The organism is Streptomyces sp. NPDC057900 (assembly GCF_042887885.1).
GTDB lineage: Bacteria > Actinomycetota > Actinomycetes > Streptomycetales > Streptomycetaceae > Streptomyces.
On sequence record NZ_JBHVOI010000014.1, the window covers coordinates 1 to 57,671 of the forward strand.

At 71.4% G+C, this 57,671-nt stretch carries 46 protein-coding genes (1 of these 46 running past the window's edge); 15 read left to right on the plus strand and 31 right to left on the minus strand.

Annotation, left to right across the window (positions count from 1 at the left end; genetic code table 11):
- Window positions 1-356: 356 nt before the first annotated feature.
- The 3 genes from ACFVQ0_RS32340 to thyX all read right to left on the minus strand — a co-directional run bounded on the left by ACFVQ0_RS32340 (window position 357) and on the right by thyX (window position 3,964).
- The gene (locus ACFVQ0_RS32340; protein WP_390092762.1) at window positions 357-2,042 is read right to left on the minus strand and encodes a ribonuclease J; all 1,686 of its coding nucleotides are present in this window, start codon (window positions 2,040-2,042) and stop codon (window positions 357-359) included.
- Between the two features lie 132 nt (window positions 2,043-2,174).
- Complete coding sequence (gene dapA / locus ACFVQ0_RS32345) at window positions 2,175-3,074, minus strand: 4-hydroxy-tetrahydrodipicolinate synthase (protein ID WP_390092763.1); 900 nt, start codon at window positions 3,072-3,074, stop codon at window positions 2,175-2,177.
- Window positions 3,075-3,226: 152 nt separating this feature from the next.
- Window positions 3,227-3,964, minus strand: a complete 738-nt coding sequence (gene thyX / locus ACFVQ0_RS32350; protein ID WP_390092764.1) for an FAD-dependent thymidylate synthase — start codon at window positions 3,962-3,964, stop codon at window positions 3,227-3,229.
- Window positions 3,965-4,150: 186 nt separating this feature from the next.
- Between thyX and ACFVQ0_RS32355 the strand changes: the two genes are divergently transcribed.
- Both ACFVQ0_RS32355 and ACFVQ0_RS32360 read left to right on the plus strand, forming a co-directional pair.
- A complete protein-coding gene (locus ACFVQ0_RS32355) occupies window positions 4,151-4,390 on the plus strand; it encodes a hypothetical protein (RefSeq protein WP_390092765.1) in 240 nt (79 codons plus the stop codon).
- A 94-nt stretch (window positions 4,391-4,484) separates the two neighbouring features.
- On the plus strand, window positions 4,485-5,036 hold the full coding sequence (locus tag ACFVQ0_RS32360; protein WP_311302893.1) for a hypothetical protein: 552 nt from the start codon (window positions 4,485-4,487) through the stop codon (window positions 5,034-5,036).
- Between the two features lie 93 nt (window positions 5,037-5,129).
- Here ACFVQ0_RS32360 and ACFVQ0_RS32365 read toward each other — a convergent pair whose 3' ends face one another.
- The 5 genes from ACFVQ0_RS32365 to rpsO all read right to left on the minus strand — a co-directional run bounded on the left by ACFVQ0_RS32365 (window position 5,130) and on the right by rpsO (window position 10,579).
- The gene (locus ACFVQ0_RS32365; RefSeq protein WP_390092766.1) at window positions 5,130-5,642 is read right to left on the minus strand and encodes a hypothetical protein; all 513 of its coding nucleotides are present in this window, start codon (window positions 5,640-5,642) and stop codon (window positions 5,130-5,132) included.
- A 14-nt stretch (window positions 5,643-5,656) separates the two neighbouring features.
- Complete coding sequence (dapB, locus tag ACFVQ0_RS32370) at window positions 5,657-6,409, minus strand: 4-hydroxy-tetrahydrodipicolinate reductase (protein ID WP_390092767.1); 753 nt, start codon at window positions 6,407-6,409, stop codon at window positions 5,657-5,659.
- 19 nt (window positions 6,410-6,428) lie between these two features.
- A complete protein-coding gene (locus ACFVQ0_RS32375; protein WP_390092768.1) occupies window positions 6,429-7,808 on the minus strand; it encodes a M16 family metallopeptidase in 1,380 nt (459 codons plus the stop codon).
- Window positions 7,805-10,018, minus strand: a complete 2,214-nt coding sequence (locus tag ACFVQ0_RS32380) for a polyribonucleotide nucleotidyltransferase (protein ID WP_073739180.1) — start codon at window positions 10,016-10,018, stop codon at window positions 7,805-7,807. Before ACFVQ0_RS32380 ends, ACFVQ0_RS32375 begins: the two co-directional genes overlap by 4 nt.
- A 270-nt stretch (window positions 10,019-10,288) precedes the next feature.
- Entirely contained in the window at window positions 10,289-10,579 is a 291-nt protein-coding gene (gene rpsO / locus ACFVQ0_RS32385; RefSeq protein WP_018551846.1) for a 30S ribosomal protein S15, read from the minus strand.
- Between the two features lie 281 nt (window positions 10,580-10,860).
- On the opposite strand from rpsO, the gene ACFVQ0_RS32390 reads away from it, so the two are divergent.
- From ACFVQ0_RS32390 to ACFVQ0_RS32420, 7 genes are all read left to right on the plus strand, one after another.
- The gene (locus tag ACFVQ0_RS32390; RefSeq protein WP_073739179.1) at window positions 10,861-11,094 is read left to right on the plus strand and encodes a DUF397 domain-containing protein; all 234 of its coding nucleotides are present in this window, start codon (window positions 10,861-10,863) and stop codon (window positions 11,092-11,094) included.
- Window positions 11,095-11,539: 445 nt separating this feature from the next.
- Window positions 11,540-14,266: an SCO5717 family growth-regulating ATPase gene (locus ACFVQ0_RS32395; protein WP_390092769.1), complete on the plus strand. Its 2,727-nt coding sequence runs from the start codon at window positions 11,540-11,542 to the stop codon at window positions 14,264-14,266.
- 197 nt (window positions 14,267-14,463) lie between these two features.
- A complete protein-coding gene (locus ACFVQ0_RS32400) occupies window positions 14,464-16,341 on the plus strand; it encodes an ABC transporter substrate-binding protein (protein ID WP_390092770.1) in 1,878 nt (625 codons plus the stop codon).
- A 121-nt stretch (window positions 16,342-16,462) separates the two neighbouring features.
- Window positions 16,463-17,545: an ABC transporter permease gene (locus tag ACFVQ0_RS32405; protein WP_390092771.1), complete on the plus strand. Its 1,083-nt coding sequence runs from the start codon at window positions 16,463-16,465 to the stop codon at window positions 17,543-17,545.
- Complete coding sequence (locus ACFVQ0_RS32410; RefSeq protein WP_390092772.1) at window positions 17,542-18,510, plus strand: ABC transporter permease; 969 nt, start codon at window positions 17,542-17,544, stop codon at window positions 18,508-18,510. Before ACFVQ0_RS32405 ends, ACFVQ0_RS32410 begins: the two co-directional genes overlap by 4 nt.
- On the plus strand, window positions 18,507-19,535 hold the full coding sequence (locus tag ACFVQ0_RS32415; protein WP_390092773.1) for an ABC transporter ATP-binding protein: 1,029 nt from the start codon (window positions 18,507-18,509) through the stop codon (window positions 19,533-19,535). The genes ACFVQ0_RS32410 and ACFVQ0_RS32415 overlap by 4 nt, the downstream gene beginning before the upstream one ends.
- Entirely contained in the window at window positions 19,532-20,527 is a 996-nt protein-coding gene (locus ACFVQ0_RS32420; protein WP_390092774.1) for an ABC transporter ATP-binding protein, read from the plus strand. The genes ACFVQ0_RS32415 and ACFVQ0_RS32420 overlap by 4 nt, the downstream gene beginning before the upstream one ends.
- Window positions 20,528-20,581: 54 nt before the next feature.
- Here the strand turns inward: ACFVQ0_RS32420 and ACFVQ0_RS32425 are convergent, their stop codons facing one another.
- The 10 genes from ACFVQ0_RS32425 to rimP all read right to left on the minus strand — a co-directional run bounded on the left by ACFVQ0_RS32425 (window position 20,582) and on the right by rimP (window position 33,843).
- Window positions 20,582-21,691 (minus strand): XdhC family protein, encoded by a 1,110-nt coding sequence (locus ACFVQ0_RS32425; protein WP_390092775.1) that lies wholly within the window; start codon window positions 21,689-21,691, stop codon window positions 20,582-20,584.
- Window positions 21,692-21,850: 159 nt separating this feature from the next.
- The gene (locus ACFVQ0_RS32430; protein WP_390092776.1) at window positions 21,851-22,804 is read right to left on the minus strand and encodes a bifunctional riboflavin kinase/FAD synthetase; all 954 of its coding nucleotides are present in this window, start codon (window positions 22,802-22,804) and stop codon (window positions 21,851-21,853) included.
- Between the two features lie 43 nt (window positions 22,805-22,847).
- Window positions 22,848-26,621: a trypsin-like peptidase domain-containing protein gene (locus ACFVQ0_RS32435; protein WP_390092777.1), complete on the minus strand. Its 3,774-nt coding sequence runs from the start codon at window positions 26,619-26,621 to the stop codon at window positions 22,848-22,850.
- A gap of 172 nt (window positions 26,622-26,793) precedes the next feature.
- The gene (gene truB / locus ACFVQ0_RS32440) at window positions 26,794-27,690 is read right to left on the minus strand and encodes a tRNA pseudouridine(55) synthase TruB (protein WP_390092778.1); all 897 of its coding nucleotides are present in this window, start codon (window positions 27,688-27,690) and stop codon (window positions 26,794-26,796) included.
- Entirely contained in the window at window positions 27,687-28,136 is a 450-nt protein-coding gene (rbfA, locus tag ACFVQ0_RS32445) for a 30S ribosome-binding factor RbfA (protein ID WP_390092779.1), read from the minus strand. Before rbfA ends, truB begins: the two co-directional genes overlap by 4 nt.
- Window positions 28,137-28,158: 22 nt before the next feature.
- Window positions 28,159-28,455, minus strand: a complete 297-nt coding sequence (locus ACFVQ0_RS32450) for a DUF503 domain-containing protein (protein ID WP_390092780.1) — start codon at window positions 28,453-28,455, stop codon at window positions 28,159-28,161.
- A gap of 137 nt (window positions 28,456-28,592) precedes the next feature.
- On the minus strand, window positions 28,593-31,709 hold the full coding sequence (gene infB, locus ACFVQ0_RS32455; protein ID WP_390092781.1) for a translation initiation factor IF-2: 3,117 nt from the start codon (window positions 31,707-31,709) through the stop codon (window positions 28,593-28,595).
- Window positions 31,710-31,864: 155 nt separating this feature from the next.
- Window positions 31,865-32,143 (minus strand): YlxR family protein, encoded by a 279-nt coding sequence (locus ACFVQ0_RS32460; RefSeq protein WP_390092782.1) that lies wholly within the window; start codon window positions 32,141-32,143, stop codon window positions 31,865-31,867.
- A gap of 159 nt (window positions 32,144-32,302) precedes the next feature.
- Complete coding sequence (nusA, locus tag ACFVQ0_RS32465) at window positions 32,303-33,343, minus strand: transcription termination factor NusA (RefSeq protein ID WP_073739165.1); 1,041 nt, start codon at window positions 33,341-33,343, stop codon at window positions 32,303-32,305.
- Between the two features lie 2 nt (window positions 33,344-33,345).
- Window positions 33,346-33,843, minus strand: a complete 498-nt coding sequence (gene rimP / locus ACFVQ0_RS32470) for a ribosome maturation factor RimP (protein ID WP_390092783.1) — start codon at window positions 33,841-33,843, stop codon at window positions 33,346-33,348.
- Between the two features lie 176 nt (window positions 33,844-34,019).
- On the opposite strand from rimP, the gene ACFVQ0_RS32475 reads away from it, so the two are divergent.
- The 4 genes from ACFVQ0_RS32475 (at window position 34,020) to ACFVQ0_RS32490 (ending at window position 36,953) form a co-directional block, all read left to right on the plus strand.
- On the plus strand, window positions 34,020-34,556 hold the full coding sequence (locus ACFVQ0_RS32475; RefSeq protein ID WP_390092784.1) for a hypothetical protein: 537 nt from the start codon (window positions 34,020-34,022) through the stop codon (window positions 34,554-34,556).
- Window positions 34,553-35,074: a ferritin-like domain-containing protein gene (locus ACFVQ0_RS32480; protein ID WP_390092785.1), complete on the plus strand. Its 522-nt coding sequence runs from the start codon at window positions 34,553-34,555 to the stop codon at window positions 35,072-35,074. The genes ACFVQ0_RS32475 and ACFVQ0_RS32480 overlap by 4 nt, the downstream gene beginning before the upstream one ends.
- Before the next feature lie 29 nt (window positions 35,075-35,103).
- Window positions 35,104-36,036, plus strand: coding sequence for an aminoglycoside phosphotransferase family protein (locus ACFVQ0_RS32485; RefSeq protein ID WP_390092786.1), 933 nt, complete (start codon window positions 35,104-35,106; stop codon window positions 36,034-36,036).
- An 83-nt stretch (window positions 36,037-36,119) separates the two neighbouring features.
- Window positions 36,120-36,953 carry an NAD(P)H-binding protein gene (locus ACFVQ0_RS32490; RefSeq protein WP_390092787.1) on the plus strand — a complete coding sequence of 278 codons (834 nt, stop codon included), beginning with the start codon at window positions 36,120-36,122 and terminating at the stop codon, window positions 36,951-36,953.
- 88 nt (window positions 36,954-37,041) lie between these two features.
- On the opposite strand, the gene ACFVQ0_RS32495 is transcribed toward ACFVQ0_RS32490, so the two are convergent.
- The 12 genes from ACFVQ0_RS32495 to ACFVQ0_RS32550 form a co-directional block, all read right to left on the minus strand.
- The gene (locus tag ACFVQ0_RS32495; protein WP_390092788.1) at window positions 37,042-38,742 is read right to left on the minus strand and encodes a proline--tRNA ligase; all 1,701 of its coding nucleotides are present in this window, start codon (window positions 38,740-38,742) and stop codon (window positions 37,042-37,044) included.
- A 72-nt stretch (window positions 38,743-38,814) separates the two neighbouring features.
- Entirely contained in the window at window positions 38,815-39,381 is a 567-nt protein-coding gene (locus ACFVQ0_RS32500; protein WP_390092789.1) for a GNAT family N-acetyltransferase, read from the minus strand.
- 74 nt (window positions 39,382-39,455) lie between these two features.
- Window positions 39,456-40,301 carry a GNAT family N-acetyltransferase gene (locus ACFVQ0_RS32505; protein WP_390092790.1) on the minus strand — a complete coding sequence of 282 codons (846 nt, stop codon included), beginning with the start codon at window positions 40,299-40,301 and terminating at the stop codon, window positions 39,456-39,458.
- A gap of 174 nt (window positions 40,302-40,475) precedes the next feature.
- The gene (ispG, locus tag ACFVQ0_RS32510) at window positions 40,476-41,630 is read right to left on the minus strand and encodes a flavodoxin-dependent (E)-4-hydroxy-3-methylbut-2-enyl-diphosphate synthase (protein ID WP_327339290.1); all 1,155 of its coding nucleotides are present in this window, start codon (window positions 41,628-41,630) and stop codon (window positions 40,476-40,478) included.
- 185 nt (window positions 41,631-41,815) lie between these two features.
- Window positions 41,816-43,126, minus strand: coding sequence for a M50 family metallopeptidase (locus ACFVQ0_RS32515; protein ID WP_390092791.1), 1,311 nt, complete (start codon window positions 43,124-43,126; stop codon window positions 41,816-41,818).
- Window positions 43,123-44,385: a 1-deoxy-D-xylulose-5-phosphate reductoisomerase gene (dxr, locus tag ACFVQ0_RS32520; protein ID WP_390092792.1), complete on the minus strand. Its 1,263-nt coding sequence runs from the start codon at window positions 44,383-44,385 to the stop codon at window positions 43,123-43,125. Before dxr ends, ACFVQ0_RS32515 begins: the two co-directional genes overlap by 4 nt.
- Before the next feature lie 116 nt (window positions 44,386-44,501).
- Window positions 44,502-44,996 carry a nucleotidyltransferase domain-containing protein gene (locus ACFVQ0_RS32525; RefSeq protein WP_390092793.1) on the minus strand — a complete coding sequence of 165 codons (495 nt, stop codon included), beginning with the start codon at window positions 44,994-44,996 and terminating at the stop codon, window positions 44,502-44,504.
- 32 nt (window positions 44,997-45,028) lie between these two features.
- Window positions 45,029-46,282, minus strand: a complete 1,254-nt coding sequence (gene aroA, locus ACFVQ0_RS32530) for a 3-phosphoshikimate 1-carboxyvinyltransferase (protein WP_390092794.1) — start codon at window positions 46,280-46,282, stop codon at window positions 45,029-45,031.
- Between the two features lie 85 nt (window positions 46,283-46,367).
- Window positions 46,368-48,329, minus strand: a complete 1,962-nt coding sequence (locus ACFVQ0_RS32535; protein ID WP_390092795.1) for an acyl-CoA dehydrogenase family protein — start codon at window positions 48,327-48,329, stop codon at window positions 46,368-46,370.
- Window positions 48,330-48,553: 224 nt separating this feature from the next.
- Window positions 48,554-49,999, minus strand: a complete 1,446-nt coding sequence (locus ACFVQ0_RS32540; protein WP_390092796.1) for an aldehyde dehydrogenase family protein — start codon at window positions 49,997-49,999, stop codon at window positions 48,554-48,556.
- Window positions 50,000-50,133: 134 nt separating this feature from the next.
- Window positions 50,134-51,696, minus strand: coding sequence for a PucR family transcriptional regulator (locus ACFVQ0_RS32545; protein WP_390092797.1), 1,563 nt, complete (start codon window positions 51,694-51,696; stop codon window positions 50,134-50,136).
- Window positions 51,697-51,830: 134 nt separating this feature from the next.
- A complete protein-coding gene (locus ACFVQ0_RS32550; RefSeq protein ID WP_390092798.1) occupies window positions 51,831-54,320 on the minus strand; it encodes an ATP/GTP-binding protein in 2,490 nt (829 codons plus the stop codon).
- A gap of 258 nt (window positions 54,321-54,578) precedes the next feature.
- Here ACFVQ0_RS32550 and gabT point away from each other — a divergent pair, with 258 nt between their 5' ends.
- Window positions 54,579-55,919, plus strand: coding sequence for a 4-aminobutyrate--2-oxoglutarate transaminase (gabT, locus tag ACFVQ0_RS32555; protein ID WP_390092799.1), 1,341 nt, complete (start codon window positions 54,579-54,581; stop codon window positions 55,917-55,919).
- Between the two features lie 147 nt (window positions 55,920-56,066).
- The gene (locus ACFVQ0_RS32560; RefSeq protein ID WP_390092800.1) at window positions 56,067-56,882 is read left to right on the plus strand and encodes a phosphatase PAP2 family protein; all 816 of its coding nucleotides are present in this window, start codon (window positions 56,067-56,069) and stop codon (window positions 56,880-56,882) included.
- Here ACFVQ0_RS32560 and ACFVQ0_RS32565 read toward each other — a convergent pair.
- A protein-coding gene (locus ACFVQ0_RS32565) for a chitinase (protein WP_390092801.1) crosses the window boundary here: on the minus strand, window positions 56,833-57,671 show its end. 991 nt of this gene lie beyond the right edge of the window; 839 of the gene's 1,830 nt are visible here — the last part of the coding sequence; the start codon falls outside the window, past its right edge; its stop codon occupies window positions 56,833-56,835. The two genes, ACFVQ0_RS32560 and ACFVQ0_RS32565, sit on opposite strands and share 50 nt — an antisense overlap.

The following is a 57,671-nucleotide window of genomic DNA, read 5'->3' on the forward strand; positions in this document are numbered from 1 at the left end:
TATCAGACTCTTTCGTGTCCGATTCCCGGTCGAAGCGGGCCTCGCATTTTCGCTTTCCAGTTCTTCGCTTTCGCGTTTCCCTTTCCGGCGAGTCCAACCTTACCAGACTCTATTTCGTTCCGTTCCCGGTTCGAATTTGAATTCCGGTGGCCGTTGAAGTGGCCTTGCCTTTCGGCGGTTCCGACTTTATCAGAACTTCTGAGTCGGAATTTCCATCCTCCGTGGGAACCATGCGGCGCACGAGTGCGCGCGGTGCTTCCCGGTGAGGCGGAGCCGTAAACGTACTGGAGCGGGGCTCCCCGATGCAAATCGGGGGCCCCGCTCCGGAGTTAGCGCCTGTTCGTGCCGCGTCCGGGTCAGACCTCGACGACGACCGGAAGAATCATCGGGCGCCGGCGGTAGGTGTCGGAGACCCACTTGCCCACTGTGCGGCGGACCAGCTGCTGGAGCTGGTGCGGCTCCATCACGCCGTCCTGGGCGGACTTGTTCAGCGCGTCCTGGACCTTCGGTACGACCGCGCTGAACGCCGAATCGTCGATGCCGGAGCCCCGGGCCTGGATGTGGGGACCGCCCACGATCTTGCCGGAGTTGCTGTCGACCACGATGAAGACGGAGATGATCCCCTCGTCGCCGAGGATCCGGCGGTCCTTGAGGGAGGTCTCCGTGACGTCGCCGACCGAAAGGCCGTCGACGTACACGTAGCCCGCCTGGACCTTTCCGACGATCTTGGCCTTGCCGTCGATCAGGTCGACGACCACGCCGTCCTCGGCGATGACGATGTGGTCCTTCGGTACGCCGGTGAGGGCACCCAGCTCGGCGTTGGCCCTGAGGTGGCGCCATTCGCCGTGGACCGGCATCAGGTTCTTCGGCTTGCAGATGTTGTAGAAGTACAGCAGCTCGCCGGCCGAGGCGTGGCCCGAGACGTGGACCTTGGCGTTGCCCTTGTGGACGACGTTGGCACCCCAGCGGGTGAGGCCGTTGATCACGCGGTAGACCGCGTTCTCGTTGCCCGGGATCAGCGACGACGCCAGGATGACGGTGTCGCCCTGGACGATCCGGATCTGGTGGTCGCGGTTGGCCATCCGGGACAGGGCCGCCATCGGCTCACCCTGCGAACCCGTGCAGACCAGCACGACCTCGTCGTCCGGCAGGTCGTCGAGAGTCTTCACGTCGACGACGAGACCCGCGGGGACCTTCAGGTAGCCGAGGTCACGGGCGATGCCCATGTTGCGGACCATCGAACGTCCGACGAAGGCGACCCGGCGGCCGTATTCGTGGGCCGTGTCGAGGATCTGCTGGATGCGGTGCACGTGGCTGGCGAAGCTCGCCACGATGATGCGCTTCTGGGCGTTGGCGAAGACCGTGCGCAGGACGTTCTGGATGTCCCGCTCGGGCGGTACGAAGCCGGGCACCTCCGCGTTCGTCGAGTCGGAGAGCAGCAGGTCGATGCCCTCCTCGCTCAGCCGCGCGAACGCGTGCAGGTCGGTGAGGCGGCCGTCCAGCGGAAGCTGGTCCATCTTGAAGTCACCGGTGGCGACAGCCATGCCCGCGGGGGTGCGGATGGCGACCGCGAGGGCGTCCGGGATGGAGTGGTTGACCGCGATGAACTCGCAGTCGAAGACGCCGATGCGTTCGCGCTGGCCCTCCGTGACCTCAAGGGTGTACGGACGGATGCGGTGCTCCTGGAGCTTCGCCTCGATGAGCGCGAGGGTCAGCTTGGAGCCGATCAGCGGGATGTCCGGCTTCAGGCGCAGCAGGTACGGGACACCACCGATGTGGTCCTCGTGGCCGTGCGTGAGGACGATGCCCTCGATGTCGTCGAGGCGGTCCCGGATCGTCGTGAAGTCCGGAAGGATCAGGTCGATTCCGGGCTGCTCCTCCTCGGGGAAGAGGACGCCGCAGTCGACGATGAGCAGGCGGCCGCCGTACTCGAAGACCGTCATGTTGCGGCCGATTTCGCCGAGGCCGCCGAGCGGGGTGACCCGCAGGCCGCCCTTCGGGAGCTTCGGCGGGGTGCCGAGTTCAGGATGCGGATGACTCAAAAGACTCTCCTTACCACACGCGCCACGTACCGCTTGGGCACGTGGCGCGCATGTCAATCGTGCACTTGCTGTTGTCTTGGGGTGTTGCCCTCTTGCGAGGTTTCTTCGCGTATTCAGTTGTGAAGTCTGTGGTTACAGCTGTACCCCACCGGCGGCGAGATCGATCTTGAGCTGTGCCGTTTCGTGCGCGGAGAGTTCGACCAGGGGGAGGCGCAGCGGGCCGGCGGGGAGACCCTGGAGGGTCAGCGCGGCCTTGGTGGTGATCACGCCCTGGGTGCGGAACATGCCGGTGAAGACGGGGAGGAGCTTCTGGTGGATCTCCGTGGCCTTCTGGACGTCGCCGCCGAGGAAGGCCTCCACCAGGGCCCGCAGGTCGGGGGTGACGACATGGCCGACGACGGAGACGAGGCCGACCGCGCCGACCGAGAGGAGCGGGAGGTTCAGCATGTCGTCGCCCGAGTACCAGGCGAGGCCCGACTGGGCGATGGCCCAGCTGGCCCGGCCGAGGTCGCCCTTGGCGTCCTTGTTGGCCACGATGCGCGGGTGCTCCGCGAGCCGGACGAGCGTCTCTGTGTCGATCGGCACACCGCTGCGGCCGGGAATGTCGTACAGCATCACCGGCAGGCCGGTGGTGTCAGCGATCGCCGTGAAGTGCCGCAGCAGGCCCTCCTGCGGCGGCTTGTTGTAGTACGGCGTCACGGCGAGGAGGCCGTGCGCGCCGGTTCGCTCGGCCGTGCGGGCGAGCTCGACGCTGTGGCGGGTGTCGTTGGTGCCGATGCCGGCGACGATGTGCGCCCGGTCTCCCACTGCTTCAAGCACAGCCCTTACGAGCTGGTCTTTCTCCGCGTCGCTGGTGGTCGGGGACTCGCCGGTGGTGCCGTTGATGATCAGGCCGTCGTTGCCTGCGTCCACCAGATGGGTGGCGAGCCGCTGGGCGCCGTCGAGGTCGAGTGCGCCGTCCGCCGTGAAGGGCGTGACCATAGCGGTGAGGACCCGCCCGAAGGGGGTCTGCGGAGTGGAGATCGGAGCCATGGGTAACACGCTACTCGTTGCTCGGCGCCCGGTGTCCCCTCGGGGGGACAAGCGATAGGAGCCCGGCACTGCCTGCTCGGGGGTTCAAGCAGTGCCGGGTCCGTTTGATCAGCCTAGATGAACTTCACGAAACGCCGCAATACGGACACCGCCTATGGGGCGACGCGTCCATTTTTGTTGAAGGCTGCATGGGTGAGCGGCATGAGCTCCGCCCAGTGCGCCTCCATCCGCTCTCCGACCATCTCGATCTCGCGCTGCGGGAAGGACGGGACCTTCGCCAGCTCGTGCTGGGTGCGCAGGCCGAGGAAGTGCATCAGCGAGCGGGCGTTGCACGTGGCGTACATCGAGGAGAACAGTCCGACCGGGAGAACCGCACGGGCCACCTCGCGGGCCACACCCGCCGCGAGCATCTCCTGGTACGCCTCGTAAGCCTGGCGGTAGGAGTCCTCCATGACGCGGCCCGTCAGCTCCTGCTGGACCTCGGTGCCCTCGACGAACTCGTACTTGCCGGGACGGCCCTGCTGGACGAGCTTGCGGGACTCCCCCGGGACGTAGAAGACCGGCTCCAGCTCCCTGTAGCGGCCCGATTCCTCGTTGTACGACCAGCCGACGCGGTGCCGCATGAACTCGCGGAAGACGAAGATCGGGGCGCTGATGAAGAAGGTCATCGAGTTGTGCTCGAACGGGCTTCCGTGCCGGTCCCGCATCAGGTAGTTGATGAGCCCCTTGGAGCGCTCAGGATCCTTGGTGATCTCCTCCAGGGACTGCTCACCGGCCGTGGAGACACGGGCGGCGAAGAGCACATCGGAGTCGCCTGCGGCATGTTTCACCAGCTCAACGGTGACATCGCTGCGGAAGCTGGGCTTTGCGGGCTCGGGGGTCTCGGTCACCGGCGGGGTCCTTCCAATGGCGTCGCTCGGGCGGCGCCCACTCTACGGGCCGCCTCTGACAACGCGGTCGGCACCGCCCTTTCGAGGATTCTTTCGACCAATTCGGCGATTCGGGGCACCGATCGGGCCCGCCATGCGTCTGACTCATTAGCACCACCCGATACAGAGTTCAAGGAGAGTTACCTCATGTTCCGCCGGCGTGAAGCCGTCCCGTTCTCGTTCGTGGCCGAGGCCGACCGATTCCGCAGCAACGTCACACCGCCGCCCCGGGAGCGCACCACCCTCTCCGAGCTGGCGGCCCGCAGCCTCGTCGGGTTCGCGGTGATCGCCGGCCTCGCCGGATCGCTGCTGGTCGGCCTTCCGGCCCTGGCACCCGATCAGTCGTCCTCGCACAGCCAGCAGACCGAGGCGGCACCGGGGCACTGACTCGTACGGGCCCCCTGGGGTGGTACGCCCCGCCACCCCCTCGGTAGCCTCACCGGGCACAGCAATCGAGCGTGCTTGTGAGTGAGGATCAGTCGTGCCCCTGCCCTTCCTGACGGCCGACCGCGCGTTTGACGCGAGCGCTGAGGATGTAGCGCTGCCGTTCGACGACCACGACAGCTGGCGGCGCCCCTACCGCCCCGGACCGTGGCGGGTCGCGGCCGCGGCCACCCTTTTGCTGCTCGCCTCGTTCATCCTGTTCGCAGGGATGATCATCGCGTTCGCCGGAGCCGGGCCCGGGGCGGGTGCCTGTCTGGCGCTCGCACTCGCCGTGATCATCTGCGCCCTGCGGATGCTGCGGATCGGCGCCTGGGTGAGCCGGCACGGCGTGCGCCGCGTCGGCTTCTTCCGTACGACGACCGTGCCGTGGAACCGCGCCACCGCGGTCCGTACGGTGCAGCAGCCGGTGAAGTGGCTCGGGTTCCCCCGGACGGTTCAGGGTCAGGCCCTGATCGTCGTGCGCCGGGGTGGCGACGCGGTGCCGCCGCTGCTCACGGACTCCAACGCGGACTTCCTCACGCGGGGCGAGGCGTTCGACCGGGCCGCCGACACGATCGAGGCCTGGGGGGACGAGTACCGGCAGCAGTAGGGCCGTAGCTTTGCCGCCCGGCGACCTGGGTGTTCCTCAGTCGCCGGGCGGTTTTTTATGTCCTCAATCGCCGGACGGGCTCAAAGATTGTCCTCAAACGCCGGACGGGCTTGAGGTGCCGGACTGGCTCGGGGTGTCTGCCGGGCCCGAGTGGGCCGGGGGCGGTGTGCCGGTGTTGTGCAGTGCGATGGCCCGTTGCATGGCCTTGCGGGCCCGGGGAGTGTCCCGGGCGTCCTGGTAGGCGACCGCCAGGCGGAACCAGCAGCGCCAGTCGTCCGGGGTGTCCTCCGTCTCCGCCTGGCGGCGTACGAAGGCCGCGTCGGCGGAGTCGCGGTCGATGCGGCCGCTCGGGGTGCGGGCCAGGTCGTCGACCGGCAGCCCGCCCTCGGCGTCGAGCTCGGCGGCCAGGGCGTTGGCCCGCCGGACGAACTGGGTGTTCTTCCAGAGGAACCAGATGCCGATCAGCGGCAGGATCAGCACCGCGACCCCGAAGGTCACCGTGAGCAGCGTGCCGTGCCGGATGAGCAGGACGCCACGGCTGCCGGCCAGGACGAAATAGAAGACCAGGACGGCGGCGGTGACGGTGTACGTGATCTTTGCGCGCATGGCGGTGGGCTCAGTCAGTTCAGGTCGAGGAAGTTTTCCAGGCCGAATGTGAGGCCCGGAGTGGTCACCACACGGCGGGTGCCGAGCAGGATGCCCGGCATGAAGCTGCTGTGGTGCAGCGAGTCGTGCCGGATGGTGAGGGTCTCGCCCTCGCTGCCGAGCAGCACCTCCTGGTGGGCCAGGAGGCCGCGGAGCCGGACCGAGTGGACCGGAATCCCGTCGACGTCCGCTCCGCGCGCCCCGTCCAGCGCCGTGCTGGTGGCGTCCGGCTGGGGCGCGCTGCCCGCGTCGCGGCGGGCGGCGGCGATGAGCTGGGCGGTGCGGGCGGCTGTGCCGGAGGGGGCGTCGGCCTTGTTCGGGTGGTGCAGCTCGATCACCTCGACCGACTCGAAGTAGCGCGCGGCCTGCTGCGCGAACTTCATCGTGAGGACCGCGCCGATGGAGAAGTTGGGCGCGATGAGCACACCGGTCTCCGGCGAGCCGGAGAGCCAGGTGTTCAGCTGCGCGAGCCGTTCGTCGGTCCAGCCGGTCGTGCCGACCACCGCGTGGATGCCGTGCCGGACGCAGAAGTCGAGGTTCTCCATCACCGACGCGGGCGTGGTGAGCTCGACGACCGCCTGGGCACCGGTGTCCGTGAGGGTCTCCAGCTTGTCGCCGCGGCCGAGTGCGGCCACCAGCTCCATGTCCTCGGCGGCCTCGACAGCTCGTACCGCCTCGGAGCCGATACGACCCCTGGCACCGAGAACGGCTACGCGCAGCTTGCTCATGCTTACTTCTTTCGGGTGACTAGGCCACTGATTCGTGGAGGCGGTCGGCCTGCTTGTCCTTGAGCGGGCCGATGACCGACAGCGAGGGGCGGTGTCCGAGGACCTCGCCCGCCACCGCCCGGACGTCGTCCGGGGTGACCTGTGCGATGCGGGCCAGCATGTCGTCGACCGACATCTGCTCGCCCCAGCACAGTTCGCTCTTGCCGATGCGGTTCATCAGCGCGCCGGTGTCCTCCAGGCCGAGGACCGTGGATCCGGAGAGCTGGCCGATGGCCCGGCCGATCTCGTCGTCGTCGAGTCCGTCCGACGCGACGCGGTCGAGCTCCTCGCGGCAGATCTTGAGGACATCGTGCACCTGGCTGGGCCGGCAGCCCGCGTACACCCCGAAGAGGCCGCAGTCCGCGAAGCCCGAGGTGTACGAGTACACGCTGTAGGCGAGGCCGCGCTTCTCCCGTACCTCCTGGAAGAGGCGGGAGCTCATTCCGCCGCCGAGGGCGGTGTTGAGTACGCCGAGTGCCCAGCGGCGCTCGTCGGTGCGGGCCAGTCCCGGCATGCCGAGGACGACGTGGGCCTGCTCGGTCTTGCGGTTGACCAGGTCGACCCGGCCCGCGGTGCGCAGCGTGCGGGAGCCCGCACGGGGCGCCACCGGCGTCGCGTCGGTGCGGGAGAGCGCGCCGGCCCGCTCGAAGGCCTTGCGGACCTGGCGTACGACCGTGGCGTGGTCGACGTTGCCCGCGGCGGCGACGACGAGGTGCGTGGGGTCGTAGTGCTTCTTGTAGAAGCGGGCGATCTGGCCGCGGCTCAGCGCGTTGACCGTGTCGACCGTGCCGAGGACCGGGCGCCCCAGGGGGGTGTCGCCGAGCATGGTGTGCGCGAACAGGTCGTGCACGCAGTCGCCCGGGTCGTCCTCCGTCATGGCGATCTCCTCAAGGATGACGCCGCGCTCGGCGTCGACGTCCTCGGAGGCGATCAGGGAGCCGGTCAGCATGTCACAGACGACATCGATGGCCAGCGGCAGGTCCGTGTCGAGGACCCGCGCGTAGTAGCAGGTGTACTCCTTCGCCGTGAAGGCGTTCATCTCGCCGCCGACCGCGTCGATCGCGGAGGAGATGTCCAGGGCGCTGCGGGTGCCGGTGCCCTTGAAGAGGAGGTGTTCGAGGTAGTGCGTCGCGCCGTTCAGGGTCGGGGTCTCGTCGCGTGATCCGACGTTGGCCCAGATCCCGAAGGTGGCGGAGCGTACGGAGGGCAGGGTCTCGGTGACGATGCGCAGGCCGCCGGGGAGGACCGTGCGGCGTACCGTGCCGATGCCGTTGCTGCCCTTGAGAAGCGTTTGGGTACGGGCGACGGCCCGCGCCTCCGAGGAGGTGCGGGCCGTCGTCACGGAACTACGGGACGTCACTTGGCGGCGTCGTCCTTCTTCTCGTCCTCTTCACCCTCGACGACCGGGATCAGCGAGAGCTTGCCGCGGGAGTCGATCTCGGCGATCTCGACCTGGACCTTGGCGCCGACGGCGAGCACGTCCTCGACGTTCTCCACGCGCTTGCCACCGGCGAGCTTGCGGATCTGCGAGATGTGCAGCAGGCCGTCCTTGCCGGGCATCAGGGAGACGAACGCACCGAAGGTGGTGGTCTTGACGACCGTACCCAGGTAGCGCTCGCCGACCTCCGGCATGGTCGGGTTGGCGATCGCGTTGATCGTGGCGCGCGCGGCCTCGGCCTGCGAGCCCTGCTGGGCACCGATGTAGATGGTGCCGTCGTCCTCGATCGTGATGTCGGCGCCGGTGTCCTCCTGGATCTGGTTGATCATCTTGCCCTTGGGGCCGATGACCTCACCGATCTTGTCCACCGGGATCTTGACGGTGATGATCCGCGGGGCGTTCGGGGACATCTCGTCCGGGACGTCGATGGCCTCGTTCATCACGTCGAGGATGTGGAGGCGGGCGTCACGGGCCTGCTTCAGCGCGGCGGCCAGGACCGAGGCGGGGATGCCGTCGAGCTTGGTGTCGAGCTGCAGCGCGGTCACGAACTGCTTCGTACCGGCGACCTTGAAGTCCATGTCACCGAACGCGTCCTCGGCACCGAGGATGTCGGTGAGGGCGACGTAGTGGGTCTTGCCGTCGATCTCCTGCGAGATCAGGCCCATGGCGATACCGGCGACGGCGGCCTTGAGGGGCACACCGGCGTTCAGCAGCGACATGGTGGAGGCGCAGACCGAGCCCATGGACGTCGAGCCGTTGGAGCCCAGCGCCTCGGAGACCTGGCGGATCGCGTAGGGGAACTCCTCGCGCGACGGCAGCACCGGCACGATGGCGCGCTCGGCGAGCGCGCCGTGGCCGATCTCGCGGCGCTTGGGCGAGCCCACGCGGCCGGTCTCACCGACGGAGTACGGCGGGAAGTTGTAGTTGTGCATGTAGCGCTTGCGGGTCACCGGGGAGAGGGTGTCCAGCTGCTGCTCCATGCGGAGCATGTTGAGGGTGGTGACGCCCAGGATCTGGGTCTCGCCACGCTCGAACAGCGCCGAGCCGTGCACGCGCGGGATGGCCTCGACCTCGGCTGCGAGCGTACGGATGTCCGTGACACCGCGGCCGTCGATGCGGACCTTGTCCTTGATGACGCGCTCGCGGACCAGCTTCTTGGTCAGCGCGCGGTAGGCACCGGAGATCTCCTTCTCGCGGCCCTCGAAGGCCGGGAGGAGCTTCTCGCCCGCGATCTCCTTGATGCGGTCGAGCTCCGCCTCGCGGTCCTGCTTGCCGGCGATGGTGAGTGCCTTGGCGAGCTCGGTGCTGACGGCCTTGGTGAGCGCCTCCAGGACGTCGTCCTGGTAGTCGAGGAAGACCGGGAACTCGCCGGTGGGCTTGGCGGCCTTGGCGGCGAGGTCCGACTGGGCCTTGCAGAGCGACTTGATGAAGGGCTTCGCGGCTTCCAGACCGGCGGCGACGACCTCTTCGGTCGGGGCCTCCGCGCCGTCCTTGACGAGCTGGATGGTCTTCTCGGTGGCCTCGGCCTCGACCATCATGATCGCGACGTCGCCGTCCTCCAGGACGCGACCGGCGACGACCATGTCGAAGACGGCGTCCTCAAGCTCGGTGTGCGTCGGGAAGGCGACCCACTGGCCCTTGATCAGGGCGACGCGGGTGGCGCCGATGGGGCCGGAGAAGGGCAGGCCCGCCAGGATCGTCGAGGCGGAGGCGGCGTTGATCGCGACCACGTCGTACAGGTGGTCGGGGTTGAGCGCCATGATCGTCTCGACGATCTGGATCTCGTTGCGCAGGCCCTTCTTGAAGGAGGGGCGCAGCGGGCGGTCGATCAGGCGGCAGGTGAGGATCGCGTCCTCGGAGGGGCGGCCCTCCCGGCGGAAGAAGGAGCCGGGGATCTTGCCGGCGGCGTACTGCCGCTCCTCGACGTCCACCGTGAGGGGGAAGAAGTCGAGCTGGTCCTTGGGCCGCTTGGAAGCGGTGGTGGCCGACAGCACCATGGTGTCGTCGTCCAGGTACGCGACGGCGGAGCCGGCGGCCTGCTTGGCCAGGCGGCCCGTCTCGAAGCGGATGGTGCGGGTGCCGAAGGTTCCGTTGTCGATAACGGCCTCGGCGTAGTGGGTCTCGTTCTCCACTAGTGTTTTCTCCATACTCGTCGTCTTTCGTCCTGTCGCCCGTGTGGCGCAGGACGGTGCGGAGAGGCGCACCGTGTGTGCGGGGCCGGTCTTCGATCGAAGCTCCCGGGCGTTGTCCCGGGGGCCACTACCGAGGACCGGCGGCGGCCGTGGGGCGCCTCTCCTCGTCTGGTGTTGTACGTCCAGGTTACTGAGCTTGACCCCAGTCCCGCACGTACGGCAAAGGGAGCGGCCCCATGGATACGGGCACCGCTCCCTTTCACAGCGTCTTTACTTGGCGCCGCCGGCCGCACCACGGCGGATGCCGAGGCGGTCGACGAGCGCACGGAAGCGCTGGATGTCCTTCTTGGCCAGGTACTGCAGAAGGCGGCGACGCTGGCCGACCAGGATCAGCAGACCACGACGGGAGTGGTGGTCGTGCTTGTGCGTCTTGAGGTGCTCCGTGAGGTCCGAGATGCGGCGGGAGAGCATGGCCACCTGAACCTCGGGGGAACCGGTGTCGCCCTCCTTCTGCGCGAACTCGGTCATGATCTGCTTCTTCGTAGCGGCGTCGAGCGGCACGCGGTACTCCTCTAGGTGTTCGATGCGCCCACGAGTGCCCCTGGTCTTGATCTCAGGGGAGCTTGCGTGACTCGGGAGCGAAGGTCCGATGAGCGCAGTTCCCAGAACGAACCGGGAACGCGTACACAAACGGCCACACCCAGACTACCAGCCACCCGGAGCGCACCCGACGGGAGCACAGATCCGGGCCGCGCGCCGCGGAATTCCCGACCGGGTCCCCCGCCCGTTCCGGACCTGTACGGTGCCGTGCAGAGCCACCGTACGGAGAGGAACCCTTGACGATGGGCACGCAGGCGGAGAAGGACGAGCTGTACGCACTCGACATCTCGGGAGTGGAATGGCTGAGCGCCCCCGGCACCGAGGATGCCGAGGAGCGCGTCGAGATCGCGCATCTGCCCGGCGGGGCGGTGGCGATGAGGTCTTCGCTGGATCCCGAGACCGTACTGCGCTATACGGAGGCCGAGTGGCGCGCCTTCGTACTGGGCGCCCGGGACGGCGAGTTCGACCTCAAGTAGCGAGGCCTCAAACAGCGAGACGGAAAGCGGCGGGGCGGAGCGAGCGACGGTACGGCGGTACGCGGACTCGGCCGCTGTCGCGGCGGGCGCAGGTCGCGGCAGGCACGGCAGGCACAGTGGGCACGTTCAGGTGGACGTGCCCACTGTCGTGTGCGAGATGTTCAGGTTTCCCTGCGTAGATGTGCCCGTTTGATCGCATCTCGCTTCACTCTCCGCCGTACTCAGTTCACTTGGGGGCAGTACGTGACGTAGGGGACAGTGCCCGCGGTGCCGTACGGCCTGCCGTACCGGGCCCGCTGGCGATTAGGGTGGGTCCGGACGCGGCAGAGGAACCTGCGGGCAGGCTATGCGCGTTACAGGGGGAGAGCCGGGCGGTTCGCACTGTGGGAACGGTCGCCCCCACCCACCACGGCACAGAGGGTGCTCGACCACACCAGGAGGCAAAGTGAACGGCGATCGGGACGAGATGCGCGGGAGCTGGGACAGGCCCGTCGACGAGTCGACCGACGCGGAGCCCGCCGAGACGACGGGTGAGTTCACCATCGACTACACCCCGCCCGCCTGGTACACGCAGAATACGCCGGGCGACTCCTCGGGCGGCGCAGGAACACACCTGGCTCCGCCCCCGCCGCCCAGCGGCGCACCGGTGTCCGCACCGGGGCTTCAGCCCGGCGGCGGTTTCGAACCCGGCTGGACTCCGGCCCCGCCCGCCCCGGCCCAGCCCGCTCCCCCGGCGCAGCCAGTGCCCCCCGCGCAGCCCGCTCCCCCGGTACGGCCGGCGGACGCGGTGGACGTCGGCGGTGCGGCCGATACGTCCGGGAACGGCGATGTGGAGAGCGGCTCGACCGTGCGGTTCTCGTCCGCCGCGCTGAGGCGGGAGATCGCGGAGCGCGAGACGCCGGCCGGTTCGACGGGGACCGACACGGACGCGGACGCGGCTGACACCAGTACGGATACGGCCGCCGGAGAGCGGGGTACGGACCCGGACCCGGACGCCGGACAGAGCGGGGCCACCGGGGAGAGCGGCGAGCCCGAGACGGCGGCGGCGTCCGACCCCGCGGCAACCGAGCCCGACGAGCCCTCGGCCGACGCGACGAACGGAGCGGGGTCCGACAGCACGCCGCAGGCCGGTGCCCCGTCCACCGGCGCCCCGTCCACCGGCGCTCCGCAGAACGCCGACGCCCCGCCTTCCCCAGACGCCCCGTCCTCCCCCGGCGCACCGCAGAACGCCCCCGCCCCCTGGGCACCGGCACCGCCGCAGGGAGGGCTGCCGCCGCTGCCGCCCTCCTTCCAGCCGGCCGCGCCGCAGCCCGGCGCACCGCAGCCCGCCCCGCAGTGGCCGGGGCAGCCCCCGGCGAACGAGGCACCGGGCGGCTACGGGTTCCCGCAGAACCCGGCGGCCCAGGCCGCCCAGGCGCCCCAGAACCCGCAGCAGCCCGCCTTTCCTCAGCAGCCGCAGCCCGGAGCGCCCGCGCCGCAGGCGGGCTACGGCTTCCCCCAGCAGCCTCCCGCGCCGTACCAGCCACAGCAGCCGCAGCCCGGAGCCCCGCTCCCGATGCCGCACGCGCAGCAGCCCTCCCCTTATGCACCGCAGGCCCCCCAGCCGCCGCAGGCGGCGCAGTGGCCCGCTCAGCAGCAGGGCGGCTACGGCTTCCCCCAGGGCAACCCGAACCCGAACAACCCGAGCAACCCGAACCTGCCCGCACAGATCGCCCCGCCCCAGCCCCAGCCGGGTCACCCCGGTCAGCCGGGTCAGCCCGGTCAGCCGCTTCCGCCGCAGGGGGCGCCCGTCGACCCGCGCACCGGAGCCGCCTGGCCCACTCCCGTCACTCACGACCAGCGGGAGCGTTCGGTGCAGGGCGCGCCGCTGGGGTACACGGCCGCGGTGGAGCTCTCGTCCGACCGGCTGGTCCGGGGCAAGCAGAAGACGAAGAGCAGCCGCGGGCCGTCCGCGGCCTCCCGTTTCAAGCTCGGCGGCAAGAAGGAAGAGATCGAGCGGCAGCGCAAGCTCGAACTGATCCGCACCCCGGTCCTCTCCTGCTACCGGATCGCGGTGATCAGCCTCAAGGGCGGCGTCGGCAAGACCACGACGACCACCGCGCTCGGCTCCACCCTGGCCACCGAGCGGCAGGACAAGATCCTCGCCATCGACGCCAACCCGGACGCCGGGACGCTGGGCCGCCGGGTCCGCCGCGAGACCGGGGCGACCATCCGCGACCTGGTCCACGCGATCCCGCACCTCCACTCGTACATGGACATCCGGCGGTTCACCTCGCAGGCGTCCTCCGGTCTTGAGATCATCGCCAACGACGTCGACCCGGCCGTCTCGACGACGTTCAACGACGAGGACTACCGGCGCGCGATCGAGGTGCTGGGCAAGCAGTACCCGATCATCCTCACCGACTCCGGGACCGGTCTCCTCTACAGCGCGATGCGTGGTGTGCTGGACCTGGCCGACCAGCTGATCATCATCTCGACGCCGTCGGTCGACGGTGCGTCAAGTGCCTCCACCACCCTGGACTGGCTGTCGGCGCACGGCTACGCCGATCTCGTACAGCGGTCGCTGACGGTGATCTCAGGTGCCCGTGAGACCGGAAAGATGATCAAGGTCGATGACATCGTGCAGCACTTCGAGACGCGTTGCCGGGGCGTGGTCGTCGTACCGTTCGACGAGCATCTGTCGGCCGGTGCCGAGGTGGACCTCGACATGATGCGTCCGAAGACGCGGGAGGCGTACTTCAACCTCTCCGCCCTCGTCGCGGAGGACTTCGCGCGCGCCCAGCAGCAGCAGGGGCTCTGGACGGCCAACGGTGGCAACCAACCGCCGCAGTACGCACCGCCGATGCCCGGCCAGCAGCAGGCGCCGGGCCAGCAGCCCTACCCGCAGCAGCCGGGCCAGCCGTATCCGCCCCAGCAGCAGCCGTACGGCGGACAGCAGCCGTACCCCCAGCAGGGGGCTCCCGGCGGCGGGCAGGGCTGGCAGCAGCAGCCCCCGCAGGCCCAGCCGCCCGCGGACCCGAACGGCCCGCCCCAGCAACAACAGCAGTACGGCGGACAGGCCGTTCAGCCCGGTCAGCCCGGTCAGCCGGGGCAGCCCGCCCATCCCGGACTACAGGGCCCCGTGCCGCCCGCGGGATGGCAGCAGCAGCCGCCGCCAGCGCCTCAGCAGTAAGGCGTCAGAGGTCTAAACCAATGAGGGTCCGCATCGTCTCCACGATGCGGACCCTCTGCGCATTCCCGCAGCCCACACGCCGTTTCGATGACCGTTGACGCGGCTCGACCACCGCTGATAAACCTTCGCTTCACCAGCTGGCGATCCACAGATCAACCCGCCTTCTCCGTGCGAGTCATGACGCGAGGTCCCTGACCATGGTCGAAAGAGTCCCACCACCCGCCGCCCAGCCACGCTCACGTCTGCGTATCCTCCTGGCCTCCGGCGCCGCCGCCCTCGGGCTCGCCGCCGCGTCCGTCGTGCCGGGGGTCCCGCTCGGGGCCGCTTCGCCCCAGCAGGCGCAGGCCGCCGACAGCGGCAGGACGACACTGACCGTCGCGGTCGCGCAGAGCGTCGACTCCCTGAGTCCGTTCCTCGCCCAGAAGCTGATGAGCACCAGCCTCACCCGGCTGATGTACGACTTCCTGACGAACTACGACGCCAAGGACAACCACGCGATCCCGGGCCTGGCCACCAAGTGGGAGCCGTCCGCGGACAAGCTGACGTGGACCTACACCATCCGGTCCAACTCCAAGTGGTCCGACGGCCAGCAGGCCACCGCGGAGGACGCGGCCTGGACCTTCAACAAGATGATGACCGACGAGGCCGCCGCCCAGGCCAACGGCAACTTCGTCGCCAACTTCAAGAAGGTGACGGCTCCGAGCCCCACGAAGCTGGTCATCGAGCTGAAGGAACCGCAGGCCACCATGGCCGCGCTCGACGTTCCGATCGTCCCCAAGCACGTCTGGGACAAGGTCGGGGACTTCTCGAAGTTCAACAACGACACGAAGTTCCCGATCGTGGGCAACGGGCCGTTCATCCTGACCGACTACAAGGTCGACCAGTATGTGAAGCTCAAGGCCAACAAGGACTTCTGGCGCGGTTCGCCCAAGTTCGACGAGGTCGTCTTCAAGACCTACAAGGACCAGGACGCCGCGGTCGCCGCACTCCGCAAGGGCGAGGTCTCCTTCGTTGCCGGTTCGCCCGCGCTGACGCCCGCTCAGGCCAACTCGCTCAAGGGCGAGAAGAACGTCAAGGTGAACGAGGGTCCGGGCCGCCGGTTCTTCGCGCTGGCCACCAACCCCGGCGCGCGGACCAAGGACGGCAAGAAGTTCGGCAACGGCAACAAGGCACTGCTCGACCTGAAGGTCCGCCAGGCGCTCTTCCTGTCCATCGACCGCGACACCCTCATCGACAAGGTCTTCCAGGGCCACGCCGTCGACGGCGCGGGCTACATCCCGCCGCGCTTCCCGGCCTACAAGTGGGAACCCTCCGCGGACCAGAAGCTGGGCTACGACCCGGCCAGGGCGGCCAAGCTCCTCGACCAGGCGGGCTACAAGCTCAAGGGCGACCAGCGCGTCGGCAAGGACGGCAAGCCGCTCGACCTGCGCATCCTCTGCCACGCCACGGACCCGAACGACAAGGCGATCGGCAAGTACCTCAAGGAGTGGTGGGGCAAGCTCGGCATCGGCCTCAAGGTCGACTGCCTCGACGACGTCTCCGTGCCCTGGTACGCGGGTGAGTACGACCTCGCCTTCGACGGCTGGTCCGTCAACCCGGACCCGGACTTCGTCCTCGGCATCCACACCTGCGCCGCCCTGCCGGTCAAGGCCAAGGAGAGCGCGTCCACGGACGACTTCATCTGCGACAAGACGTACGACGAGCTGTACAAGAAGCAGCTCGCCGAGTACGACCCGGCCAAGCGGGCGGACATCGTCAAGCAGATGCAGTCCTGGCTCTACGACTCCGGGTACATGAACGTCATCGCGTACCCGAACGCGGTCGAGGCCTACCGCACCGACCAGATCAAGTCGATCACGACCATGCCAGAGGCGGCCGGCAACATCTACGGCCAGGACGGGTACTGGAGCTGGTGGTCGGCCGTACCGGCGGGCAGCGGCGACGGCACGGACAGCGACAGCGGATCGAGCTCCACCGGGGTCGTCATCGGCATCGTGGTCGTCGTAGTAGTCCTCGCGGGTGGCGGATTCCTCCTCATGAGGCGGCGTCGCACCACCGCGGACGACCGCGAGTAGTTCCATGGACCGCGGGCGTTTTCCGCGGACGGGATGAGAGGGAGCGGCCGGCCGGGCCCGATGCACCGCGGCCCCGCCGGCCGGTCCCCCTAAGCGCAGCACGAGTAACGAGAGTTCCCTCATGACAGCTGACAGCACTCCGGCGCTCGTGAAACAGGCGGATGCGGATACCGAAGGGCCGGCCCCGGCCGGTCCGGCGGCCGCCCGCGGCCCACGGGCGCGCAACACCAAGGCCTATCTCAGGTATGTGGCCGCCAAGATCCTCGGCGCGGCCGTCTCGCTGTTCGCCGTTCTGGTCACCAGCTTCTTCCTCTTCCGGCTCATCCCCAGCGACCCGGTGAAGCAGATGACGGGCGGCCGCCCGGTCTCGGCGGAGCAGCTCCAGTCGCTCCGCCATCAGTTCGGCCTCGACCAGCCGATGTGGCAGCAGTTCACCAGTTACGTGGGCGACGCGCTCACCGGTGACCTCGGCACCTCCTTCCAGTTCCACGCCCCGGTGATGGACAAGATCGTCGAGGCGCTTCCGGCGACGCTGCTGCTCACCGGCACTTCGTACGTCCTCTACAGCGCGCTCGGCATCTGGCTCGGCACCCGTACCGCCTGGCGCAACGGCTCCACGAGCGACCGGTTCAACACCGCGCTGGCGCTCACGCTCTACTCGGTGCCGTCGTTCTGGCTCGGGCTGCTCCTGATCATCGTCTTCTCGGTGGGCATCGGGCCGATCCCGGGCATGTTCCCCACCGGCGGTCTGGAGTCGGGCAACGAGACCGGCTTCGCCTACGTCCTCGACGTGGCGCACCACATGGTGCTCCCGGTGATCACCCTGGTCGCGGTCGGCTACGCGCAGACGCTGCTGGTGATGCGCTCCTCGCTGCTCGACGAGATGGGCAGCGACTATCTGACGACGGCCCGCGCGAAGGGGCTGCGCGACGATTCGGTACGCCGCAAGCACGCCGTGCCCAACGCGATGCTGCCGACCTTCACGCTGATGTTCGTCAACCTGGGGCAGGTGGTCGCCGGACAGATCCTGGTCGAGACGGTGTTCTCCTGGCCGGGTCTGGGCGGCCTCTTCTACCAGGGGCTCAGCGTCCCCGACCTGCCACTCGTCCAAGGGCTGTTCTTCGTCTTCGCCACCGCGGTGATCCTGGCGAACACCCTGGCCGATGTGCTGTATCCGCTCCTCGATCCCCGGGTGGGCCGATGACGACCGAATCCATGCCGGCCTCCACCCCCGAGGCCGAGAAGCCCACGCCCGAAGGGACCGGGACCGGCGCGGCCAAGAGCCCGCGTGCGCTGGCACGGGCCCGTAAGCGCCGCTCCATGGCCCGCTTCTGGCGCGAGTACCGCAAGCACCCGGGCGGACTGTGGGGGCTGGCCGGGCTGATCCTGATCGGGCTGATCGCCCTGTTCGCGCCCGCCTTGGTCGGCACCGACTCGCAGAGCGTCACCTCCGCACCCGGCGGTGCGCTGGAGTCCCCGAGCGGTGAGTTCCCGCTCGGCACCGACCAGTTCGGCCGCAGCGTGCTCGCCCTGCTGGTGTGGGGGGCGCGCGTCTCGCTGACGGTGGGGCTGCTCGCCGCCTTCCTGTGCGTCGCCATCGGCACCGTCGTCGGCATCCTCGCGGGCCACTTCCGCGGCTGGTACTCGACGGTCCTGATGCGGGTCACCGACTGGTTCCTGGTGATGCCGACCCTGGTCCTGGCGATCGCGCTCGCCACCGTGATGGACCGCTCGCTGTGGACGGTCATCATCGCGATCGGCGTCACCACCTGGCCGACGACGGCCCGTCTGGTGCGGGCGCAGACGCTGGCCGTGGAGTCCCGCCCCTACATCGAGCGGGCCCGCGCGCTGGGCGGCGGACACGGCCACATCATGACCCGGCACGTCCTGCCGAACGTGATGCCGCTGGTGCTCGCCCAGACCACGCTGGTGATCTCCAGCGCGATCCTGACCGAGGCCACCCTGGCCTTCCTCGGCCTGGGCGACCCGACCATCACCTCCTGGGGCGGCATGCTCCAGGACGCCCGCGAGGCCGGCGCGGTCAGCTCGGGCGACTGGTGGTACCTGGCACCGCCCGGAATCGCCATCGCCCTGGTGGCCCTGGCGTTCACGCTGTGCGGCCGCGCCATCGAGACCGTCCTCAATCCCAAGCTGGGGGTGGCCCGTTGAGCACGACGAGCATCCGTAAGACGCCTCTTCTCCAGGTCCGCGATCTGACGGTGACGTACGCCGGAGGGGCCCAGGCGGTCCGCGGGGTGGATCTGGAGGTGGACGCGGGCCAGAAGCTCGGCATCGCCGGGGAGTCCGGCTGCGGGAAGTCGACGCTGGCGCTCGCGCTGCTGCGGCTGCTGCCCGCGGGCACGAAGGTCACCGGCGAGATCCTGCTGAACGGCGAGGACGTCCTCACCATGAAGTGGGGCCAGGTCAGGGCCGTACGCTGGGCCGGTGCCTCGATCGTCTTCCAGGGCGCGATGCACTCGCTCAACGCGGTGCACCGCATCGGGGACCAGATCGCCGAGCCGATCGTGCTGCACAGCAAGGCGTCGCAAGCCGCCGCCCGCGAGCGGGCCGGTGAGCTGCTGGAACAGGTGGGCCTGCCGGCCGCTCGGGTGGACGCCTATCCGCACGAGCTGTCCGGCGGGCAGCGGCAGCGCGTGATGATCGCTATGGCGCTCGCCTGCGACCCGGGGCTGATCATCGCCGATGAGCCGACGACCGCCCTCGATGTGATGATCCAGGCCCAGATCCTGCGCCTGATCGAGCAGCTGGTCTCCGAGCAGGACCTCGGACTGATCATGATCAGCCATGACCTGGCGGTGCTCTCCGACACCTGCGACCGGCTCGCGGTGATGTACGCGGGACGGGTCGTCGAGCACGGCCCCGCCTCCGAGGTCTACGAGAACGCGACCCATCCGTACAGCAAGGCGCTTTCCGGCGCCTTCCCGCGCATCGGGGACCCGGCCTCCCGGTTCGCCCCCCGGGGGCTGCCGGGCGATCCGCCCGATCCGTCGGCGCTGCCGGCCGGCTGCACGTTCCACCCACGCTGCCCAGCGGCCCTGGACTCCTGCGCCACGCAGGACCAGGAGCTGCGGGACGCCGGGCCGGGACGGCTGGCCGCCTGTGTGCTGGTGGGTCCGCAGGGGGTCGCCGCGCCTGTCCTGCCGGGCGCAGAGGAAGCAAGGAGCACCACATGACCACCACCACGGACCTGCTCAGCGCCCAGTCGCTGCACGTCACCTTCCCCGGCCGGCACGGCGCGGAGCCGGCCCGGGCCGTCGACGGCGTCGACCTGGACATCAGGCCGGGCGAGATCGTCGCCCTGGTCGGGGAGTCCGGGTGCGGCAAGACGACGCTGGCCCGTTCGCTGCTGGGCCTGGTCCCGCCGGCCTCCGGGCAGATCACCTTCGGCGGCGAGCCGCTCGGCTACGGGAGCCGGGCCCTCAAGGCGTACCGCAAGCGGGTCCAGCTGGTGCTCCAGGACCCGAGCGGTTCGCTGAACCCGCGCCACACGGTGTACGACGCGGTGGCCGAGGGACTGCGGATCCACCGGTACGGCGGTGACGAGCGGGAGGCGGTCACCAACGCCCTCTCCCGGGCGGGGCTGCGGCCCCCGGAGCGGTTCTTCCTGCGCTACCCGCACGAGCTGTCGGGCGGTCAGCGCCAGCGCGTCGTGATCGCGGGCGCCCTGGTCCTGGAACCGGAACTCATCGTGGCCGACGAGCCGGTGGCCTCGCTGGACGCCTCGGTGCGCGGCGAGATCCTGGCGCTGCTGCTGCGGCTGCGGGACGAGCTGGGCCTGTCCGCGCTGGTGGTCACGCACGACCTCGGCCTGGCGTGGAACATCGCGGACCGGGTGGCGGTGATGTACCTCGGCCGGATCGTGGAGACCGGTGACGTCGAGCAGATCCTGACGGCGCCCCGGCATCCGTACACCCAGGCACTGCTGTCGGTGCTGCCGGAGGCGCCGGGCGAGCCGGTGGTGCTGACGGGTGAGCCGCCGGATCCGTCGAAGATCCCGTCCGGCTGCCGCTTCCACGCGCGCTGCCAGGTGCTGGCCTCGGGCGAGGCGGAGCGTGCGGGGGTCGCGGACGCGTGCCGTACGAAGGAGCTCCCGGTACTGGCGGGGGGCGGCGAGACGCAGGTGGCGTGCCACTGGGCGAACGCGGCGGCGAAGGCTCCGGTCTAGTCCGTGCCGACGCGGTGGCGGGCGGGTCCGGCGTTCCGGGCCCGCCCGTCGGCGCTACCCCCGCCGCTCGTGGTGGATCGTGCCCGTCAGTTCGCCGAGCGGCCGCCCCGTGCCGCCCCAGCGGTGCTGGATGATCTCCGCGGCGATCGAGACCGCCGTCTCCTCGGGCGTACGGGCGCCGAGGTCGAGGCCCACGGGTGAGGCGAGCCGGACCAGGTCCGATTCGGCCACCCCCTCCTCGCGCAGCCGGGCGATCCGGTCGAGATGGGTACGCCGGCTGCCCATCACGCCGATGTACGCGGCGGGCGTTCGCAACGCCGCGACCAGCAGCGGGACATCGAACTTCGGATCGTGCGTCAGGACGCAGACGACCGTGCGCCCGTCGATCTCGGTGTCCGAGAGGTAGGTGTGCGGCCAGGCGCAGACGACCTCGTCGGCGGTGGGGAACCGTTCACGGGTCGCGAATGCCGGACGGGCGTCGCACACGGTGACCCGGTACCCGAGGAACGAGCCGATGCGCGCGGTCGCGGCCGCGTGGTCGATGGCGCCGAAGACGAGCATCCGGGGTGGTGGCGCGTACGTCTGGACGAAGACGGAGACCTCCTGCATCCGGCGCTCCCCGCGCTCCCCGTACCACTGGAGGCCGGTGGCCCCCTGGGCGAGCAGGCCCCGGGCGTCGTCGGTGACGGCCGCGTCGAGCCCCTCGTTGCCGAGCGAGCCCTGTGCGCCGCCGGGCCTGACCACCAGCCGGGCCCCGGCCGCGGCGGAGCCGGGCAGGACGGTGGCCACGGCGACGGGTTCGCCGGCCGCGATCGAGTCCGTGACTCCCCGCAGCCATGCGCGGTCGGCGGCGGAGGCGAACGGCGCGACCAGGACGTCGATCGTGCCGCCGCAGGTCAGCCCGACACCGAACGCCTCGTCGTCGCTGATCCCGTACGACTGGAGCTGCGGGGTGCCGGAGGCGAGCACCTCGCCGGCCAGCTCGTACACCGCGCCCTCGACACAGCCGCCCGAGACGCTTCCCGCCACCGCTCCGCCGGCGGTCACCGCCATCACGGCGCCCGGCGACCTCGGGGCGCTGCCCCGGACGGAGACGACCGTGGCCAGCGCGAACGGGGTACCGGCCTCGTGCCAGGCACGCAGCTCGGGGAGCAGTTCACGCACGGCACCCACCTCCTTCGGCCCGGTCCACCCTAGGCCTTTCGTCTGGATCAGGCTGGATCAGGGAGTGGCACCAGGGCACGCGAGCCCAGCCCGATCCGAACGAATGACCCTGGACGAAGCCCCGGTACGGGAAGCGGGGCGCGGAGACCGCGCCGGTGCTCAGCCCCGCTCGTACGCGGAGATCAGCTCGGTGCACCGCTTCACATCGGCGGCCATCGCCACGAGCAGCTCGTCGACCGACTCGAACTTCAGCATCCCCCGCACGTAGGCGAGGAAGTCCACGGCGACGTGCAGCCCGTACAGATCGAGGCCGACGCGGTCGATCGCGTACGCCTCCACGGTCCGCTCCGTGGCGTCGAACTGCGGGTTCGTGCCGACGGAGATCGCGGCGGGCATCGCCTCGCCGTTCACGTTCAGCCAGCCCGCGTACACCCCGTCGGCGGGGATCGCGGTGTGCGGGAGGGTCTCCACGTTCGCGGTGGGGAAGCCGAGCTCGCGGCCGCGTTGCGCGCCTCGGACGACGATGCCCTCGACGCGGTGCGGGCGGCCCAGGATCTCGCGGGCGCCCGCCATGTCCCCCTCGGCGACCAGGCGGCGGGTCAGGGTGGAAGAGAACGGCTCGCCGCCGCCCGCCTCGCCGCGCACCCGCAGGTCGATGACCTCGACCCGGTAGTCGTACGTACCGCCGAGCTCGGTGAGCAGCCGCACGTTCCCCGCGGCCTTGTGGCCGAAGCGGAAGTTGGGGCCCTCGATGACCAGCTGCGCGTGGAGCTTGTCGACGAGCACTTTCACGATGAAGTCGGCCGGGGCGAGCTTCGAGAACTCGGTGGTGAACGGCAGGATCAGCAGCGCGTCCACGCCGAGCTCCGCCATCAGTTCGGCGCGCCGGTGGTGCGGGGCGAGCAGCGGCGGGTGGCTGCCGGGCCGGACGACCTCGCTGGGGTGCGGGTCGAACGTCACGACGACCGACGGCACGCCCAGCTCGCGGGCCCGCTCGACGGCACGGCCGATGATGAGCTGGTGTCCGCGGTGCACCCCGTCGTAGGAGCCGATGGTGACGACGCTGCGTCCCCAGTCCTGGGGGATGTCCTCCAAGCCACGCCAGCGCTGCACTCTGACCGCTCCTCGCCCGAACCTGTGTACGTGGGTTTGTCTCTTACGCAGGTCTAAGACTGCCATGCTCACGCTCTGCGGCCTGCATCGGCATGGGCATCGGGGTCCCGAGGGACTCCACGGTCCGCCGTGCGCCGGGACCGATGACCGCCGCCCACTCCTGCGGGGCGTCCGCCAGCCACCCGATGACCATGCCGGCGAATCCGGGCACGTCACGGGCGAGTTCGACCAGCCGCCGGTCGAACCGCGCGGCGCCCTCCGGGGTCCGGACGAGCAGCATCCCGGTGCGGTGGACCAGGGCCCGGGTACGGGCGTGACCGCGCCCGGCGCTTCCTGCCGCGGCGGCCCGCAGCAGCGCGTCGAGCACGACCGGGTCGCGGCGCGCACCGCTCTGCTCGAACTCCAGCAGCACTTCCAGCAGCTCGTCCCGCAGCGGCTGGGAGGCCGGGCTGCCGGGCGTGGCCAGCACCGCGGCGAGCGAACCGCGCACCGGCGCGGCCGCGGGCCGGTCCCGGAGCAGCCCGGTCAGCAGCGGAAGCAGCAGGGCGCGGGCCGCGGGCCCGTGCTCCAGCCTGCGGTCGAGGTACGCCGCGGTGTGCACGGTGTCCTCGGGGTGGCTGTCGACGTAGGCCCGGACGAGCCCGGCGGCGTGCAGGGCGAGCGCGGGGGCGTCGATCCCGGCGAGGGCGCGGAGCACCTCGCCCGCGCCGTCGCCCGGCCGCAGGAGGCGTTCGCGGTATCCGGCGAGCACCTGCTCGGGGTGGGTGGGCAGGGCGACGGCGAGCGCGGCCGGGGAGAGCCGGGGGCCGCCCGCGACGAAGGTGCGGAGCGCCTGCGGCAGATAGCGGTCCCTGGTCTCCGGATCGGCCACCAGCCGGGTCAGCGCCGGCCCGTGCAGATCGGTGTCACCGGGGCGGGCCAGCAGGGCGAGGGCGGAGCGGCGCAGCAGGTCGCGGTCGGCGTCGCGGGTGAGGTTCGGTGCGACGACCGCGCCGTAGCAGGCGGCCGCGATCCGCCGGGCGCGGCGGTCGTCGTCGCGCGACCAGCGCTCGACGGCCCGGCAGAGTGCGGAGGGTTCGTCCTCCGCCAGCGCCGCGAGCAGTTCGTCGGCGCGGGGGTGATCGGTCGAGACGAGCGCGTCGGCCAGATCGTCCACGGCGAGGTCGCGGCGGGCGTGGAGGAGTGCCTGGGCGGCCGCCGCGACGGTGGGGCGCACCGCCTCCGCTCCCCGGCCGGCCGCGAGGGCGTGTCCCGCACGGACGTGGCCCAGAGGGTGTTCGTCCGTGAACCAGGCGCACAGGAGCGGCTGGATCGTACGCGGATGGGCGGCGAGCCGCCGTGCCACCGCGTCCAGGAAGCGCTCGCCGCCGGTGTCGCTCGCGTCGCGCGGCGGTCCGTCGGCGGGGACCAGCCGTCGGAACAGGTCCATCCGGTCCGCCTCCGGCAGCCGCAGCCGCCGCCAGAACCACGGCCCGAACTCCGCGTACACCCCCTGCGCACCGGCCCCCTGCGCCTCGGCCGAGCTTCGGACGATGCGCCCGGTGAGCAACCGGAGCACGCCGAGGTGCGGTCGGGCGTCGGGCACCCGCAGCAGCGTCTCCGAGAGCAGGTGCGCGGCCCACCAGCGGGCGTCGGGGGGCGGGCAGCCGTCCGCGGCGGGATCGTCGCCCGCCGGGCCGGTCCCCTCGCCGGGGGCGGCCGGGTCGTCCCGAGAGGGGCCCGCTGCCCCGTCCCGTCCTGTCGGCAGCCGGTCCAGCGCCTCGATCAGGTCGGCCAGCCGGTGGGCCAGCGCGGCGGGGCCCTGGCGGCGGCCGAGCAGCAGCAGCGCCTGAATCACCGGGCCGATCCGGTGGCGCGGCACCGGGAGGGTGCGCGGTTCGACATCCTCGGCTCCCCCGGCGGCGCCCGTGGCCGCCGGGACGGTGCCGGGCCTGTCGGCCGCGTCCGGGCGGCGGGGACGCGGGACCCGGCCGGCGGCCACGGGGGGCGGAACCCGGCCGGCGCTCTCCCCCGGGGCGTGCCAGCGGTGCACCAGTGACCGCAGTGCCGCGTCCAGGTCCAGGTGCGCGCCCTGGACCCAGTCCCCCAGCTCCTCGTGCGCGAAGCGGTAGCCGGCTCCCGCCGGGACCAGCAGGCCCTCGGTGAGCACGGCGGAGGCCCAGCCCGTGCGCCACGGGAAGACGTGCTCGAACCCGGCCCGGTCCAGCTCCCCCTGCCCCGGCCCGAGGCAGCGCCGGGCCGCCTCGTGGACCTGCCCCGCCACCTGCGCCGCCAGCCGCCGCACCGCGGTGCCGCTCGGGGCCGGCCGCCACTGGGCGGCGATCCGGACGGCGACGCGCAGACACATCAGGTCCAGGTGTGCGCCGAAGACCTCCTCCGTGCCGGGCCGCCCCGGCGTGTCCGGCGGCAGTGCCTCGCGTACCTCCGCCAGCAGCCGCAGGGTGAGCGGGTGCCGGTCGTGGCCGGCGGCGAGCGCGTCGGGCGGGAGCCCGTACCGCTGCCGGGCCAGCTCGGCCTGGCCCACGGTGAGGTCGTCGATGCGCAGGGCGGACGGCAGCCGCCTGGCGGGCCTGGCGGGGCGGTGCAGCGCGTCCGGCGGACAGAGCGCGCCCGCGGTCTCCCAGTGTTCGGGGCGGCAGGCGACGACGAGCCGCGCCCCGTTCTCCCGGAGCCAGTCGACCGTGCCCGTGGTCCACCGGGCCAGCCGGTGCGCCAGGACGGGCGGCATCTCCTCCGGGCCGTCCAGCAGGACGAGCAGCGGGCTGCCCGCGTCCGCCGCGAGCCGGGCCACCCGCTCCGGGGTGGCGGCCGCCATGTCACCGGGGGCTCCTGCGGCGGTGACGATGCGTCCGGCCTGCCCGAGCGTGCGGACGATCGCGTCGGCCACGGAGGTGTCGTCGGCCAGCAGGTCCGCGCCGCGCAGCCACAGCGTGAGGGCCGGCACCTGACCGCGGGCCCGTCGGGCGGCCAGCGCGGCGAGTTCGGTGGTGCGGCCGGTGCCGGGCTCCCCGACCAGGCCGAGGACGACCGCGCCCCGCTCGCCGGGCTCCGCGGTTCCCGTGGCGGCGAACGCGCTGAACTCGGCGGTGGCCTCGGGGCGTTCCACCGGATCGGGGCGGTCGCCCGGCCCGTCGGCGGCGCCGACGGACATGGCGGTCAGCTGGAGCGCCCCGGCCAGGTTCAGATCGTGGCCGTAGCCGGGGACGCTCATGGCGTTGCGCCGCAGCAGCTCGCCCAGCGGTCCTCCTTCGCCCGCCCCGGCCAGCGGCACCGCGCATCCGGCGGCGGCGTGTCCGGCCCGCAGCGCGGTGCCGAGCACCGCGATGACCGCGCCGGTGTCCGGGTCGAGGACCGGTCCGCCCACGGCGGCGCCGCCGAGCCGCAGCGCGTCGCTGCCGTCCGTGCCGAGGGCCAGTTCGAGGGCCCGGTCGATCCGGTGGGTGGGGCCGCCCGCCGTGTACGTCACCGGCACCGGTCCCAGGACGCGGGCCTCGCGCCAGCCGTGCGCGGCGATCGTCACATAGGTGCCGGGTTCGATCCGGTCCCGCTCCACGATCGGCAGCGGCCGTGCGCCGAGCACGTCCGGACCGTCGGTGGGCAGGAGCGCGAGATCCAGCTCGGGCAGCGCGGTGATGTCCTCGGCCTCGACGCGGCAGCTGCGTCCGTCCGCGCCGTGCAGGACGAGGTGGCCGGCCCCGTGGACCGCCTCGTGGCTGGTCACGACCGTGCCCCGGTCGTCCGCGACGAATCCGGTCCCCCTCGTCCTGCCGGCCGGATCGCACAGTCGTACCAGCGTTGCCCGGTCCCCGCATCCCATGATCCGACGGTAGGTCCACCGTGATCGACAAGAGGCCACCGGAGCAAAAGCGCCCCCGTTCGCACCCCTGATTCACTCCGAGCGCCTGCCCGATGGGGTGAATCGGGGGCGTTCGGCGGACAGGAGGCGACGGGGGCCTGGTGCGCGAGCGCGGGTGGACCGGATCAGTTCATCAGCCGAAGACGGCGAGGCTCTTGGCCTTGCCCTTCTGCTCCTCGACGAGGACCAGGAACCGCCCGTCGGGCCCGAAGACCGCGACCGGTCCCGGCGGGTAGGCGGGCATGTCCAGCCGCGACCCGTTCAGCAGCAGCTTGGCCCGCTTCTCGTCGACGTCCCAGCGCGGGAACGCGGAGGCGGCGGCCTCGGCCACCGGCATCACGACCAGCTCCTCCTGGTGCTGGTCCAGCGTCCTCGCCGCGTCGAGACCGTACGGCCCGACCCGGGTCCGCCGCAGCGCGGTGAGATGCCCGCCCACGCCGAGTCCGGCGCCGAGGTCACGGGCGATGGCGCGGATGTACGTACCGGAGGAGCAGACCACCGAGACGACCAGGTCGACGACCGGAGTGCCGTCCTCCGCGACGGCCTCGCGGACGTCGTAGACGTTGAACGACGAGATCGTCACCGGCCGGGCCGGGATCTCGAACTCCTCGCCGCCGCGCACCCGCGCGTAGGACCGCTTGCCGTCGATCTTGATGGCGCTGACCTTGGACGGCACCTGCATGATGGCGCCGGTCAGTGCGGCGACCCCGGCGTCGATGCCCTCGCGGGTCACTCCGGAGGCGTCGGTGGACGAGGTGATCTCGCCCTCCGCGTCGTCCGTGACGGTGTCCTGGCCGAGCCGGATCGTACCGAGGTACTCCTTCTCGGTCAGCGCGAGGTGGCCGAGCAGCTTGGTGGCCCTCTCGACGCCGAGCACGAGCACGCCGGTCGCCATCGGGTCCAGCGTGCCGGCGTGGCCGACGCGACGGGTCCTGGCGATACCGCGCATCTTGGCGACGACGTCGTGCGAAGTGAAGCCGGACGGCTTGTCGACAATGACCAAACCGTCCGGCGTTTTGTTCTGCGTCATGCGGAAGGTGAGTCCTCGTCCTCGTCCTCCGGCTTGCGGTACGGGTCGGCTTCGCCCGCGTACGTGGCGCCCGAGGACGCCTCGCGCACCTTGGCGTCCGAGGCCCGTGCCCGGTCGAGGAGGTCCTCGATCGCCTTGGCGTTCTCGGGGAGCGCGTCCGCCATGAAGGCGAGCGTGGGGGTGAACTTCGTCCCCGCCGCGGCGCCGACCGCCGAACGCAGGATGCCCTTCGCGCTCTCCAGACCCGCTGCCGCGCTCGCCCGGTCCTCGTCGTCGCCGTAGACCGTGTAGAAGACCGTGGCCTCCCGCAGGTCGCCGGTGACGCGGGTGTCCGTGATGGTCACGTGCGTACCCAGGCGCGGGTCCTTGATTCCGCGCTGCAGTTTCTCGGCGACCACCTCCTGGATGAGGTCCGCCAGCTTCTTAGCCCGCGCGTTGTCGGCCACTGGTCCGTCTCCTTCGCCTTACTCAATCGTCTTCGTCGCTGTGCAGCCGCCGCCGTACGGACAGCAGCTCCACTTCCGGCCGGCCGGCGATCAGCCGCTCGCACCGGTCCAGCACGTCCGTGAGGTGTCCGGTGTCCCCGGAGACCACGGCGAGGCCGATCTCGGCCCTGCGATGGAGGTCCTGGCCGCCCGTCTCCGCCACGCTCACCGCGTACTTGCGCTGGAGCTCGGCAACGATCGGACGGACTATGGAGCGCTTCTCCTTCAGCGACCGTACGTCGCCGAGAAGCAGATCGAAGGACAGTGTCCCCACATACATGTATGTCCGGATGTCCCGCCGGTTCGGGTTCGCGCCCCGCCGGTCATTGGCAGGGACACAAGAACCGTACACGGAACGGCCGGGGCCGATCGACGGAAATACGACCCGTCGACCGGCCCCGACTGTTGAGGTACGGGTCAGCCTCGCGGCTTCTCGCGCATCTCGTACGTCGCGATGACGTCGTCGATCTTGATGTCGTTGAAGTTTCCGAGGTTGATACCGCCCTCGAAGCCTTCGCGGATCTCGGTGACGTCGTCCTTGAAGCGGCGCAGCCCGGAGATGTTGAGGTTCTCCGCGATGACCTTGCCGTCGCGAAGCAGGCGCGCCTTGGTGTTGCGCTTGACCTCGCCGGACCGGACCAGCACACCGGCGATGTTGCCCAGCTTGGACGAGCGGAAGATCTCGCGGATCTCCGCCGTACCGAGCTCGACCTCTTCGTACTCCGGCTTGAGCATGCCCTTGAGGGCCGCTTCGATCTCTTCGATCGCCTGGTAGATGACCGAGTAGTACCGGACGTCCACACCTTCGCGGTCGGCCATCTGCGCGGCACGCCCCGCGGCGCGCACGTTGAAGCCGATCACGATGGCGTCGGAGCCGGTCGCCAGGTCGATGTCCGACTCGGTGACCGCACCCACACCGCGGTGCAGGACCCGGATGTCGACCTCTTCACCGACGTCGAGCTGGAGCAGCGAGGACTCAAGAGCCTCCACCGAACCGGACGCGTCGCCCTTGATGATGAGGTTGAGCTCCTGGACCAGACCGGCCTTGAGCGCCTCGTCCAGGTTCTCCAGGGAGAACCGGACACCCTTGCGGGCGAAGTTGGCGTTGCGCTCACGAGCGGCGCGCTTCTCGGCGATCTGACGGGCCGTACGGTCCTCGTCGACCACCAGGAAGTTGTCGCCCGCGCCCGGGACGTTGGTGAGACCCAGCACGAGGACGGGGGTCGAGGGACCCGCTTCCTCGACGTTCTCGCCCTTGTCGTCGAGCATGGCCCGCACGCGGCCGTAGGCGTCGCCCACGACCATCGTGTCGCCGACCCGCAGCGTGCCTCGCTGGACGAGGACGGTCGCGACGGCACCGCGGCCGCGGTCGAGGTGGGACTCGATCGCAATACCCTGCGCGTCCTGCTCCGGGTTGGCCCGCAGGTCGAGCGAGGCGTCGGCGGTGAGGACGACGGCCTCCAGAAGAGCCTCGATGTTGAGGCCCTGCTTGGCGGAGATGTCGACGAACATCGTGTCGCCGCCGTACTCCTCCGCCACCAGACCGAACTCGGTGAGCTGACCGCGCACCTTGGTCGGGTCCGCGCCCTCGACGTCGATCTTGTTGACCGCGACCACGATCGGCACCTCGGCCGCCTTGGCGTGGTTCAGCGCCTCGATCGTCTGGGGCATCACACCGTCGTTCGCCGCCACCACGAGGATCGCGATGTCGGTGGACTTCGCACCACGGGCACGCATGGCGGTGAACGCCTCGTGACCCGGGGTGTCGATGAAGGTGATCCGGCGGTCCTCGCCGTTGACCTCCGCACCGACCTGGTAGGCACCGATGTGCTGCGTGATGCCGCCGGCCTCGCCCGCGACGACGTTCGTCTTGCGGATCGCGTCCAGCAGTCGGGTCTTACCGTGGTCGACGTGACCCATGACGGTCACGACCGGCGGACGGGAGACCAGGGCCTCTTCGCCGCCCTCGTCCTCACCGAACTCGATGTCGAAGGACTCAAGCAGCTCGCGGTCCTCCTCCTCGGGGCTGACGATCTCAAGGACGAAGTTCATCTCGTCCGCGAGGAGCTTCAGCGTCTCGTCGGAGACGGACTGCGTGGCAGTGACCATCTCGCCGAGGTTCATCATCACGCCGACGAGCGACGCCGGGTTGGCGTTGATCTTCTCGGCGAAGTCGGTCAGCGAGGCACCGCGCGACAGCCGGACAGCCTGTCCGTTGCCGCGAGGCAGCATGACGCCGCCCACCGACGGGGCCTGCATGGCCTCGTACTCCTGGCGCCTCTGCCTCTTCGACTTGCGGCCACGACGCGCGGGACCACCGGGACGGCCGAAGGCGCCCTGTGTGCCACCACGGGCACCGGGGCCACCGGGACGGCCACCGAAGCCGGGACGACCGCCGAAGCCGCCGCCACCACCGGGACGGCCTGCGCCGCCACCGCCACCGGGACGACCGGCGAAACCGCCGCCACCGCCACCGGGACCGGCCGGACGGCCTGCGAAGCCGCCGCCACCGGGACGGCCCGCGCCGCCACCGCCGCCGGGACGACCGCCGCCGCCACCGGGACCACGGCCACCGCCGGGGCCACCACCGGGACGCGGGCCGGCAGCGGGACGCTGCGGCATCATGCCCGGGTTGGGACGGTTACCGCCGGCGCCGGGGGCGCCGCCGGGACGGGGAGCCTGCGGGCGCGGCATGCCGCCCGGAGACGGACGCGCGCCGCCCTGGCCCTGCGGACGCGGGGCGCCGCCGGGGCCGCCCTGCGGACGCGGGGCGCCGGGGCGCTCCGAGCCGCCACCGGGACGCGGGGCGCCGCCGGGACGGGGCGACTGCGGACGGGCCATGCCCGTCGAGCCACCGGAGGTGAACGGGTTGTTGCCCGGACGGGGACCCGCCGGACGTGCGCCGGGACGCGGGGCGCCCTGGCCTGCGGGACGCGCCGGACGGTCGCCACCACGGCCACCGTCGCGGCCGCCGTCACGCTGACCGCCTTCGCGGCCACCGTCACGCTGACCGCCGGCCGGAGCCGGACGGGCGGGGCGGGGGCCCGGGGCGGCACCCGCGGGACGCGGGGCCTGCTGCTGCGGCGCGGCCGGCTGTGCCGGGGCCGGGGCCGAGAACTCGGCCGCGGGCACCGGGGTGACCGGGGCGGGCTTCGCGGGCGCCGGCTTGGGGCCCGGACGCGGGCCGGCCGACGGCGCGGGGGCCGCGGCGGGGGTGCTGCTCTGGGCCTCGGCGGCGGCCGGCTTGGCAGCCGGTACGCCGGGCTTCGGGGCAGCGGGACGTGCCGCGGCGGCCGGGGAGGGCGCCGCGGGCTTCGAGGGGGCGGCCTTGCGGGGCGCGCCAGGCTTTGCAGCGGACTTGCCGGCGTTGCCACCGGGACCCTGCAGTGCGTCAGTCAACTTGCGTACAACCGGCGCCTCGATGGTCGAGGACGCCGACCGTACGAATTCACCGAGTTCCTGGAGCTTGGCCATGACGACCTTGCTCTCAACTCCGAACTCCTTGGCGAGTTCGTATACCCGGACCTTAGCCACTTCGCTCCTTTTAGGTCCGGGTTACCGCCGGACCGTCGCTACTTCATGGGCGTACTCATCGCGTACTCATCGAGTGCTCATCGCAATCTCGACCTACTTCCAACTCGCGAGGTACCTGACCGCACGGGGACCCGTGCCGTTCAATTTCCTGTTTCCTACGGTGTCGCCCGTTCGACGAACCGCTCTACCGCTGCGGGGTCGAACGGCCCCTTGGCCTTGAAGGCCCGGGGGAATGCCCGGCGGCGGACCGCCAGGTCGAGACAGACAGATACGGGGTGTACATATGCACCCCGGCCGGGCAGCGTACCGCGAGGGTCGGGGACGCAGGCGCCTCCGTCCGCCACGATGCGCAGCAGCTCGCTCTTGGCCGCTCGCTCCCGGCAACCCACACAGGTTCGCTCAGGGCAAGCGCGGGCGTGCGTCCGGCCAGACACGTTTAAGTCTACCTCCCCGTACCGACCTCACCTGTTTGGGGCAAAGATCGAACGGATGTTGTCGTGATCTCAGCGGGATGTCGACGAGATCTATTCCATGGTGGCCCGCTCCGGCCGGGCCCGGGCGCACTCCGTACCGCGCCCCGGCCCGTCGCCGGATCAGTTGCGCTCGGCGCGCTCCCGGGCCCGCTCGGCCCGCTCGCGGTCGGCCACATCGCGCTCGGCGTCGGTCTCGGTGTCCGGGCGGATGTCGATGCGCCAGCCGGTGAGGCGGGCGGCGAGACGGGCGTTCTGGCCCTCCTTGCCGATCGCCAGCGACAGCTGGTAGTCGGGCACGGTGACCCGGGCGGAGCGGGCGCCGAGGTCCACGACCTCGACCTCGCTGACCCGGGCGGGCGACAGCGCGTTGGCGACCATCTCGGCCGGGTCGTCCGACCAGTCCACGATGTCGATCTTCTCGCCGAGCAGCTCGGCCATGACATTGCGCACACGGCCGCCCATCGGGCCGATGCAGGCGCCCTTGGCGTTGAGGCCGGAGCGGGTGGAGCGGACCGCGATCTTGGTGCGGTGGCCGGCCTCGCGGGCGATCGCGCAGATCTCGACGGAACCGTCCGCGATCTCCGGGACCTCCAGCGCGAAGAGCTTCTTCACCAGGTTGGGGTGGGTCCGTGACAGCGTGACCGACGGACCGCGCACGCCCTTGGCCACCCGTACGACATAGGTGCGCAGCCGCAGTCCGTGGGTGTACTCCTCGCCGGGCACCTGCTCCTGCACCGGCAGGATGGCCTCCAGCTTGCCGATGTCGACCAGGACGTTCTTCGGGTCCTTGCCCTGCTGGACGACGCCGGTGACGACATCGCCCTCGTGGCCCGCGTACTCCCCGAACGTGCGGTCGTCCTCCGCGTCGCGCAGCCGCTGCAGGATGACCTGCTTGGCGGTGGTCGCGGCGATCCGGCCGAAGCCCGACGGGGTGTCGTCGAACTCCTTGGGCTCCTGGCCCTCCTCCAGATCGGCCGGGTCCTCCTTGGCCCACACCGTCACATGGCCGCGCTCGTCCAGCTCCACGCGCGCCCTGCGGTGGCTGCCGTCCGTGCGGTGGTACGCGATGAGGAGGGCCGACTCGATCGCCTCGACGAGCACGTCGAACGGGATCTCCTTGTCCTGCGCCAAGCCCTTCAGAAGCTTCACATCGATGTCCACGGCTACGCCTCCTCTTCCTTCTTGTCCTTGCGGTTGAATTCCAGCTCCACGCGCGCCTTGGCGATCTCGTCGAAGGAGATCCGGCGGGACGTGGGCTTGCGGCCCTTGACGCCCGGGACTTCGAGATCGAGACCGTCCTCGTCGACCGCGAGGACGCGGGCCACGAGCTCGCCGCCCTCGTTCAGGGTCAGCCTGGCCAGGCGGCCGGTGTTGCGTACGTAGTGGCGGTACTCCGTCAGCGGGCGGTCGGCACCGGGAGAGCTGACCTCCAGGACGTACTCTTCCTCGCCCATCGCGTCGGTCTCGTCGAGCTTCTCCGAGATCGCGCGGCTCAGATCCGCGCAGGTGTCGAGCTCTACGCCCTCTTCGGAGTCCACGATGATCCGCAGCACCCGGCGGCGGCCGGCCCGGGACACTTCGATCTCTTCCAGATCCAGCTGCTCGGCGCTGACGAGCGGTTCTACCAGCCCGCGCAGCCTCTCGCTCTGGGTGGTGCTCATCCGGGTGACTCCTCGGCCGCGTGTGCTGTTGTGGGGATCGTCGTGTGTCTGGTCAAAGGGTATCCGGTCCCGGGGGGTGTTGCCGTCCGCCGGCCCCCCGAGCGCGGGTACGCTCGCCCCCGGTGATCACTTCCGGACACATCCGGTCAAGACAGGTCCAGCCCGAAGGAGAACAAGTGCGGCGCACGGGGACGACGCGCAGGGGCGCGCTCACCGCGACGGGAGCGATCGCCATGGGGGCGGTGCTGGCCGGCTGCGGAGACGGTGCGGAGGACGGGGGCGGCGGCCGGAAGGGTTCCGCGCACGCCGACGCCCGGACCGCCTCCGACACCGCGGTGAAGGCGGAGACGTCGCTGCGGAAGAAGGCCGCCGGCGTATCCATGTCCCTGCTGGGGCAGTACGAGAACGTGCTCGCCGCCCATCCGGCGACCTCGGCCGGTCTCACCCCGCTGCGCGACGCCGTACGTGCCCATCTCACGGCCCTCGCCCCGGCCGGCAAGGCCACGCTCGAATTCGTCCGGACCCGGCCCGCCGGCAGTCCCCCGGAGGCCGTCAAGGCGCTGGCGGCCGCCGAGAGGCGGGCCTCGGCCTCGTACACGGAGGCTCTGCTGGACGCGCCCCCGGAGCTGGCCCGGCTGCTCGCCTCCGTCGCGGCGGCCGCCTCCGCCCACTCCTACCTGCTGACCGGACTGGCCAAGGAGACGAAGGCGTGAGCGACAAGGACGAGCGCGAGGCGACCCTCAAGGCCGCGCAGGCGGCACTGGCCGCGGAGCACGCCGCCGTGTACGGCTACGGGGTGGCGGGCGGCCGGGTCGCCACGGGCCGCCGCGCCGAGGCCACCGCCGCGCACCACGCCCACCGGGCCCGCCGCGACGCGCTGGTGCGCACGGTGCGCGGCCTGGGCGGCGAACCGGTCGCGGCGGACCCCGCGTACGCTCTGCCGTTCGCGGTACCGGGCCCGGCCGCGGCGGTACGGCTCGCCGCGGTGCTGGAGGACCGCGTCGCCGACGTCTACTCCGACCTCGTACGGGCCGCGGAGGGGCCGCTGCGGCGGGAGGCCGCCGACGCGCTGCGGGAGGCCGCGGTGCGGGCGGTGCGCTGGCGGGGCAGCGGCGTACCCTTTCCCGGGCTCGTCGAGCGGGCCGCCGACGGTTCCCGCAAGGACGGTGCCGGTGAGAAGGACGCGGCGACGGGTGCCGACGCGAAGAGCCGGACCGGCACGACGCGCTGAAGCAGGCTCTGAAAGGGAACACAGCACGTATGGGTTTTGAACCGCCGCAGCGTCTGGTGCGAGCGCTCGGCGAGTCGTACGGGGATACGGCCGCCGGGGAATGGCTCGCGGAGCTTCCCGCACTGACCGGTCAGGCGCTGGACCGGGCGGGCCGGGAGCTGTCCGTGGACCGGGTCGCCGCCCCGGGCGGGCGCAGCAGCCTGGTCCTGCTGGTGCGGGGCGCAGACGGTGCCCCGGCGGCGCTGAAGATCTCTCCGTCGGGGGCCGCGCCCGAGCTCGAAAGGGCGGCGCTGGCGCACTGGAACGGCTGGGGCGCGGTCCAGCTGATCGCACCGGGTGAGGAGCTGCTCCCCGGGGATCGCGGCGCCGGCGCCCTGCTGCTGGAGCGGCTGCACCCCGAGGTGTCGCTGCGGTCGCTGCCCGAGGCGAAGGCCCTGCTGGAGGCGGCGGGCACGGTGCGGCGGCTGTGGGTCGAGCCGCCCGCCGGTCACGCCTTCGAGACGGTCGCGGAGCGGACCGCGCGGCGGACCGCTCCGATGCTGGCCGCCGCGGAGGCGGAGCCGGACCTGGAGCCGCTGGTCTCGGCTGCCCTGGCGGTGCGCGGGGAGCTGGTCGCGGACTCCCCCGAAACCCTGCTGCTCCACGGCAACTTCCGGCAGAGCAAGGTGCTCTCGGGCGAGCGCGCGCCCTGGCTGACGGTCGGGCCCGAACCGGTGGTCGGTGAGCGGGCCTACGATCTGGCGCGGCTGGTCCGGGACCGGGTGGAGGATCTGATCGCCTCCTCCGGTGGCGCGATGACGGCCCGGCGCAGGATCAAGCGGCTCGCGGAGTCGCTGGACGTGGACCGCGAGCGGCTGCACGGCTGGACGCTGTTCCGCGCGGTGGAGTCGGGCACCCGGGCGCTGGCCGCCGGCCGCCGCCAGGAGGGCGAAGTGACAATGGAGTTCGCGGGCTGGCTGTAGCTCCGGGACGCTTATTGACCTGAAGCGGGATTGAGGTCCTAGCGTGCCGTCAGGTTCATCATCTGACGACGGGAAACGCACTCATGATCCTCGTGACCGGAACCACCGGAAACATCGGCAGTGCCCTGCTGAAGGAACTGCACGCGCACGGTGCCGGGCCGCTGCGGGGGCTCACCCGCGATGCCGCGCGGGCCGTCTTCCCCGAAGGCGTCGAGGCCGTGGAGGGCGACTTCGCGGACGCCGCGTCGCTGAAGCCCGCGCTGGACGGGGTGCGCTCGATGTTCCTGGTGTCGCGTCTGGGCCCGGACGCCGACATCCTCGACGCGGCCCGGCAGGCGGGTGTGCACCACGTCGTGCTGGTGTCTTCCATTACCGTCCGGACCCACCCTCGGCTCGGCCCGGCCGGCGAGAACCTCGCGGTGGAGCGGCTGCTCAGGGCGAGCGGCATGGACTGGACGATCCTGCGGCCGACGCAGTTCGCCTCGAACGCGCTGATGTGGGCGTCGGCTGTCCGGGGCCACGAGACCGTGCGTGCGCCGTACGCGGACGTCGCGCTGCCGACCGTCCACCCCGCGGACATCGCGTCGGTGGCGCGGGTGGCGCTGACCGAGCCGGGCCACCAGGGGGCCACGTACGCCCTGACCGGTCCGGAGCCGGTGAGCGCCCGGCAGCAGGCCGAGGCCATCGGGGCAGCGCTGGGCCGGGAGGTCCCCTTCGCCGCCATCAGCCGTCAGGAGGCCCACGCGCAGATGGCTGCGGTCTTCGGGGCGGAGGCCGCGGACGCGGTGCTGGATGTGACCGGCGGCGATGTGAACGACGAGCTGCTGAGGGTGCGCGACACGGTTGCGCGGGTCACCGGAGCGCCGGCCCGCCCGTTCCGGCAGTGGGCCGCGGAGAACGCCGCCGCCTTCCGCTGACGCGCCCGGTCCCGGTCCGGCAGCACTTCGTCCCGCCGGACGGGCCGACGGGACGAAGTGGTGTGTGCGTCTACGGAATGCGGTGTGGTCAGCCCTGCTCGGTGAGGCGGGCGATCGCCTCGTCGACCGTGAGCTCCTCGCGCTCGCCGGTGCGGCGGTCCTTGAGCTCCAGGACGCCCTCGGCCGAGCGGCGGCCGGCGACCAGGATCTTCGGGACGCCGATCAGCTCGGAGTCGGTGAACTTGACGCCGGGCGAGACGCCCGCGCGGTCGTCGACCAGGACGCGCAGACCGGCCGCGTTCAGCTTCTCGGAGACGTCGAGGGCCAGCTCGGTCTGGAGGGCCTTGCCCGCGGCGACCACGTGCACATCGGCCGGGGCGATCTCGCGGGGCCAGCACAGGCCCTTGTCGTCGGCGGTCTGCTCGGCGAGGGCGGCCACCGCGCGGGAGACGCCGATGCCGTACGAGCCCATCGTGACGCGGACGGGCTTGCCCTGCTGGCCGAGGACGTCGAGGGAGAAGATGTCGGCGTACTTGCGGCCGAGCTGGAAGATGTGGCCGATCTCGATGGCGCGGTCCACCTGGAGGCCGGTGCCGCACTTGGGGCAGGGGTCGCCCGCCTCGACTACGACGACGTCGAGGTAGTCGTCGACCTCGAAGTCACGGCCCGCGACGACGTTCTTCGCGTGCTTGCCGTCCTTGTTGGCGCCCGTGATCCACGCGGTACCGGCGGCGATGCGGGGGTCGGCGATGTAGCGGACCTTCTCCAGGCCCTGCGGTCCGACGTAGCCGCGCACCAGGTCGGGGCGGCCCACGAAGTCCTCCGCGGTGACCAGCTCGACGACGGCGGGGGCCAGGTGCTCACCGAGCTTGCCGAGGTCGACCTCGCGGTCACCCGGCACGCCCACGGCCACGATCTCGCCGTCGACCTTGACCAGGAGGTTCTTCAGGGTGGCGGAGGCCGGGACGCCGAGGTGGGCGGCGAGGGTCTCGATGGTCGGGGTGTCGGGGGTGTCCAGCTCCTCGACGGGGCCGGTGGCCGAGCCGTCGACCGGGGTGGCGTTGAACGTCACGGCCTCGGTGTTGGCGGCGTAGTCGCAGTTCGGGCAGTCGACGAAGGTGTCCTCACCGGCGGGCGCGGGCGCGAGGAACTCCTCGGAGGCCGAGCCGCCCATGGCACCGGAGACGGCGGAGACGATGCGGTGGTCGAGGCCGAGCCGCTCGAAGATCCGGATGTAGGCGCCGCGGTGCAGCTGGTACGCCTCCGCCAGACCCTCGTCCGTGGTGTCGAAGGAGTACGAGTCCTTCATCTGGAACTCGCGGCCGCGCAGCACTCCGGCGCGGGGGCGGGCCTCGTCGCGGTACTTGGTCTGGATCTGGTAGAGGATCACCGGCAGGTCCTTGTAGGACGAGCACATGTCCTTGACGACCTGGGTGAAGACCTCCTCGTGGGTGGGGCCGAGGAGGTAGTCGGCGCCCTTGCGGTCCTGGAGGCGGAAGAGCAGGTCGCCGTACTCGTCGTAGCGGCCGCTCGCCTCGTACGCCTCCTTGGGGAGCAGCGCGGGGAGCAGCACCTCTTGGCCGCCGATGGCGTCCATCTCCTCGCGGACGACGCGGCTGACGTTTTCGAGAACCTTCTTGCCGAGCGGCAGCCAGGACCAGATGCCGGCGGCGGTGCGACGTACGTATCCGGCCCGGACGAGCAGCTTGTGGTTGAGCGTCTCGGCGTCCGCCGGGTCGTCGCGCAGTGTCTTGATCATCAATCGGGACATGCGCTGGACCTGGGCCATGGTGAACTCCTGCTCGGAAGGGTGATGGCCCCGAGGTTAGCCGGGCGGCCCGCGCGGGCGGAAATCGATTGCTCAGCGGCGGCGCAGTGGAAGCGGTGCGCCCATGACCGCGTACGGCTTGGGTGCGCTGGGGAAGAGCACCTGCCGGGCCAGGTCCTGGTAGCCGAGCGAGCGGTACAGGCCGCGGGCCGGGCTCTCCGTGTCGATCGCGGAGAGGATGGAGCGGGGCTGGTCCACGGCGTCGGTGATGGTGGTGATCAGGGCCCGGCCGGTCCCCCGGTTCTGGAACTCCGGGTGGACGTGGAGTTCGGTGATGACGAAGGAGTCGTCGAGCCAGTGCGCGGAGCCGGTGGCGCGCAGATAGGGCTCGACGACGGTGGACCACCAGTGGCCGCGTTCGTTCGGCATGCCGTAGACGAAGCCGACGAGCCGGTCGTCGGGGGTCAGGGCGCCCAGCGCGCGGGCGTGGGGGTGGTCGAGGTGTCTGAGGACGATGTGGCGGCGTACTTCGATCTCGTCGGGGCCGAGGCCGAAGGCGACGGCCTGGACGGCGAGTGCCTCGTCCACGCGTGCGGCGAGATCGATCGGTTCGATCCGGACGCTGGGTGTGTGGGGGCCGCCCCCGGAAGCTGCTGCCATGGACAGACCCTACTGTCCGTCGCGGCGGGCGGGATACGGGCCGGGGAGGGACGGGGTCCGCGCGGGCGGCCGGGTCAGAACAGGACGCTCATGAACGCGCCGACCTCGCGGAAGCCGATCCGGCTGTACGACTTGCGCGCGGGGGTGTTGTAGTCGTTGACGTACAGGCTGACGATCGGCGCGACCTCGGTCAGCGCGTGGCGCAGGACGGCCGCCATACCGGTCTCCGAGTAGCCGCGGCCGCGGAATTCGGGGGCCACCCAGACTCCCTGGATCTGGCAGGCCTGCGGGGTGGTGGCACCGATCTCGGCCTTGAAGACGACTTTGCCGTCCTCGATCCGGGCGAAGGAGCGGCCGGCGGCGATGAGTTCCGCGACGCGGGCCTGGTAGAGGAGTCCGCCGTCGCCGGCGAGCGGGGAGATGCCGACCTCCTCGGTGAACATGGCGACGCAGGCGGGCATCAGGACGTCCATCTCGTCCTTGCGGACGCGGCGGACCTGCCGGTCGGGCGCCACCTCTGCGGAGGGGCTGTCCGCGACCATGAGCGGCTGGTTGGCCCGGACCTCGCGGGCGGGGCCCCAGCCCGGTTCGAGCAGCCGCCACAGCTGTGCGGTGGGCTCGGCGGGGCCGACGATCGAGGAGCAGCGGCGGCCTGCCCTGCGGGCCCGGTCCGCGAAGGCCCTGACGGCTTCGGGTCCGGCGCAGATGGGGACGAGGTTGGCCCCGGAGTAGCAGAGGGAGCGCAGCTGCCCGTTGGCGTACCAGCCCCACATCTCGCCGCCGAGGCGCCAGGGGTCGAGGCCCGCGATCTGGACCCGGGAGGTCACGAAGGCGTTGGCTACGGGTTCGCTCTCCAGCACCGCGAGGGCGGCGCCGAGGTCGCTGGGTTCGAGGACCCGAGTGGTGGTCTGCGTCAACACGAGGGGGCCTCACCATGCGGTCTGCTGATTTCCGCACTGTACCGAAAGAGCCCGTGGAGCGCCGCTCGTGGCCCTGAACGGCAGCTGCGGAAGGCGGTGACCCTGCTCACGGGCAACGCCCCGCGGACGATTCTCCGGCGGGGCGCTGTCGCGAGTTCCATGGGGTGGACGGGGTCAGCTGATGGAGACCTCGGGCTCGCCGGAGGCGATGCCGTCCTTCTCCATCTGCTCGGCGATCTTGAGGGCTTCCTCGATGAGGGTCTCGACGATCTTCGACTCGGGCACCGTCTTGATGATCTCGCCCTTGACGAAGATCTGGCCCTTGCCGTTGCCGGAGGCGACGCCGAGGTCGGCCTCGCGGGCCTCGCCGGGGCCGTTGACGACGCAGCCCATCACGGCGACCCGCAGGGGCACCTCCATGCCCTCCAGACCGGCGCTGACCTGGTCCGCGAGCTTGTACACGTCCACCTGGGCGCGACCGCAGGACGGGCAGGACACGATCTCAAGGCGGCGCTGCTTCAGGTTCAGCGACTCCAGGATCTGGAGCCCGACCTTGACCTCCTCCGCGGGCGGCGCGGACAGCGAGACGCGGATCGTGTCACCGATGCCCTCGCTCAGCAGCGCGCCGAAGGCGACGGCGGACTTGATGGTGCCCTGGAACGCCGGTCCGGCCTCGGTGACGCCGAGGTGGAGCGGGTAGTCGCTCTGCGCGGCGAGCTGGCGGTAGGCGTTGACCATCACGACCGGGTCGTTGTGCTTGACCGAGATCTTGATGTCGCGGAAGCCGTGCTCCTCGAAGAGGGACGCCTCCCACAGGGCCGACTCGACGAGTGCCTCGGGGGTCGCCTTGCCGTACTTCTTCAGCAGCCGCGCGTCGAGCGAGCCGGCGTTCACGCCGATCCGGATCGGGGTCCCGGCGTCCTTGGCGGCCCGCGCGATCTCCTTCACCTTGTCGTCGAACTGCTTGATGTTGCCGGGGTTCACCCGCACCGCCGCGCAGCCCGCGTCGATCGCCGCGAACACGTACTTCGGCTGGAAGTGGATGTCAGCGATGACCGGGATCTGCGACTTGGAGGCGATCGTCTTGAGCGCGTCCGCGTCGTCCTGGGTCGGGCACGCCACCCGCACGATCTGACAGCCGGAGGCCGTCAGCTCCGCGATCTGCTGCAGCGTCGCGCCGATGTCGGACGTGCGTGTCGTCGTCATCGACTGCACCGAAACCGGCGCGTCCCCGCCGACCGCCACCGATCCGACCTGGATCTTGCGGCTGACCCGCCGTACGGCGAGCTGGGTCGGAACGGTAGGCATTCCGAGAGAAATCGCAGTCATGCGCTGAGCATCCCCAAGGTTTGGATCAACGTCCCGAGATCGGCGGGCTCCGGTCTTCGAGGTTACGGCACCGAGGACAACATGAGGCACACGGCGTCCGGCGTCCGCACAAAATGTGGGCCACCGGACGCATCAGGCGCACAGGCCGTCACTCGGGATACATCGGGTGCGTCCGCCGCGCCGGGTCAGGTGATCTTGACCGGATTGACGACGTCGGCGACCAGCACGAGCAGCGTGAAGCAGATGAACACCCCGGCGACCACGTAGGCGACGGGCATCAGCTTGGCGACGTCGAAGGGGCCCGGGTCGGGCCGCTTGAAGACGCGCGCCGCGTTCCGGCGGAGGGCCTCCCACAGGGCTCCCGCGATGTGACCGCCGTCCAGCGGCAGCAGCGGCAGCATGTTGAAGAGGAACAGCGAGAGGTTGAAGCCGGCCAGCAGGAACAGCATCATCGCGATCTGGTTCTGCGCCGGCACGTCCAGCGTCATCACCTCGCCGCCGATCCTGGCCGCGCCGACGACGCCCACCGGGGAGTCGTCCGCGCGCTCGCCGCCGTCGAAGGCCGCGTTCCAGAGGGCGGGGATCTTGGACGGCAGGGCGACGATCGAGTCGACGCCGTTCTCGAACATGTCGCCCATGCGGACGACCGAGTCACCGAAGGAGAGCGGAATGATCTTCGTCTGCGCGGCGAATCCGAGGTAGCCGGCGGAGACGAACTTGCCGGGGATCACCTCGCCGTCGGAGTCCTTCTTCGCCACCGCGTTCTTCTTGAGCACGGCGTGCAGGGTCTGCTCCCGGCCGTCCCGCTGGACCGTGATGGTGGCGGGGCCGATCGTGTCGCGGATCTTGTCGGAGAGGACGGACCACTCGTCGACCGGCTGCCCGTTGAACGCGACGATCTTGTCGCCCTCCCGGAGCCCGGCCGCCTGGGCGGGCGAGACCGGGTCGGACGACTTGCAGGTCTCGCGCTTCTCGCTCTGCGAGATGACGCACTTCTGGACGCCGGCGACCTCGGTCGTCTGGGTCTGGAAACCGAAGGTCATGGCCACGCCGAGGAAGATCGCGACGGCCAGGACCAGGTTCATGAACGGTCCGGCGAACATGACGATCACGCGCTTCCACGGCTTGCGCGTGTAGAAGAGGCGCTTCTCGTCGCCCGGCTCCAGCTCCTCGAAGGCGGCCGATCTGGCGTCCTCGATCATGGAGCGCCACGGCGACGTGGAACGTGCCTCGATCCGGCCGTCGGGCCCCGGCGGGAACATCCCGATCATGCGGATGTAGCCGCCCGCCGGAATGGCCTTGAACCCGTACTCGGTGTCGCCCTTCTTGCGCGACCAGATCGTCGGGCCGAAGCCGACCATGTACTGGGGTACGCGGATGCCGAAGAGCTTGGCGGTCGAGAGGTGTCCCAGCTCGTGCCAGGCGATGGAGAAGAGCAGTCCGACGACGAAGACGGCGATACCCAGAACGGTCAACAGGACCGACGTCATACTCATGCGCGCGCCTCCGCTGCGGCCTCGGCCGAGAGTTCCCGGGCCCGGGTCCGCGCCCAGGCCTCCGCTTCAAGGACGTCCGCGACGGTCAGTGAAGTTCCCGTCGGGGGTGTTCCGTGTTCGGCCACCACCGCGGTGACGGTGTCCATGATGCCGTTGAACGGGAGGCGTCCGGACAGGAAGGCGTCCACGCACTCCTCGTTGGCCGCGTTGAACACCGCCGGTGCGGTGCCGCCCAGGGTGCCCACGTGCCGGGCGAGGCCGACGGACGGGAACGCCTCGGTGTCCAGCGGGAAGAACTCCCAGGACGAGGCCTTCGTCCAGTCGAAGGCGGGGGCGGCGTCCGGGACGCGCTGCGGCCAGCCGAGGCCGATGGCGATCGGTCCGCTCATGTCGGGCGGGGTGGCCTGGGCGAGGGTCGAGCCGTCGGTGAACTCCACCATGGAGTGGACGTAGGACTGGGGGTGGACCACCACCTCGATCCGGTCGAAGGGGATGTCGTAGAGGAGGTGCGCCTCGATGACCTCAAGCCCCTTGTTGACCAGGGTCGCGGAGTTGACCGTGATGACCGGGCCCATCGCCCAGGTCGGGTGCGCGAGCGCCTGCTCCCTGGTGACGTCCGCCAGCTCGCTCCTGGTGCGGCCGCGGAACGGGCCGCCGGACGCGGTGACCACGAGCTTGCGGACATCGCTGCGCTTGCCGGCCGCCAGCGCCTGGAAGAGGGCGGCGTGCTCGGAGTCGACCGGAATGATCTGGCCCGGCGCGGCCAGCTCCTTGACCAGCGGGCCGCCGACGATGAGCGACTCCTTGTTGGCGAGGGCCAGGGTGCGGCCCGCCCTGAGCGCGGCCAGGGTGGGCGCAAGGCCGATCGAGCCGGTGATCCCGTTGAGCACGGTGTGGCAGTCACTGGCGGCCAGCTCGGTGGCCGCGTCCGGACCGGCGAGGATCTCCGGGAGCCGCTCCTCGGTTCCGTACTCCTGTCGCAGCGCCTCGCGCAGGGCGGGGACCGCTTCGGGGGCGGCGACCGCGACCGTACGCACCCGTAGGCGGCGGGCCTGTGCGGCGAGGAGGGCGACCCGGCCGCCCGCCGCCGATAGCGCGGTGACCCGGAAGCGGTCGGGATTGCGCAGCACCAGGTCGATGGCCTGGGTGCCGATGGACCCGGTGGAGCCGAGGATGACGAGATCCCGGCGGCCTTCCACGGCGTCGAAGACGAGGTGCGGGTCTGCGAGGGGGGCAGGGCTGTCGCTCATGCCCCCCATTGTTGCCGCATCCGCGGGGTGCGTGGACACGGCTTCACTCATACCGTGGCAGCCGGTGCTCGGTCGCCGGCTCCCGTCGTCCGTGGCGCTCCGGTGGTGCCGCGTGCCGGTGGCGCTCAGAAGTGCGTGGTCACGCCGAACTCCGCGCGCAGCCGGGCCATGTCGTGGAGGTCGGCCGGGCCGGGTTCGTACCCCTGGTGGAACTCGATCTGCCGGTGCACCGAGATGCAGCGCACCCGGGTCCCGCCGATGGTGCCGGTGACGAAGCACTCCGCCGGGTAGCGGAAGGGCTCATCCGGGTCGAGCGAGGACTGGAGCGCCGAGCCGTCGGGGGCGAACCGCAGGGGGTGCAGGTCGATCTCCGGCCCGGAGGGGTGGCTGAGGACGAACCGGACGGGGCGCCAGTCGAGCGTCTCCGCGTAGCCGACGGCCGTCAGGGCGGCGACGAGGGCGGGTTCCTGTTCCTCGCGGTGCAGCAGGTCGAGGTCCCGGTGGCCGCGGGTCTCGGCGCCGAGCAGGGCGTCGATCCCCCAGCCGCCGGCGATCACCACATCCGTACCGGCCGCACGCAGCACGGACAGGACGGACAGCACATCGGCGGCGGACATCATGGCCGGGACCCTATCCACGTCCGCCCGTCGGTTCATCCGCTTTTCCCGAGGTCCTTCGCGAACGCGGCGAACTCCTCGTGGAAGCGCGGGTACGTCTTGCGTACGCAGCCGGGGTCGTCGTAGCCGAGGCCCGGCGTACGCAGTCCCGCGACGGCGAAGGACATGACGATGCGGTGATCGCCGTGGGTGGCGATCTCGGCGGCGCGCGGGGTGCCGGGCAGGATCTCGATCCAGTCGGGGCCGGTCGCGACGGTGATGCCCATCCGCCGCAGGTTCTCCGCGCACGCCTCCAGCCGGTCGCACTCCTTGACCCGGGTGTTGCCGACGTCCTCGATGCGTACCGGCCCCGAGGCGTACGGGGCGATCGCCGCGAGCGTCGGCATGGTGTCGGAGATGTCGCGCATGTTGACGGTGAGGCCGTGGAGCGTGCCGGTGGAGCGGACCGTGGTCGATTCGGCGGTGGTGCGCACCTCCGCGCCCATCCTCCGCAGTACGCCGGTGAAGGCCAGATCGCCCTGGAGGGCGTCCGTGCCGAGGCCGGGGACGGTGACCTCGCCGCCCGTGAGGGCCGCGGCGGCGAAGAAGTAGCTCGCGGTGGAGGCGTCCGGCTCGATCGCGTAGCCGGTGGCCCGGTAGCCGCCGGGCGGCACGGTGAAGACGTTGCCGCCGGGGCCGCTCCGGGTGACCTCGACGCCGAAGCTGCGCATCATCGCCAGGGTGATCTCGATGTAGGGCGCGGAGACCAGTTCCGTGACGGTGATCCGCAGTCCGGTCTCCGTCAGCGGTCCGAGCATCAGCAGCGCGGTGAGGTACTGGCTGGACTGCCCGGCGTCCAGGGTCAGTTCGCCGCCCTTGATGCCCGCGGCCCTGATCCGCAGCGGGTGGTGGCCCTCGGCCGCCTCGTGGTGGAGGTCGACGCCGAGGAAGCGCAGCGCATCGGTGAGCGGGGCGAGGGGGCGGCGGCGCATCTGGGGGGAGGCGTCGAAGCGGTAGCTGCCGCTCGCGCCGGCCGCGGCGAGGGTGGGCAGGAAGCGGGCCGTGGTCGCTCCGTCGCGGCAGTAGATGTCGGCCTCCGCGGCGGCGGGTCCGCCGGGGCGGCCCTCGATCCGCCACCGGTCCGGTTCCTGGGCCACCCGGTAGCCGAGGCCGGTGAGCCCCTGTGCGAAGCCCTCGGTGTCGTCCGAGCTCAGCGGGCGTACGAGGGTGCTGGTGCCGTTCGCGGCGGCGGCCAGGAAGAGGGCGCGCGCGGTGACGGACTTGGAACCGGGGACGTGGATGACGGTCACGGGACCCCATCCTGCCCCGCCTGCCCCCGGAACGGCCGGGCGCGTCCAGCGGGTGGACGCGCCCGGCCGTTCCGGGGCCGGTGGCTCAGCGGATGGGCCGGTGCACGTTGTCGCGGGTGGAGGGGCCGGGGGTGGCGTCGGCGATCCACGGGCCTTCGCCGCTCGGGTCGATGATGCCCTCCTCCAGCCAGGTGTACGTGCCCGAGAGGACGCCCTCGACGACGCGCCGGTCCAGGTCGTCGGTGTTGGACCAGAGGCGGGTGAAGAGTTCCTCGACCCGGACGCGGGACTGGTGGCAGAAGGCGTCCGCGAGCTGGTAGGCCTCGCGGCCGTGGTCGTCGCCGGTGCGCAGGAGTTCGGCCCGGACGCAGGCGGCGCTCATGGCGAAGAGTTCCGCGCCGATGTCGACGATCCGGCCGAGGAAGCCCTGTTTGGTCTCCATCCGGCCCTGCCAGCGCGACATGGCGTAGAAGGTGGAGCGGGCCAGCTTGCGGGAGGAGCGCTCGACGTAGCGCAGATGTCCGGAGAGGTCGGCGTGGCCGGCCGGGTTGAACTCCGCGTAGGTGCCGGGGAGCTGTCCGGGTCCAGCGACGAGCTTGGGCAGCCAGCGGGCGTAGAAGCCGGCGGCGTTGGCGCCCGCCCTCGCCTTGGCGGAGAGCGGCTTGTCGGGGTCGATGATGTCCCCGGCGACCTTCAGGTGGGCGTCGACCGCCTCGCGGGCGATCAGCAGGTGCATGATCTCCGTCGAGCCCTCGAAGATCCGGTTGATGCGCATGTCCCGGAGCATCTGCTCGGCGGGGACGGCCCGTTCGCCTCTGGCGGCGAGGGAATCCGCCGTCTCGAAGCCCCGGCCGCCGCGGATCTGGACGAGCTCGTCGGCCATCAGGCAGCCCATCTCTGAGCCCAGCAGCTTGGCGAGCGCGGCCTCGATCCGGATGTCGTTGCGGTTCTCGTCGGCCATCTGGGAGGCGAGGTCGACGACCGCTTCGAGGGCGAAGGTGGTCGCGGCGATGAAGGAGATCTTCGAGCCGACCGCCTCGTGCCGGGCGACCGGCCTGCCCCACTGCTCGCGGACCGCCGACCACTCGCGGGCGATCTTCAGGCACCACTTACCGGAGCCGACGCACATCGCGGGCAGCGAGAGCCGCCCGGTGTTGAGGGTGGTGAGCGCGATCTTGAGCCCGGCGCCCTCCGGTCCGATGCGGTTCGCGGCGGGGACGCGCACCTGGTGGAAGCGGGTGACGCCGTTCTCCAGACCGCGCAGGCCCATGAAGGCGTTCCGGTTCTCCACGGTGATGCCCGGGGAGTCCGCCTCGACCACGAAGGCGGTGATGCCGCCCTTGTGGCCCTCGGACTCCGGGACCCGGGCCATGGCGACGAGGAGGTCCGCGACGACCCCGTTGGTCGTCCACAGCTTCACCCCGTCGAGCACGTAGTCGGAGCCGTCCGGTACGGCGGAGGTGGCAAGGCGGGCCGGGTCGGAGCCGACGTCCGGTTCGGTCAGCAGGAACGCCGAGATGTCGGTACGGGCCAGCCGGGGCAGGAAGGTGTCCTTCTGCTCCTGGCTGCCGAAGATCTTCAGCGGCTGGGGCACACCGATGGACTGGTGGGCGGAGAGGAGGGCACCGATCGCCGGGCTGGCGGAGCCGGCCAGGGCGAGGGCCTTGTTGTAGTACACCTGGGTCAGGCCAAGACCGCCGTACTTCACGTCGATCTTCATGCCCAGCGCGCCGAGTTCCTTGAGGCCGTTGACCACCTCGTCGGGGATCTTCGCCTCGCGCTCGATCAGTGCGCCGTCGACCTTCCTGTCGCAGAACTCGCGCAGCCGGGAGAGGAACTCCTCGCCCCGCCGGACGTCCTCGCCGGCCGGCAGCGGATGCGGATGGATCAGGTCCAGGCGGAAGCGGCCCAGGAAGAGTTCCTTGGCGAAACTGGGTTTGTGCCAGTCCCGTTCACGCGCGTCCTCGGCCACCTGGCGCGCCTCGCGCTCGGAGACCTTGGGGGTGTGCCGGCGCTCGGAGGGCCGTTGTGCGGATGGTGCGGACATGAGGAGCTCACCTCGCCGCTTCGTCTTCGTCGGGGGTCTACTGCTCGTCTGTTGGCCTACTTGTCCGTATGTACCTGATTACGGCCGGTGCCACCATCGTCGGGACGCCGATCGGGTCGCGCGCCACTCAAGTGCCCCGGCCCGCTCGCGGAAAACCGGAACGGCCGGAGCCCCCGCACAGTGGGCTCCGGCCGTCCGGTCGCGGCCCCCGCGGGCCGCGGGGACTACAGGGCGAGACCGGTGAGGACCAGGACCCGCTCGTAGGTGTAGTCGTCCATCGCGTACCGGACACCCTCGCGGCCGATGCCGGACTGCTTGGTGCCGCCGTACGGCATCTGGTCCGCGCGGTACGAGGGCACGTCGCCGATGATCACGCCGCCGACCTCCAGCGCGCGGTGGGCGCGGAAGGCGGTCTGCAGGTCGTGGGTGAAGACGCCTGCCTGGAGGCCGTACTTGGAGGAGTTGACGGAGGCGAACGCCTCGGCCTCGCCGTCGACCTTCTGTACCGAGAGCACCGGTCCGAAGACCTCCTCGCAGGAGAGGCTGACGCCGTCGGGGAGGTCGGTGAGGACGGTCGGCGCGTAGGTCGCCCCGTCGCGCTTCCCGCCGGTGAGCAGCTTGCCTCCGGCCTGTACGGCCTCGTCGACCCAGGACTCGACGCGCTTGGCCGCGTCCTCGTTGACCAGCGGGCCGACGTCGGTGGCGGCGTCGGACGGGTCGCCGGTGACCTGGGCCTCCACGGCCGCGACGATCTTCGGGAGCAGCCGGTCGTAGACGGCGGCGTCCGCGATGACGCGCTGTACGGAGATGCAGGACTGGCCGCCCTGGTAGTTGGAGAAGGTCGCGATGCGGTTCGCGGCCCAGTCCAGGTCCGCCTCGGAGGCGTAGTCGGCGAGGACGACCGCCGCGCCGTTGCCGCCGAGCTCCAGGGTGCAGTGCTTGCGCGGCACCGAGTCCATGATCGAGTAGCCGACCGGGGCGGAGCCGGTGAACGAGATCACCGGCAGCCGCTCGTCCTGGACGAGGGCGGGCATCCGGTCGTTGGGGACCGTCAGCACGGACCAGGAACCGGCCGGCAGCTCGGTCTCCGCCAGCAGCTCGCCCAGGATCAGCGACGAGATCGGGGTGGCCGGGGCGGGCTTCAGGATGATCGGGGCGCCGACGGCGATGGCCGGGGCGACCTTGTGGGCGCTGAGGTTCAGCGGGAAGTTGAACGGTGCGATGCCCAGGACCGTGCCGCGCGGGAAGCGGCGGGTGAGGCCGAGCCGGCCGGTGCCGCCGGCGTCGGTGTCCAGGCGCTGGGCCTCGCCGCCGTTGAAGCGGCGGGCTTCCTCGGAGGCGAAGCGGAACACCGAGACGGCACGGCCGACCTCGCCGCGCGCCCACTTGACGGGCTTGCCGTTCTCGGCGGAGATCAGCTGGGCGATCTCCTCGGTGCGCTCGGTGAGCCGGCGGGCGACGTGGTCGAGCGCGGCGGCGCGTACGTGGGCCGGGGTGGCGGCGAACTCCTCGCGCACCGCGTGGGCGGCGGCCACCGCCTCTTCGACCTGGGCCTCAGTGGGCACGGCGACGGTACCGACGAGGCGGCCGTCCCAGGAGTTGGTGACGTCGAAAGTCTCTTCGCCGGTGGCCTCGCGGCCGGCCAGCCAGAAGGCGTGGGTGGAGGTCATGGAGGTTCCGGCCCTTCGATGTCGTGGGGTGTTCCGTCCCCCACCGTAGGGGCGCGCCGTCCACCTGGCGTTTGTCCGGCGTGGAGCAGAGGCGCTCCGGGGTGCGCCGGTTTGTCGCAGGTGGACCGGTGTTTCTACGGCGTCGGCGGGCTGGTGACCTTGAGGGCCAGCCAGAGCTCCATCCGGCTGTCCGGATCGTCCAGCGAGCGGCCGAGGATCTCCTCCACCCGCCGCATCCGGTAGCGCAGGGTGTGCCGGTGCACCCCGAGGTCCGCCGCGGCGGCGTCCCACTGGCCGTGGTGGGAGAGCCAGGCCCGCAGCGAGGCGACCAGATCGCCGCGGCCCTTGGTGTCGTGTTCGTACAGGGCGCGGAGCATGGCGTCCGCGAAGGCGCGCACCGCGTCGTCGGCGAGCAGCGGGAGCACGGAGCCGGTCGCCAGCTCCTCGTGCTCGACCAGCGCCCTGCCCCGTCGGCGGGCCACGGAGAGGGCCTGCTCCGCCTGCTTGTACGCGGCCGAGACGGCGATCGGGCCCGCGGGGGCGGAGAGGCCGACGACGACGTGGCTCTCGTCCGCCGGTTCGTGCGCCGGGCGTTCCTCCTGGGTCTCGGCGTAGGCGGTGCAGGCGGCGACGGCGGCGCCGCCGTCGGCGGCCAGGACGACCAGGCGTTCGCCCTCGGGCACCATCAGCACGGTCTCGCCCGACCGGGAGGCGGCGGTCTCCATCGCCTCGGCCAGCTGGGCCGTGGTGGAGGATTCGGGCGCCTCCGCGATGAGCAGCCGGAACGGCGCGTCCAGCAGCCCGCCGTAGAGGTCTCCGGCGACGGCGCGCGCGTGGTCGGGCTGGCCGGCGAGGAGCATGCGCAGCACCGCGGCGCCGAGTCGTTGTTCGGCGCCCTGGAGCGCGCGGGAGCGGGCGGTGATGAGGGTGAGCAGGGCGACCGCCGAGTGCACGGCGTACCGCTCCGCAGTGCCGAGGGCGGCCCCGGTGCCGACGGCCAGCGCGCCTCTGGCCCGGCGTCCGGTGCCCAGGGACTGGAGCTCGACCCGGTCGTCGCTGCCGCCGACGACCACGCTGGCGGGGGCCGGGCGGTCCCGCAGGCGCTCCACGTCGGGGGTGAGCCGGGCGGCGCGGCGGGCGGCCCAGTCGGGGGCGGCTGCCACGACGGCTCCGGAGACGTCGTACAGCGCGGCCCAGCCGTCGACGTGGGCGGCGAGCCGGGTGAGGAGTTCGCCGGGGCCGTCCCCGGCGAGCGCCGCCCTGGTGAGTTCGCGCTGCGCGTCGAAACCGGCGGTGACGGCCCGGTACTGGTCGGCGGCGATCTCGGAGGAGACGGCCTTGGCGATGGCGATGAACGGGGTGCGGCGGGGCACTTCGAGGAGCGGCAGCCCCGCTTCCTCCGCGGCCTCGATCAGTGCCCCCGGCACCTCGTCGTAGTTGACGCCGACGGCGAAGCCCACGCCGACGACCCCGGACCCGGCCAGCCGTCGCACGTACCGCCGCATGCCCTCCGGGCTCTCGGCGTCGAGGTTGGTCGCGGTGACCAGCAGCAGCTCGCCGCCCTCCATGTAGCGCACGGGGTCGGCCAGCTCACTGGCGTGCGCCCAGCGCACGGGCGTGTCGAGCCGGTCCGCCCCCGCACGGACCGTGAGTTTCAGCGCCGAGTGCTGGACGAGCGAGGCGAGCGTGGGCGGCATGGGACGGGCGACCTTTGGGAGGGGGCGTCTGGGAGGGGGCGTCGATTGCGCCGTCGCGTATGAACGGCTGCCATCGATTCTGCCAGGGCGGCAGGGTTCCCGTAACCGCTGCCGCCTCTGCTGTACCTCCGGCCTCAGGCGCCCAGTCTCATCAGGAGCGGGGGCGCGTGCCGGCCGTCGACCGTGGTGAGGGAGATGACCGCGTGGCCGGCCGCGACCTCGTAGGCGAGCCCGGAGGCGGACCAGCGTTCGCGTTCGACCTGGCGGACGGTCACGGCGTCGGTGGTCACGGCCTTGCCGGTGGCCAGCTTCCGCAGGGCGTGCAGGGCGCGGGTGAGCGGCTGGTCGGCGAAGACGCCGTGCTGGGCGACCTCCCTGACCTCCACCCACTCCTTGCCCCACGCCTCGGCGAAGCGTTTGCCGTCCCAGGTGGAGACGCCCGCGAAGGCCATGGTGCAGCCGACGGACCCGAGCAGGGCGGTGTGCAGCGCCTCCGGCACGTCGTCCAGGGTCCGCAGCGCGAGGACCGCCCCCGCGTTGACGGACCGCAGGCGCCGGATGCCCCGGACGGTCTGGGCGGTGACGGTGTGGGTGGCGTCGTCCAGGACCAGGCAGACGAACAGGGAGCGGTCGGAGCGGGCCGCGGTGATCGCGTTGAACTGGGCGAGAATGAGACGGGCCAGTACGTGGGACGCCTCGGCGTGGGCGCGCTCCGGGAGATCGATGCGGACCCGCAGCGGGTGCTGTTCCAGGGAACGGAGCGAGAACGGCCGGGCGTCCTCCCCGGTCGAGAAGAAGGCGGCGAAGGCCGGCCGGTCGAGCACGGCGATCCGGTCGGCGAGGACGGCGGCCGGATCCCCCGCCCCGCCCGCCTGCCGGGCGCGGGCGTCCAGTTCGCGCAGCATCGTGTGCTCGCCGCCCGCCTCCAGGGCCTGGCGCAGGGCGGTCAGGGCGGTGACGGAGCCCTCAAGGAGTTCGCGGAGTTCGGGGACGCCGGGGAACCGGCCGTGGACGGTGCGGTAGGGGCCGAGGAGCTGGCCGAGAACGGTGCCCGCGCGCCTGCTGTCCAGGCCGGGGAGGTCACCGGCCAGCCCTTCCGCGAGGGTGGCCGCGGCCTCGTCGGGGTCGGTGGTGCCGCCGTACAGGTCGAAGTCGTGCATGGAGGCGGGGTCACCGATCCGGACGACGACGTCGTAGGCGTCGTCCGGTCCCAGCTGCGCGCCCGCCCCGCCGACGGCGAGCACCGCGGCCCGGCCGGTGAGCGCCCCGATGGCGAGGGACTCGATGACCGGCCGGACCACCGCGGCCGTCTTGCCCGAGCCGGGCGGGCCCACGGCCAGCAGCGAGGTGCCCAGCGACGCGGGCTCCAGGGCCAGGCCGGAACCCCGGCGCGGATAGGGGTTGCGCGGGTCGTCCGCGCAGTCCCCGATCCGGACCTGGCCGGTCAGCGGGTCGTGCGGGGCGGTGCGCAGCGGCAGATCGCGGTCGCCCGAGGGGTGCGGGTAGGCGGCCGGGCCCTTGCGCAGCACGGTCTCCGTGAAGGCTTCGAGGCGGTCCGCACGGGTCCGGGCGAGGGCCCAGGCGTGCCGCAGCCGTACGCAGTCCACATCGTTCATCCGGCCGGCGCGCACGGCGGCCGTCAGCGCCTGGGCGGCATCCGTGCGGCCCGCGGCCCGCAGCTCGGGCCACTCCGCCGGGGCGGGCCCTGTCTGCACGGGGGCCGTCCGGGGACGCTCGGGCGCGGGGTCGCCGCGCCCGGGGAGGGGGCGCAGCTTCGCCGGCAGGAGGGGACCCAGCTCCTTCGACCACTCGCCGATCCGGGCGAAGGGCCAGATGATCAGGGCGGCCGCCGCGGCGTAGAGGATCCAGGAGATCAGCACGGCCAGGTACTTGTTGCCGCCGCCCTGCTGGATGCCCTGGGGAATGATGGAGTACAGCAGGCCCACCAGCGGCACGCGTTGGCTGAAGTAGAGCCACAGGGCCAGCGCCGCCGCCATCACCGTGGCCACCGCTCTGGCCCGGCCCAGCCGTTCCCCCGCGTAGTGGTGGAAGAGCCCTGCCCAGTTGCCGATCCGGGCGGCCCAGAAGCCCAGGAGGACGACCAGGGCCTGGTAGTAGAGCGTGGTGGAGATTTCGACGAGGGGCGGCGCGCCGGCCCTGAGGGTTCCGAAGGTCCACCATTCGGGACCGGTGATGATCTCGATCGGCTTGAACACGTAGGGGATGTTCCGCTGGTCGAGCAGCAGCCAGAGCAGCAGCCACAGCACCAGGGTGGCCGCCGGCCCCACCAGGGAGGGCCTGGACAGCCGCTCGGCGGGCCGGGGCACGTAGGCGTAGCGCCACACGCCGGGATCGCTGTCGGGGCGCGGCGCGTTCAGCCAGTCCTCGGTGGGCGTCCCCGTCCCGACGGGGCGGTGGGGGCCGGGCGGCATCGCGGCGGACGGCTTCACCGAGGGCGGCGCCGCAGGCGGAAACACCGGTGGGGCCGTCGGCGGTGGGCCCGGCGGCCGGGCGGGAGGCGGTCCCGCCGGGTGCGGCACGGAGCCTGCGGGGCGGCCCGCGCGGCCGTCGGGCGGCTGCGCGCCCCACGTGCCCCGGGTGCCGTGCGTGCCTTCGTTGTCCATGAACCGTTGCCCCCTGACCAGCCAGGTCCGACCCCTGCACGGCCAATCTAGTGCGCGGACACGGGGAGTTCAGCAACGCGCCCGGATACTGACGGAGCGGGGGCCGTCGTGCGCCCCGTACCGCCTTCTGTCCTTCGCGGACAAGGACACGCCCGCCACCACTCCCGATCGGAGCATGCCCGCTCCCCGCCCCCGCACCTAGCCTGCAGAAACAGAAGCGTCCCAGACACAACGCCCGAAGCACCCCAGGAGCCCCGCATGACCGCAATTCCGCAGGAGCGCCGCGTCGTCACCGCCATTCCCGGTCCGAAGTCGGTGGAGCTGCAGGCCCGCCGTCTCGCGACGGTCGCCGCAGGAGTGGGCTCCACCCTGCCGGTGTTCACCGCCCGCGCCGGTGGCGGGATCATCGAGGACGTGGACGGCAACCGGCTGATCGACTTCGGCTCCGGTATCGCCGTGACGTCGGTCGGCGCCTCCGCAGAAGCAGTGGTGCGGCGCGCGTCCGCGCAGCTCGCGGACTTCACCCACACCTGTTTCATGGTCACCCCGTACGAGGGGTACGTGGAGGTCTGCGAGCAGCTCGCCGAGCTGACGCCGGGCGACCACGCGAAGAAGTCCGCGCTGTTCAACTCGGGCGCGGAGGCCGTCGAGAACGCGGTGAAGATCGCCCGTGCGTACACCAAGCGCACCGCCGTCGTCGTCTTCGACCACGGCTACCACGGCCGGACCAACCTCACCATGGGCATGACGGCGAAGAACATGCCGTACAAGCAGGGCTTCGGCCCGTTCGCGCCCGAGGTCTACCGCGTCCCGGTGGCGTACGGCTACCGCTGGCCGACCGGCGCGGAGAACGCCGGCGCCGAGGCGTCCGCGCAGGCCATCGACGAGATCACCAAGCAGATCGGCGCGGACAACGTCGCCGCGATCATCATCGAGCCTGTGCTCGGCGAGGGCGGCTTCATCGAGCCGGCCAAGGGCTTCCTGCCGGCGATCGCGCGGTTCGCCAAGGACAACGGCATCGTGTTCGTCGCGGACGAGATCCAGTCCGGCTTCTGCCGTACCGGCCAGTGGTTCGCCTGCGAGGACGAGGGCATCGTGCCCGACCTGATCACCACCGCCAAGGGCATCGCGGGCGGGCTGCCGCTCTCCGCCGTGACCGGCCGCGCCGAGATCATGGACGCGGCGCACGCGGGCGGCCTCGGTGGTACGTACGGCGGTAACCCGGTCGCCTGCGCGGGCGCGCTCGGCGCGATCGAGACGATGCGCGAGCTGGACCTGAACGGGAAGGCCAAGCGCATCGAGGAGGTCATGAAGGGCCGCCTCGCCGAGATGCGGGCCAAGCTGCCCAACGGCGACATCATCGGTGACATCCGGGGCCGCGGCGCGATGATCGCGATCGAGCTGGTGAAGTCCGGCACGAAGGACCCGAACCCGGAGGCGGCCGCGCGGCTCGCCAAGGCCTGCCACGCCGAGGGCGTGCTGGTGCTCACCTGCGGAACGTACGGCAACGTCCTGCGCTTCCTGCCGCCGCTGGTGATCGGCGAGGACCTGCTGACCGAGGGCCTCGACGTCATCGAGCAGGCGTTCGCCGGGGTCTGACCGGTGCGGGCCGCCGGAGCGGCGCGGTGTTTCCTCCGGGGATGCCCGGCGCCCGGGTGAGGGCCTGTGAAGAAGGTGTGCGGGGGCGATGGCGGGATAACGTTCCCGCTGTCGGACCCCCCACCGCCTGACGTACGGTTTGCGCAGATGAGAGAAACACCCCGCCCGCAGGGGACTGCCGGCGACACCGGGTCGGAGCTCCCCCGGCACCGCCCTGGTTGTGCCTTCGCGCACACCACTGGAGCCTCCGGCTCCGGAACTCCTCACCGATCGGATGGCCGCCCGCCCCACACCCCCCGGGGCGCGCGGCACACCGGTCCGACCGTCCGTCCCGGAACAACCCCCCCTGTTCCGGGACGGACGGCTCTTCTCATTTCCGTGGTGTCCGGCCTGCTGGCCCTGTTCGCGCTCACCACCTGGCAGATCGCGGCCGACGGCCCACTGCGGAGCCTCGACGAGCGCACCGGCCGGGCACTGGTGGGCCACGGTCCGGCCGGGCTCACCGAATTCCTCGCGGATCTCGGCAACACGCAGGTCGCGCTCCCGGTGCTGGCCTTCGCGATCGTCTGGTCGCTGGTGCGCGGCGCGCGCCGGGCCCCGGTCACGGCGGCGCTCACCATGGCCGCGGTGCCGCTGTTCGTCGTCCCGCTCAAGGACTGGATCGCCCGCCCCGGACCGCTGACGGACGCCACCGGCTACTACCCCTCCGGTCACGCGGCGACCGCGGCGGTGGCGTACGGGGCCGCGGCGCTGCTGCTCGCCCCGTACCCGAGGCGCTCATGGATGATGCCCGTCGCCGCCGTCCTGCTGACGGCGGCGACGGGCATCGGTCTGGTGCTGCGCGGCTACCACTGGCCGCTGGACGTGCTGGGCAGCTGGTTCCTGTGCGGGCTGCTGCTGGTCCCGCTGTGGCTCAGCCGCCGAAGTAGGCGTCGAAGTTCTTCGAGAACTCCCAGTTGTTGAAGCGGTCCCAGTTGATCGACCAGGTCATCAGTCCGCGCAGTCCGGACCAGGTGCCGTGGGTGGCGTACGAGCCGCAGTCGGTCTTCTTCGTCAGGCAGTTCAGCGCCTTGGTGACCTCGGCGGGCGAGGTGTGGCCGTTGCCCGCCTGGGTGGAGGCCGGCAGGCCGATCGAGACCTGGTCGGGGCGGAGCCCCGGGAAGATCTTGGTCTGGTCGCCCGCCACCGGGAAGCCGGTCAGCAGCATGTCGGTCATCGCGATGTGGAAGTCGGCGCCGCCCATCGAGTGGTACTGGTTGTCCAGGCCCATGATGGAGCCCGAGTTGTAGTCCTGGACGTGCAGCAGGGTGAGGTCGTCGCGCAGGGCGTGGATCACCGGGAGGTAGGCGCCGGCGCGCGGGTCCTGGCCGCCCCAGGGACCGGAGCCGTAGTACTGGTAGCCGAGCTGCACGAAGAAGGTCTCGGGGGCCATGGTGAGGACGAACTTCTCGCCGTACTTGGCCTTGAGCGACTTGACCGCGGAGATCAGGTTGACGATGACCGGCGTGGTGGGGCTGCGGAAGTCGGTGTCGCCGGTGTTCAGGGAGAGCGAGTGGCCCTCGAAGTCGATGTCGAGTCCGTCCAGACCGTACTCGTCGATGATCTTGCTGACCGAGGAGACGAAGGTGTCACGGGCGGCGGTGGTGGCGAGCTGCACCTGTCCGTTCTGGCCGCCGATGGAGATCAGCACCTTCTTGCCCTTGGCCTGCTTGGCCTTGATGGCCGCCTTGAACTCGTCCGCCGACTCGACGT

Coding starts and splice junctions, on each gene's coding strand:
- dapA (WP_390092763.1), bottom strand. CDS start 3,074: ATGGCTCCGATCTCCACTCCGCAGACCCCCTTCGGGCGGGTCCTCACC.
- ACFVQ0_RS32355 (WP_390092765.1), top strand. CDS start 4,151: ATGTTCCGCCGGCGTGAAGCCGTCCCGTTCTCGTTCGTGGCCGAGGCC.
- ACFVQ0_RS32365 (WP_390092766.1), bottom strand. CDS start 5,642: ATGCGCGCAAAGATCACGTACACCGTCACCGCCGCCGTCCTGGTCTTC.
- dapB (WP_390092767.1), bottom strand. CDS start 6,409: ATGAGCAAGCTGCGCGTAGCCGTTCTCGGTGCCAGGGGTCGTATCGGC.
- ACFVQ0_RS32390 (WP_073739179.1), top strand. CDS start 10,861: ATGGGCACGCAGGCGGAGAAGGACGAGCTGTACGCACTCGACATCTCG.
- ACFVQ0_RS32400 (WP_390092770.1), top strand. CDS start 14,464: ATGGTCGAAAGAGTCCCACCACCCGCCGCCCAGCCACGCTCACGTCTG.
- ACFVQ0_RS32405 (WP_390092771.1), top strand. CDS start 16,463: ATGACAGCTGACAGCACTCCGGCGCTCGTGAAACAGGCGGATGCGGAT.
- ACFVQ0_RS32410 (WP_390092772.1), top strand. CDS start 17,542: ATGACGACCGAATCCATGCCGGCCTCCACCCCCGAGGCCGAGAAGCCC.
- ACFVQ0_RS32420 (WP_390092774.1), top strand. CDS start 19,532: ATGACCACCACCACGGACCTGCTCAGCGCCCAGTCGCTGCACGTCACC.
- ACFVQ0_RS32435 (WP_390092777.1), bottom strand. CDS start 26,621: ATGGGATGCGGGGACCGGGCAACGCTGGTACGACTGTGCGATCCGGCC.
- truB (WP_390092778.1), bottom strand. CDS start 27,690: ATGACGCAGAACAAAACGCCGGACGGTTTGGTCATTGTCGACAAGCCG.
- ACFVQ0_RS32450 (WP_390092780.1), bottom strand. CDS start 28,455: ATGTATGTGGGGACACTGTCCTTCGATCTGCTTCTCGGCGACGTACGG.
- rimP (WP_390092783.1), bottom strand. CDS start 33,843: ATGAGCACCACCCAGAGCGAGAGGCTGCGCGGGCTGGTAGAACCGCTC.
- ACFVQ0_RS32485 (WP_390092786.1), top strand. CDS start 35,104: ATGGGTTTTGAACCGCCGCAGCGTCTGGTGCGAGCGCTCGGCGAGTCG.
- ACFVQ0_RS32490 (WP_390092787.1), top strand. CDS start 36,120: ATGATCCTCGTGACCGGAACCACCGGAAACATCGGCAGTGCCCTGCTG.
- ACFVQ0_RS32495 (WP_390092788.1), bottom strand. CDS start 38,742: ATGGCCCAGGTCCAGCGCATGTCCCGATTGATGATCAAGACACTGCGC.
- ACFVQ0_RS32500 (WP_390092789.1), bottom strand. CDS start 39,381: ATGGCAGCAGCTTCCGGGGGCGGCCCCCACACACCCAGCGTCCGGATC.
- ispG (WP_327339290.1), bottom strand. CDS start 41,630: ATGACTGCGATTTCTCTCGGAATGCCTACCGTTCCGACCCAGCTCGCC.
- ACFVQ0_RS32515 (WP_390092791.1), bottom strand. CDS start 43,126: ATGAGTATGACGTCGGTCCTGTTGACCGTTCTGGGTATCGCCGTCTTC.
- dxr (WP_390092792.1), bottom strand. CDS start 44,385: ATGGGGGGCATGAGCGACAGCCCTGCCCCCCTCGCAGACCCGCACCTC.
- ACFVQ0_RS32525 (WP_390092793.1), bottom strand. CDS start 44,996: ATGATGTCCGCCGCCGATGTGCTGTCCGTCCTGTCCGTGCTGCGTGCG.
- ACFVQ0_RS32535 (WP_390092795.1), bottom strand. CDS start 48,329: ATGTCCGCACCATCCGCACAACGGCCCTCCGAGCGCCGGCACACCCCC.
- ACFVQ0_RS32540 (WP_390092796.1), bottom strand. CDS start 49,999: ATGACCTCCACCCACGCCTTCTGGCTGGCCGGCCGCGAGGCCACCGGC.
- ACFVQ0_RS32545 (WP_390092797.1), bottom strand. CDS start 51,696: ATGCCGCCCACGCTCGCCTCGCTCGTCCAGCACTCGGCGCTGAAACTC.
- ACFVQ0_RS32550 (WP_390092798.1), bottom strand. CDS start 54,320: ATGGACAACGAAGGCACGCACGGCACCCGGGGCACGTGGGGCGCGCAG.
- gabT (WP_390092799.1), top strand. CDS start 54,579: ATGACCGCAATTCCGCAGGAGCGCCGCGTCGTCACCGCCATTCCCGGT.
- ACFVQ0_RS32560 (WP_390092800.1), top strand. CDS start 56,067: ATGAGAGAAACACCCCGCCCGCAGGGGACTGCCGGCGACACCGGGTCG.